The organism is Ornithinibacter aureus, from assembly GCF_009858245.1.
Classification (GTDB): domain Bacteria; phylum Actinomycetota; class Actinomycetes; order Actinomycetales; family Dermatophilaceae; genus Fodinibacter; species Fodinibacter aureus.
Genome location: NZ_VMSB01000001.1, coordinates 1 through 56,771, shown reverse-complemented (window position 1 = coordinate 56,771; position 56,771 = coordinate 1). Strand labels below are relative to the sequence as shown.

General features: G+C 70.4%; 49 protein-coding genes, 6 pseudogenes and 3 riboswitches (1 of these 58 running past the window's edge). Of the genes and pseudogenes, 19 read left to right on the top strand and 36 right to left on the bottom strand.

Features of this window, described 5'->3' with window-relative positions; genetic code table 11:
• Positions 1–1,331 carry the 5' portion of a CpsD/CapB family tyrosine-protein kinase gene (locus C8E84_RS00275; RefSeq protein ID WP_159898483.1) on the bottom strand. Its footprint begins 277 nt before the window's first position, so only the first 1,331 of its 1,608 coding nucleotides appear in the window; its start codon is at positions 1,329–1,331; its stop codon lies beyond the left edge, outside the window.
• A gap of 165 nt (positions 1,332–1,496) precedes the next feature.
• Between C8E84_RS00275 and C8E84_RS00270 the strand changes: the two genes are divergently transcribed.
• The 3 genes from C8E84_RS00270 to C8E84_RS00260 are packed head-to-tail and all read left to right on the top strand — an operon-like array spanning position 1,497 to position 6,726.
• Positions 1,497–3,773, top strand: coding sequence for a glycosyltransferase (locus C8E84_RS00270; RefSeq protein WP_246196693.1), 2,277 nt, complete (start codon positions 1,497–1,499; stop codon positions 3,771–3,773).
• A gap of 34 nt (positions 3,774–3,807) precedes the next feature.
• Positions 3,808–5,571, top strand: coding sequence for an ABC transporter ATP-binding protein (locus tag C8E84_RS00265; RefSeq protein WP_159898482.1), 1,764 nt, complete (start codon positions 3,808–3,810; stop codon positions 5,569–5,571).
• 9 nt (positions 5,572–5,580) lie between these two features.
• A complete protein-coding gene (locus C8E84_RS00260) occupies positions 5,581–6,726 on the top strand; it encodes a glycosyltransferase family 4 protein (protein ID WP_159898481.1) in 1,146 nt (381 codons plus the stop codon).
• A gap of 218 nt (positions 6,727–6,944) precedes the next feature.
• Here the strand turns inward: C8E84_RS00260 and C8E84_RS00255 are convergent, their stop codons facing one another.
• The 4 genes and pseudogenes from C8E84_RS00255 to C8E84_RS18470 form a co-directional block, all read right to left on the bottom strand.
• Positions 6,945–7,163: a hypothetical protein gene (locus C8E84_RS00255; RefSeq protein ID WP_425495961.1), complete on the bottom strand. Its 219-nt coding sequence runs from the start codon at positions 7,161–7,163 to the stop codon at positions 6,945–6,947.
• Positions 7,164–7,260: 97 nt separating this feature from the next.
• Positions 7,261–8,700 (bottom strand): IS30 family transposase, encoded by a 1,440-nt coding sequence (locus C8E84_RS00250; RefSeq protein WP_425495938.1) that lies wholly within the window; start codon positions 8,698–8,700, stop codon positions 7,261–7,263.
• A 247-nt stretch (positions 8,701–8,947) separates the two neighbouring features.
• A pseudogene (locus C8E84_RS00245) lies at positions 8,948–9,793 on the bottom strand (IS3 family transposase); the annotation flags it as partial.
• 108 nt (positions 9,794–9,901) lie between these two features.
• Positions 9,902–10,093, bottom strand: coding sequence for a transposase (locus tag C8E84_RS18470; RefSeq protein WP_159898478.1), 192 nt, complete (start codon positions 10,091–10,093; stop codon positions 9,902–9,904).
• A gap of 37 nt (positions 10,094–10,130) precedes the next feature.
• On the opposite strand from C8E84_RS18470, the pseudogene C8E84_RS00235 reads away from it, so the two are divergent.
• A pseudogene (locus C8E84_RS00235) lies at positions 10,131–10,712 on the top strand (IS1634 family transposase); the annotation flags it as partial.
• Positions 10,713–10,725: 13 nt separating this feature from the next.
• On the opposite strand, the pseudogene C8E84_RS00230 reads toward C8E84_RS00235, so the two are convergent.
• Positions 10,726–10,887: pseudogene (locus C8E84_RS00230) on the bottom strand (IS3 family transposase); the annotation flags it as partial.
• Between the two features lie 152 nt (positions 10,888–11,039).
• Here C8E84_RS00230 and C8E84_RS00225 point away from each other — a divergent pair.
• A complete protein-coding gene (locus C8E84_RS00225) occupies positions 11,040–12,023 on the top strand; it encodes a tyrosine-type recombinase/integrase (protein ID WP_246196692.1) in 984 nt (327 codons plus the stop codon).
• A complete protein-coding gene (locus C8E84_RS00220; RefSeq protein ID WP_211675308.1) occupies positions 12,020–13,927 on the top strand; it encodes a tyrosine-type recombinase/integrase in 1,908 nt (635 codons plus the stop codon). The genes C8E84_RS00225 and C8E84_RS00220 overlap by 4 nt, the downstream gene beginning before the upstream one ends.
• A gap of 14 nt (positions 13,928–13,941) precedes the next feature.
• Here C8E84_RS00220 and C8E84_RS18465 read toward each other — a convergent pair.
• From C8E84_RS18465 to C8E84_RS00180, 8 genes and pseudogenes are all read right to left on the bottom strand, one after another.
• Positions 13,942–14,226: pseudogene (locus tag C8E84_RS18465) on the bottom strand (transposase); the annotation flags it as partial.
• A gap of 162 nt (positions 14,227–14,388) precedes the next feature.
• Complete coding sequence (locus C8E84_RS00210) at positions 14,389–15,366, bottom strand: glycosyltransferase (RefSeq protein ID WP_159898475.1); 978 nt, start codon at positions 15,364–15,366, stop codon at positions 14,389–14,391.
• Positions 15,363–16,400, bottom strand: a complete 1,038-nt coding sequence (locus C8E84_RS00205; protein WP_159898474.1) for a glycosyltransferase — start codon at positions 16,398–16,400, stop codon at positions 15,363–15,365. Before C8E84_RS00205 ends, C8E84_RS00210 begins: the two co-directional genes overlap by 4 nt.
• Positions 16,397–17,053, bottom strand: a complete 657-nt coding sequence (locus C8E84_RS00200) for an acetyltransferase (protein ID WP_159898473.1) — start codon at positions 17,051–17,053, stop codon at positions 16,397–16,399. The genes C8E84_RS00205 and C8E84_RS00200 overlap by 4 nt, the downstream gene beginning before the upstream one ends.
• Positions 17,043–17,693: a sugar transferase gene (locus C8E84_RS00195; RefSeq protein WP_159898472.1), complete on the bottom strand. Its 651-nt coding sequence runs from the start codon at positions 17,691–17,693 to the stop codon at positions 17,043–17,045. Before C8E84_RS00195 ends, C8E84_RS00200 begins: the two co-directional genes overlap by 11 nt.
• Positions 17,683–18,837: a DegT/DnrJ/EryC1/StrS family aminotransferase gene (locus tag C8E84_RS00190; protein ID WP_159898471.1), complete on the bottom strand. Its 1,155-nt coding sequence runs from the start codon at positions 18,835–18,837 to the stop codon at positions 17,683–17,685. Before C8E84_RS00190 ends, C8E84_RS00195 begins: the two co-directional genes overlap by 11 nt.
• On the bottom strand, positions 18,834–20,126 hold the full coding sequence (gene tviB / locus C8E84_RS00185) for a Vi polysaccharide biosynthesis UDP-N-acetylglucosamine C-6 dehydrogenase TviB (RefSeq protein ID WP_159898470.1): 1,293 nt from the start codon (positions 20,124–20,126) through the stop codon (positions 18,834–18,836). Before tviB ends, C8E84_RS00190 begins: the two co-directional genes overlap by 4 nt.
• A complete protein-coding gene (locus tag C8E84_RS00180) occupies positions 20,123–21,871 on the bottom strand; it encodes a polysaccharide biosynthesis protein (protein WP_246196691.1) in 1,749 nt (582 codons plus the stop codon). Before C8E84_RS00180 ends, tviB begins: the two co-directional genes overlap by 4 nt.
• A gap of 207 nt (positions 21,872–22,078) precedes the next feature.
• Between C8E84_RS00180 and C8E84_RS00175 the strand changes: the two are divergent.
• The 3 genes and pseudogenes from C8E84_RS00175 to C8E84_RS00165 all read left to right on the top strand — a co-directional run bounded on the left by C8E84_RS00175 (position 22,079) and on the right by C8E84_RS00165 (position 23,385).
• Positions 22,079–22,407, top strand: a pseudogene (locus C8E84_RS00175) (ArsR/SmtB family transcription factor).
• Between the two features lies 1 nt (position 22,408).
• On the top strand, positions 22,409–22,891 hold the full coding sequence (locus C8E84_RS00170; protein WP_159898468.1) for an SRPBCC family protein: 483 nt from the start codon (positions 22,409–22,411) through the stop codon (positions 22,889–22,891).
• Positions 22,892–23,004: 113 nt separating this feature from the next.
• The gene (locus tag C8E84_RS00165) at positions 23,005–23,385 is read left to right on the top strand and encodes a VOC family protein (RefSeq protein WP_159898467.1); all 381 of its coding nucleotides are present in this window, start codon (positions 23,005–23,007) and stop codon (positions 23,383–23,385) included.
• A gap of 125 nt (positions 23,386–23,510) precedes the next feature.
• Here C8E84_RS00165 and C8E84_RS00160 read toward each other — a convergent pair whose 3' ends face one another.
• From C8E84_RS00160 to C8E84_RS00150, 3 genes are all read right to left on the bottom strand, one after another.
• Complete coding sequence (locus C8E84_RS00160; protein ID WP_211675305.1) at positions 23,511–24,626, bottom strand: lycopene cyclase family protein; 1,116 nt, start codon at positions 24,624–24,626, stop codon at positions 23,511–23,513.
• A gap of 82 nt (positions 24,627–24,708) precedes the next feature.
• Positions 24,709–25,344 carry a response regulator transcription factor gene (locus tag C8E84_RS00155; RefSeq protein WP_343041283.1) on the bottom strand — a complete coding sequence of 212 codons (636 nt, stop codon included), beginning with the start codon at positions 25,342–25,344 and terminating at the stop codon, positions 24,709–24,711.
• 22 nt (positions 25,345–25,366) lie between these two features.
• Positions 25,367–27,274, bottom strand: a complete 1,908-nt coding sequence (locus C8E84_RS00150) for a sensor histidine kinase (RefSeq protein WP_159898466.1) — start codon at positions 27,272–27,274, stop codon at positions 25,367–25,369.
• Positions 27,275–27,425: 151 nt separating this feature from the next.
• Here C8E84_RS00150 and C8E84_RS00145 point away from each other — a divergent pair, with 151 nt between their 5' ends.
• Positions 27,426–27,773, top strand: coding sequence for a hypothetical protein (locus C8E84_RS00145; RefSeq protein ID WP_048693726.1), 348 nt, complete (start codon positions 27,426–27,428; stop codon positions 27,771–27,773).
• 57 nt (positions 27,774–27,830) lie between these two features.
• Here the strand turns inward: C8E84_RS00145 and C8E84_RS00140 are convergent, their stop codons facing one another.
• The 11 genes from C8E84_RS00140 to C8E84_RS00090 form a co-directional block, all read right to left on the bottom strand.
• On the bottom strand, positions 27,831–28,103 hold the full coding sequence (locus tag C8E84_RS00140; RefSeq protein WP_159898465.1) for a heme-binding protein: 273 nt from the start codon (positions 28,101–28,103) through the stop codon (positions 27,831–27,833).
• Positions 28,104–28,187: 84 nt separating this feature from the next.
• Positions 28,188–29,585: a dihydrolipoyl dehydrogenase gene (lpdA, locus tag C8E84_RS00135; protein WP_159898464.1), complete on the bottom strand. Its 1,398-nt coding sequence runs from the start codon at positions 29,583–29,585 to the stop codon at positions 28,188–28,190.
• Positions 29,586–29,672: 87 nt separating this feature from the next.
• Positions 29,673–30,095 carry a nucleoside-diphosphate kinase gene (gene ndk, locus C8E84_RS00130; protein WP_159898463.1) on the bottom strand — a complete coding sequence of 141 codons (423 nt, stop codon included), beginning with the start codon at positions 30,093–30,095 and terminating at the stop codon, positions 29,673–29,675.
• A 20-nt stretch (positions 30,096–30,115) separates the two neighbouring features.
• On the bottom strand, positions 30,116–30,529 hold the full coding sequence (locus C8E84_RS00125) for a DUF4233 domain-containing protein (protein ID WP_159898462.1): 414 nt from the start codon (positions 30,527–30,529) through the stop codon (positions 30,116–30,118).
• Positions 30,526–30,795, bottom strand: coding sequence for a hypothetical protein (locus tag C8E84_RS00120; RefSeq protein ID WP_159898461.1), 270 nt, complete (start codon positions 30,793–30,795; stop codon positions 30,526–30,528). Before C8E84_RS00120 ends, C8E84_RS00125 begins: the two co-directional genes overlap by 4 nt.
• A gap of 30 nt (positions 30,796–30,825) precedes the next feature.
• A complete protein-coding gene (locus C8E84_RS00115; RefSeq protein ID WP_246196690.1) occupies positions 30,826–32,220 on the bottom strand; it encodes a bifunctional folylpolyglutamate synthase/dihydrofolate synthase in 1,395 nt (464 codons plus the stop codon).
• A 170-nt stretch (positions 32,221–32,390) separates the two neighbouring features.
• Positions 32,391–32,528 carry a hypothetical protein gene (locus tag C8E84_RS00110; RefSeq protein WP_159898460.1) on the bottom strand — a complete coding sequence of 46 codons (138 nt, stop codon included), beginning with the start codon at positions 32,526–32,528 and terminating at the stop codon, positions 32,391–32,393.
• Between the two features lie 17 nt (positions 32,529–32,545).
• A complete protein-coding gene (locus C8E84_RS00105; protein WP_159898459.1) occupies positions 32,546–32,839 on the bottom strand; it encodes a HigA family addiction module antitoxin in 294 nt (97 codons plus the stop codon).
• 15 nt (positions 32,840–32,854) lie between these two features.
• The gene (locus C8E84_RS00100; protein WP_246196689.1) at positions 32,855–33,139 is read right to left on the bottom strand and encodes a type II toxin-antitoxin system RelE/ParE family toxin; all 285 of its coding nucleotides are present in this window, start codon (positions 33,137–33,139) and stop codon (positions 32,855–32,857) included.
• A gap of 92 nt (positions 33,140–33,231) precedes the next feature.
• On the bottom strand, positions 33,232–36,528 hold the full coding sequence (gene ileS / locus C8E84_RS00095) for an isoleucine--tRNA ligase (protein WP_159898458.1): 3,297 nt from the start codon (positions 36,526–36,528) through the stop codon (positions 33,232–33,234).
• A 206-nt stretch (positions 36,529–36,734) separates the two neighbouring features.
• On the bottom strand, positions 36,735–37,397 hold the full coding sequence (locus C8E84_RS00090) for a histidine phosphatase family protein (RefSeq protein WP_159898457.1): 663 nt from the start codon (positions 37,395–37,397) through the stop codon (positions 36,735–36,737).
• A 22-nt stretch (positions 37,398–37,419) separates the two neighbouring features.
• Between C8E84_RS00090 and C8E84_RS00085 the strand changes: the two genes are divergently transcribed.
• Both C8E84_RS00085 and cobF read left to right on the top strand, forming a co-directional pair.
• Positions 37,420–38,865, top strand: coding sequence for a cobyric acid synthase (locus C8E84_RS00085; protein ID WP_159898456.1), 1,446 nt, complete (start codon positions 37,420–37,422; stop codon positions 38,863–38,865).
• Positions 38,862–39,650, top strand: coding sequence for a precorrin-6A synthase (deacetylating) (cobF, locus tag C8E84_RS00080; protein WP_159898455.1), 789 nt, complete (start codon positions 38,862–38,864; stop codon positions 39,648–39,650). Before C8E84_RS00085 ends, cobF begins: the two co-directional genes overlap by 4 nt.
• A gap of 60 nt (positions 39,651–39,710) precedes the next feature.
• On the opposite strand, the gene bluB is transcribed toward cobF, so the two are convergent.
• Both bluB and cobN read right to left on the bottom strand, forming a co-directional pair.
• Complete coding sequence (gene bluB, locus C8E84_RS00075; protein ID WP_246196688.1) at positions 39,711–41,480, bottom strand: 5,6-dimethylbenzimidazole synthase; 1,770 nt, start codon at positions 41,478–41,480, stop codon at positions 39,711–39,713.
• 1 nt (position 41,481) lies between these two features.
• Positions 41,482–45,132, bottom strand: a complete 3,651-nt coding sequence (gene cobN / locus C8E84_RS00070) for a cobaltochelatase subunit CobN (RefSeq protein ID WP_159898453.1) — start codon at positions 45,130–45,132, stop codon at positions 41,482–41,484.
• A gap of 77 nt (positions 45,133–45,209) precedes the next feature.
• Positions 45,210–45,277, bottom strand: a riboswitch (cobalamin riboswitch).
• A gap of 70 nt (positions 45,278–45,347) precedes the next feature.
• On the opposite strand from cobN, the gene C8E84_RS00065 reads away from it, so the two are divergent.
• From C8E84_RS00065 to C8E84_RS00055, 3 genes are read left to right on the top strand one after another with little or no spacing between them, the layout of a single operon-like run.
• Positions 45,348–46,433: a cobalamin biosynthesis protein CobG gene (locus C8E84_RS00065; protein ID WP_246196687.1), complete on the top strand. Its 1,086-nt coding sequence runs from the start codon at positions 45,348–45,350 to the stop codon at positions 46,431–46,433.
• Entirely contained in the window at positions 46,430–47,098 is a 669-nt protein-coding gene (locus C8E84_RS00060) for a precorrin-8X methylmutase (protein WP_159898451.1), read from the top strand. Before C8E84_RS00065 ends, C8E84_RS00060 begins: the two co-directional genes overlap by 4 nt.
• The gene (locus C8E84_RS00055) at positions 47,095–48,687 is read left to right on the top strand and encodes a precorrin-2 C(20)-methyltransferase (protein WP_159898450.1); all 1,593 of its coding nucleotides are present in this window, start codon (positions 47,095–47,097) and stop codon (positions 48,685–48,687) included. The genes C8E84_RS00060 and C8E84_RS00055 overlap by 4 nt, the downstream gene beginning before the upstream one ends.
• Before the next feature lie 72 nt (positions 48,688–48,759).
• Here C8E84_RS00055 and C8E84_RS00050 read toward each other — a convergent pair whose 3' ends face one another.
• From C8E84_RS00050 to cbiE, 6 genes are all read right to left on the bottom strand, one after another.
• Positions 48,760–49,608 carry an energy-coupling factor ABC transporter ATP-binding protein gene (locus tag C8E84_RS00050; protein WP_159898449.1) on the bottom strand — a complete coding sequence of 283 codons (849 nt, stop codon included), beginning with the start codon at positions 49,606–49,608 and terminating at the stop codon, positions 48,760–48,762.
• Positions 49,605–50,384 (bottom strand): cobalt ECF transporter T component CbiQ, encoded by a 780-nt coding sequence (gene cbiQ, locus C8E84_RS00045; protein ID WP_159898448.1) that lies wholly within the window; start codon positions 50,382–50,384, stop codon positions 49,605–49,607. Before cbiQ ends, C8E84_RS00050 begins: the two co-directional genes overlap by 4 nt.
• 2 nt (positions 50,385–50,386) lie before the next feature.
• Positions 50,387–50,767 (bottom strand): energy-coupling factor ABC transporter substrate-binding protein, encoded by a 381-nt coding sequence (locus C8E84_RS00040; protein ID WP_159898447.1) that lies wholly within the window; start codon positions 50,765–50,767, stop codon positions 50,387–50,389.
• Positions 50,760–51,458 (bottom strand): energy-coupling factor ABC transporter permease, encoded by a 699-nt coding sequence (locus C8E84_RS00035; protein WP_159898446.1) that lies wholly within the window; start codon positions 51,456–51,458, stop codon positions 50,760–50,762. The genes C8E84_RS00040 and C8E84_RS00035 overlap by 8 nt, the downstream gene beginning before the upstream one ends.
• Positions 51,459–51,535: 77 nt before the next feature.
• A riboswitch (cobalamin riboswitch) is annotated at positions 51,536–51,603 on the bottom strand.
• 21 nt (positions 51,604–51,624) lie between these two features.
• Positions 51,625–52,401 (bottom strand): precorrin-4 C(11)-methyltransferase, encoded by a 777-nt coding sequence (gene cobM, locus C8E84_RS00030; protein WP_159898445.1) that lies wholly within the window; start codon positions 52,399–52,401, stop codon positions 51,625–51,627.
• Positions 52,398–53,651: a precorrin-6y C5,15-methyltransferase (decarboxylating) subunit CbiE gene (gene cbiE / locus C8E84_RS00025; RefSeq protein WP_159898444.1), complete on the bottom strand. Its 1,254-nt coding sequence runs from the start codon at positions 53,649–53,651 to the stop codon at positions 52,398–52,400. Before cbiE ends, cobM begins: the two co-directional genes overlap by 4 nt.
• Positions 53,652–53,712: 61 nt before the next feature.
• A riboswitch (cobalamin riboswitch) is annotated at positions 53,713–53,837 on the top strand.
• Positions 53,838–53,894: 57 nt separating this feature from the next.
• Here cbiE and C8E84_RS00020 point away from each other — a divergent pair.
• The 4 genes and pseudogenes from C8E84_RS00020 to C8E84_RS18460 form a co-directional block, all read left to right on the top strand.
• A complete protein-coding gene (locus tag C8E84_RS00020) occupies positions 53,895–55,601 on the top strand; it encodes a magnesium chelatase ATPase subunit I (protein WP_159898443.1) in 1,707 nt (568 codons plus the stop codon).
• Entirely contained in the window at positions 55,526–56,020 is a 495-nt protein-coding gene (locus C8E84_RS17945; protein WP_159898442.1) for a VWA domain-containing protein, read from the top strand. The genes C8E84_RS00020 and C8E84_RS17945 overlap by 76 nt, the downstream gene beginning before the upstream one ends.
• Positions 56,020–56,637 (top strand): annotated as a pseudogene (gene cobO / locus C8E84_RS00010) (cob(I)yrinic acid a,c-diamide adenosyltransferase). Before C8E84_RS17945 ends, cobO begins: the two are co-directional and overlap by 1 nt.
• Positions 56,631–56,771, top strand: a 141-nt coding sequence (locus tag C8E84_RS18460; protein ID WP_211675664.1) for a nucleotide-binding protein, incomplete at its 3' end; no start/stop codon positions are given. The pseudogene cobO and the gene C8E84_RS18460, both read left to right, overlap by 7 nt.

The following is a 56,771-nucleotide window of genomic DNA, read 5'->3' as shown; positions in this document are numbered from 1 at the left end:
ATCGGCACCTGGAAGCGTCCGAGGAGCTCGGCGACCCGGTGCGCGGCGACATCGGTGAGCCGACCGCTGCGCACGACGAGCAGCACGGTGTCAACGATCGGCAGGACGTCGAAGACGTCGCTGGCCGCGAGGAGGGGGGCGGAGTCGATGATCACGACGTCGGCCATCCCACGGACCTCCTCGAGCAGGTGCCCCATCCGACTCGCGAGCGACGCCGGGTGAGTCAGCCGGGTTCCTGCGGTGATGATCCTCACCCCGGGCACGCTCGTCGGCCGGACCAGCGCCTCCAGCGGGACGTCCCCCGGGTCGGTGATGAAGTCGGAGATCCCCGCGCCCTGGGGAACGTCGAAGAGGCTGTGGGTGTCCGGGGAGCGCAGGTCGGCATCGAGGACCAGGACGCGCTGCCCCGTCTCGGCGAAGCTCGCGGCCAGGTTGGCCACGGTGGTCGTCTTGCCCTCCGACGCGTTCGCCGAGGTGACGAGGATGAGCCGTGCACCGGTTGCCGTGCCGCCTCGCTCCGCGCTCGCGGCTCGTCGCGCTGTGTAGTCATCGGTCATTTTCCGACTCACGGTGTGCATGAGGGCGGTGCGCGCTGCCCGGTGGGCGTCCGAGTACGGGTCGAGCGGGTCGGCCGCAACCATGATGCTCGCCTTGCGCTTCTGCGCCTGGCTCAGACGCGGGACCTCAGCGATGATCGGCAGGCGGAGAGCGGCATGCACGTCGTCGCGCGTGCGCAGGCGGGAGTCGACCCTCTGGATCACGAGCGCAAGGGCGAAGCCCAGAAGCAGCCCGATGAACCCGGCCATCGCCGTCCGCAGCAGCCGCGAGGGCGGCACGACGAACCCGCCGCCGATCTCGTCCGGGATCGGGGTCGCTACCTGCAGCACCGACACCGTGGCACCACCCGCGCCGGGACGGTCTTTCTCGAAGAAGGCCACGGTCTCGTCGGCAAATGCGTTCGCGGTGGCGGCCGCACGTGCGCCGTCAGCGTCCGAGGCCGAGATCGTCAGCGCCGCAGCAGCCGGGTCCGGCGTCACCGTGACCTGCGAGGCCAACACCGCCGGATCCCCGTCGAAGCCCAGAACCTCGGCAGCACGGGTGGGGATCTCGCCGGTCTTGACGAAGAGTGCAAGACGGTCGATCGAGACCAGCTCAGTGGGCCCGCCGGAGCCGACCAGCAGGGTCGCAGTCGCCGTGTAGGAAGGCGCCACCTCCGCCTCGCTGGTCTGGGCGGGGGTGAGGAACCACGTCACGGCAGCGGCGACCAGGGCGCACGCAACGATGATCGGCCACCGACGCCGAGCGATCGTCAGGTAGTCACGAAGGGTCATGCCGGGTCCCCGCTCGGGTCGAAATCCCCTGAGGCAGCATAAGGAGCCGCCGTGGGGTGAATGGATGGTCGATTGCTGAGTCTAGCCGACGAATGGGTGAGCAGTTCTGCCCCTTTGGACGACGGGAGTTGGAATCCGCCCCCGACCCTGAGAGGATTCCGAGCCGTGACGACGAACAGCGAGGGACCGACGCCCCGCTCGCTCCGGGTCGCCCACCTCACCACCGTGGACATGAGCCTGGCCCTGCTGCTCGGCACCGAGCTGAGCGTGGACGTCGAGGCCGGCCACGAGGTCGTCGGCATCAGCGCCCCCGGCCCCTACGTCGAGCGAGTCGCAGCGCTGGGTGTCACCCACGTCCCGGTGCGGACCCTCACCCGTTCATGGGCGCCCGCCTCGGACCTCGCGGCCTTCCGCGACCTGTTCACGACGATCCGCTCGCTCGACCTCGACGTCCTGCACACCCATAACCCCAAGACCGGCGTCATGGGGCGGATCGCCGGGCGCCTCGCGGGGGTTCCCGTCGTCGTCAACACGTGCCACGGCCTCTGGGCCAGGCCGGAGGACTCGCTGGCCAAGCGGGCGTTCGTGTACGGGCTGGAGGGCATCGCGGCCCGGTTCTCCGACTACGAGCTGTTCCAGAACGCCGCCGACGAGGCCACCCTGCGCCCCGCCCTGCGGCGGGGGCGCCACCGCGTGGTGGGCAACGGCGTCGACCTGGTCCGGTTCACCCCAGACCCGGCGGGGGGCCGTCGGGTGCGGGCCGAGCTCGGCGTCGCGGACGACGAGCTCCTCGTGGGGACGATCGGGCGGCGGGTCCGGGAGAAGGGCCTCGAGGAATTCGCCGAGGCGACCTCCGCCCTAGCCGACCGGGCCACCTTCGTCTGGGTCGGCCCGGAGGACGGCACGGATGCCGCGGCGGGCACCGCGCGCACCACCGGCATCCGCTTCGTCGACGAGCGCACCGACATGCCGGCCGTCTACAGCGCCCTGGACGTTTTCGTCCTGGCCTCCTACCGCGAGGGCTTCTCCCGCGCGGCCATGGAGGCGGCCGCGTGCGGCGTGCCGACGGTGCTCACGGACATCCGGGGGTGCCGCGAGGTGGGCGACGACGGCATCCACCTGCGCCTGGTGCCCCCCGGGGACGGGCGGGCCCTCGCCAGCGTGGTCGCCGAGCTGCTCGAGGACCCCGCGCTTCGTGAGCGCCTCGGCGCCGCCGCCCGGGAGCGGGCGCTGGCCCACTTCGACCAGAGGGCCGTGGCGGCGGTCTCCCTGCAGACCTACCGGGAGGTCGCGCAGCGCAAGGGCCTCGAGGCCGCGGCCCGCGACGACCGGGTCACCGTCCTGCACGTCCTGCCCGCGGACCTCGACCGCGGTGCCCAGGTGTACGCCGGGCGGCTGCGTGACGCGCTGGCGACCGACCCTGAGCAGCGTCACCTCGCCGTCACCCTGTTCGAGGGGCCACCGGCCGCGCTCCGGGCCGACCTCGGCCTCGGTGTGCCGTCCGGCGGACTGCGACGGTCCGGCTTTGACACGCGGGCGGTCCGCGCACTCCGCCGCGCCGTGCGCGAGGAGCGGGCCGACGTCGTCGTCGCCCACGGGGGTGAGCCGCTCAAGTACTGCGTCGCGGCCGCGGGGCGGGCCCGGGTCGTGTACTACAAGGTGGGCCTGTCCTCGGCCGAGCTCGCCAGGCCCTCGCGACGGCGCCTCTACCGCTTTCTGTCGGGGCGCTCGGCCCGCGTCGTCGCCGTATCGGGATCGATCGCCGAGCAGGTGCACGAGGTGCTGGGGGTGCCTCGCTCCAAGGTGTCCGTCATCCCGAACGGGCGCGACCCCGGCACGTACCACCCACCTACCGATGGCGACGTGCGCGCCGAGCCGCCGCTCGTGCTCTTCGTCGGCCAGCTCGAGCCGGGCAAGCAGCCCGGGCTGTTCCTCGACGTCATCGCGGACCTGCGCTCGCGCGGGGTGGACCTCGAGGCGGCGATGGTCGGCGACGGCCCGCTGCGGGCCGGGCTGGCGCAGCGGGCCCGGACCCTCGGGGTCGAGCTGCTCGGGGTGCGCACCGACGTCCCCGACCTGCTGCGCACGGCATCCGTGCTCCTCCTGACGAGCGCGGCGGCAACCGAGGGGATGCCGGGGGTACTCATCGAGGCCGGGCTGAGCGGCCTTCCCGTCGTCTCCTCCGACGCCGCCGGGGTCCGGGACGTCGTCATCGACGGTGAGACCGGGTTCGTCTGCCCGTCGGGACGCCCTGAGGACCTCGCGCACCGGGTGGTCGAGCTGCTCGAGGATGCCGGTCGGCGCACCGCCATGGGCGACCGCGCCCGGGCCCGGTGCTCGGCACACCTCACCGTGGAGGCGACCGCGACGCAGTGGCGCCGGCTCGTCGCCGACCTCACCGAGAAAGCGGTCCCGGCTGCTGGACAGGGCCCTATCCTGTGACTCCAGCCACGGATGCGAAGCGAGCAGTGATCGGATGAGGTTCCTCGGCACCGGGCGATCCGGTCCCCTGCGGGGGTGGTCGGCCATGCGCGACCTCGTCTCCCGCTACCGGGGTCGGATGTCCTCGCTGGCCGTCGTCGCGTTCCTCGGCGGGCTCCTCGAGGCCCTGTTCCTCGTCATCGTCACCGGCATCGCGATGGCCCTCGTCGGCGACGAGTCCACCATCGGCCCCTACCTCGGCCAGACGGTCTCCACCGGCGTGGCCCTCACCGTGGCCGCGGTCGTGCTCGTCGCCCGCCTGGCCTTCAACCTCGTCGGCGTCGCGATCTCGGCGCGGCTGACCGCCGACGTCACCCGGGACCAGCGACAGGTGCTCTCGCGGGCCTACCTCCAGGCGAGCTGGGCGGTCCAGCAGGCCGAGCCCTCCGGCCGGCTGCAGGAGCTGCTCACCTCCTTCGTCACGCGGGTCACGAACGCCGTCCAGACCCTGACCAACGCCGTGACCGCGCTGCTCAGCCTCGTCGCCTTCCTCGGCACCGGGCTCTTCCTCGACCCGCTGTCCACCGGCGCCGTCCTTGTCGCCATGGCGGTCGTCGGCGCGGTCCTCAAGCCCGTGCGCCTGCGGATCAGGGCCCGAGCGGCGGCCTCGGCCCGGGCCAACCTCGACTTCGCCGACTCGGTGTCCGAGCTCGGGTCGCTGGGGCTGGAGATGCAGACGTACGGGGTGCAGCACCGCTTCACCCGCACGATCGACGACCTGTCCCGAGAGGCTGCCGCCACCCAGCAGCGGGTCCAGTTCCTCGCCGGGACCCTGGCCCCGGTGTACATGGTGATGGCCTACGCCGCCGTGCTCGCGGGCGTGGGGGTGCTCTCGCTCGTGGGCTTCGGCGACATGGCCGTCATCGGGGCCGTCATGCTCCTCATGCTCCGCTCGCTCAGCTACGGCCAGCAGCTCGCCGCGGCATCCGGCACCCTGACCGCGGCGGCGCCGTTCCTCAAGGGGGTCCGCGACACCGCGCAGCGCTATGCCGCGGCTCCGGCAGGAGGTGGCGACCGCGTGCCACCGTCGGTCACCCCGCTCGTGGCCACCGAGGTCGAGTTCGCGTACACGGCCGACCGGCCCGCGCTCAGCGCAGCGTCCTTCCGCATCGACACCGGCGAGGTCCTCGGGGTCATCGGGCCGTCCGGCGCGGGCAAGTCGACGCTCGCCCAGCTCGTGCTCGGGGTGCGCGAACCCACGTCCGGGTCCCTGACCGCCTCCGGCGTGGACCTGCGCGAGGTCGACCGGGTCTGGTGGAGCGCCCGGGTCGCCTTCGTCGCGCAGGAGGCCCTGCTATTCACCGGCACCGTGGCCGAGAACATCCGCTTCTTCCGTGAGGGCATCGACGACGCTGCCCTGCGCCGCGCGGCGACCGCCGCCAACGTGCTGGCCGACATCGAGGCCCTCCCCCGGGGCTTCGACGCCCACCTCGGCGAACGCGGGAGCCAGCTCTCGGGCGGGCAGCGGCAGCGACTGTCCATCGCGAGGGCCCTCGCCGGGTCGCCGCAGCTCCTCGTCCTCGACGAGCCAACGTCCGCCCTCGACGGGCAGAGCGAGGCCCTGATCCGCGCGACCCTGCGGGGCCTGCGCGGGTCGGTCTCGATCATCATCATCGCCCACCGGATGTCCACCCTGGACATCTGCGACCGCATCATGGTCATCGAGCACGGGACGATGACCTCGATCGACACCCCTGCCGCGCTGCGCGAGAACAGTGAGTTCTACCGCAACGCGCTCTCCGTCGCCGGGATCTCGTAGGGCCCGACGATGCCCGCGCTCCGTGTCCTCTACGTCATCGACTCCCTGGCACCGGGGGGCGCCGAGACGTCACTGGTCGAGCTGGCGCCCGGGCTGGTCGGCAGCGGCATCGACCTGCACGTGCTCCCCCTCGGCCGGCGGCTGGACCTCGCCTACCGGCTGGAGGCGGGCGGTGCGGTCGTGCACCGCCGCGCCACGGCATCCGGACGGGTCGGCAACATCCGGGCCGTCCTCGACACGATCCGCGCGGTGCGGCCCACGATCGTGCACACCACGCTCTTCGAGGCCGACGTCGCGGGCCGCACCGCCGCCCGGCTGCGGGGGGTCCCCGCTTCGACGAGCCTGGTCAACGACTCCTACGGCGCCTCGCACCGGGCGGAGTCACCTGCGGCCCGGCTGGCGCTTGCGCGCGGGGCGGACGCCGCGACGGCTCGGTTCGCGACACGCTTCCATGCCATCTCGGGTGCTGTCGCGGATGCCGTCTCGCCCCGGCTCGGCCTGCGGCGCGAGCTCGTCGACGTCATCCCGAGGGGCCGGGACCCCCGTGCGTTGCTGTTCCGTCCGGACGCCACGGGTCACCGGGTGCGCGCGAAGCTGGGACTCGGCGACGACGTCCCGCTCGTGATCGCCGTCGGTCGGCTCGAACCGCAGAAGGGGCTCCAGCACCTCATCGCGGCGCTCCCCGCGGTCCGGGAGTCCGTTCCGGAGATCGCCGTGCTCCTCGCCGGGAAGGACGGCCGCTCGGGGCCCTCACTGCGAGAGCAGGCGGCTGCCTCGGGCTGCGACGTGCGCTTCCTCGGTCACCGGAGCGACGTCGCCGATCTCATGGCAGCGGCGGACGTCCTGTGCTTCCCGTCCGAACGGGAGGGGTTCGGCGGGGTGCTCATCGAGGCGCTGGCGGTGGGGTGCCCGATCGTCGCGACCGGCATCCCCACGACCCTCGAGGTGCTCGGCTCCGAGGAGGATGCCGTCGGGGTGGTCACGCCCGTCGCCGACCCGCGCGCCCTGTCCGCTGCGCTCGTCGCCGTGCTCACCGACCCCGCCACGGCGCAGGCCCGAGCACGGCTCGGCAGGGCACGGTTCGAGGAGCGCTTCACCATCGAGCGGGTCAGCCACGAGATGGTGGCCTTCTTCGAGCGTGTGGAGGCGACGTGAAGGCAACGCCGGCACCCACCAGTAGCTTCTCTCTGCCGCGCAACCCATGGTCATGCCCTTCGCGAACCAGTCCGACCCTCATTTCCGGAGGGCCGCGGCCCCTTCCTGGGGCGCGACGAGCCTCTCACCAATCTATTGAGCCGGATCGTGACTGCGCCGACGCGATTGACCGTGACGACAGCTGAGTGGGCCGCCTCGGAGCCACAACTTGCCGCGCTCTATGCGGCGATGCTTGACCGGCGTGTGGCGTTTCGAACCGCGAAGTCGGCTGGTGGGACGAAGCCGATCTCGCCGTGAAGGCGTCGGTGATTGAACCAGTCGGCGTACTCGGCGTCGGCGATCTCGACATTGCGAACTGACTTCCAGCCGCCCTGGGGGCGCTTATCGGGGTTGCGGATGCACTTGGCCTTAAACACCGAGTTCAGCGCCTCGGCCATCGCGTTGTCGTACGAATCGCCCTTGGACCCGACGGAAGCCACGGCCTCAGCCTCGGCGAGCCGCTCGGTGTAGCGAATCGCTCGATATTGGGCGAGTTCAAGGGGTCGTTGCAACACCGGGTTGTTGAAGGGATCGTAGTTGCTCGTCGAAGACCTCGGCGGGGGTTCGCCAGCCGAGGATCTTTCGGGGTCTGTTGTTCAGGGCGTGAGCGACGGCTTCGAGGTCGTCGGCGGACCAGCGCGACAGGTCGGTCCCCTTGGGGAAGTACTGCCGTAGCAGACCGTTGGTGTTCTCATTCGTCGGGCGCTGCCAGGGTGAGTGGGGGTCGGCGAAGAACACCTTCGTTCCGGTCTCAAGTGCGAGCAGGGCGTGACCCGACAGCTCCTTGCCGCGGTCCCAGGTCAGTGTCTTGCGTAGCTGCTGTGGCAGTTTCGTCATCGACGCCGTGAGCGCCGCGTTCATGGCCACGGCACCGTATCCGCCGAGGGCTGGCCCGTTCTTGACGTGCGGCTTCTCGCCCCAGCCCTGCATACGCGGCAGGTGCACCAAGAGCGTGGCGCGGCTGGAGCGCTCGACGAGCGTGCCGATCGCGGAGCGGCCGGTGCCGATGATCAGGTCGCCCTCCCAGTGGCCGGGGACGGCGCGGTCTTCGGCCTCTGCGGGCCGCTCGCTCAACACGACGTCGGGGGTGACATGCCCTTGGGGCTTGTTGCGCGACCTGGCCCTGGGCTGCCGCAACGCCCGCCCTGTGCGCAGGCACGTCACCAGCTCGCGCTTGAGCGCGCCACGACCTTGGATGAACAGCGCCTGGTAGATCGCCTCGTGGCTGATCCGCATGGACTCATCATCGGGGAACTCGACCTTCAACCGGTGCGCGATCTGCTCCGGGCTCCACGCCGTGGACCATCGCCGGTCCGCCCGGTGGGGCTTGTTCAGCCCCTTCCACGGCGGCGGTGTCGGACCCGCCACGATCGTGCCGTCGGGACGACGGACGTTCCCTGCGAGCCGGTCCTGCACGTACTCACGCAACCGGTCGTTGGTCACCAGCTTCGCGGTCTTCGGTCGCTTCGCGGCCTGCTGCGCCTTCCACTGCGCTACACCAGCGCGGTAGTCCTGCGTCCCGCTCCTGGTGGCCGCGTTGCGGCGTAGTTCGCGCGACACGGTCCCCGGGTCGCGACCGATCGCCCGGGCGATCTCACGCACGCCCTTGTCCTTTGCACGCAGGATCGCGATCTCCTCGCGTTCCTCGAAGGTCAGATAGCGCCCTGTGGGCTCGGCAAGGCTGATCGGCGGCATGCCGCCAGCGTGACGAAACCAACGCATCCCCACCGGGACCGACACCCCGACAGCGATCGATGCCTCCGCCGTCGTAACGCCCGTGGCGATCAGCCGCCAGAACTGCCGCTGCACCACCCGCGAGGGGTCAGGTCGCCCCGGTGAGCGCATCGCCGGCCGCAACGCCCGATCAGCACGCCACTGCCGCCGCAGCCCCTCAGGCGCATCGCTCGTCTTCCTGCTCCAGTCGCTCGTCGCCATCACACACCTCCGTGATCAAGGTGTTGCGACGACCAGTTGAATCCGCCTTGCACGCCTCGGTCGCTGTGGTGCGTCAGCCCGGCGACATCTTGGCCGCACCGCTGCCTGGCCCACAAGCCCATATCGAGGGCATCCAGCGCCAAGTCGGTGCGCATCGAGGTGGACACCTGCCTGAGGCTCCCCCCGAATCGTGGAGGGCTTCTCTATGCGGCCTCGGGTTCGAGGACGCGGGTGGTTCGTAGTCGACGGGTGACATCATCTTGGCACTGGAGTGTCGACGGGTGGTGTTGTAGAACTCGTGGCACCACTCAAGGACGACCTGCCGGGCGTGGTCGGGGTCGCGGAACTCGTTGCGGGAGAGCACTTCCCACTCGAGGGTGGAGAAGAACGCCTCGGCGGCAGCATTATCGAAGCACGAACCCACACGTCCCATGCTCTGGCGGATGCCGAGCCGATCAGCGCACAGCCGGGTGTAGTTCTTCGCGGTGTAGGTGCTGCCTCGGTCGCTGTGGAAGATGATCCCCTTGATGTGCTCGCGGCCGCCGCGGACCGCGGCCGCCATCTTGATCGCCGCGCCGGCCAGCTCCGCGTCCGGGTGGAGACTGGTCGCGGCGGCCAGCAGCCGCCGGCTGTACAGGTCGATCACGGTGGCCAGGTACAGCTTGCCGCGCGCGGTCGGGATCTCGGTGATGTCACCGACCCACTTCTCGTTCATCGCGGAGGCGGTGAAGTCCCGCCTCACCAGATCCGGGAACAGTGGCGCGCCCTTGTCCTGCTTGGTCAAACCGCTGCGGCGCTTGATGATTCGCGCCACCAGACCTTGGCGGCGCATCGAGTCCGCGACGGTCCTCTCACTGACCGTCCAGCCCTTGGCGCGTAGGTCGACGTGCACCCTCGGCGAGCCGTGCAGGCCACGGGAGTCCTTGAACGCCGCGGCCACCGCCGCGTCGACCTTGGCCCGGCGGCGCTGCCGCCTGGTTGGGCCGCGGTCGAGCCATTTGTAGAACCACGAGATGCTCACCCCGAGGATCAGGCAGGTGAACGCGACGGGCACCCGGTACAGCGTCCTCTGGTCGGCGATGAAGCGTGCCACGCTCACTTCGTCGCCTCCTTCACCCACAGGACCACGGAGCGCTTGAGGACATCGCGCTCCATCCGCAGCTCGGCGTTCTCCGCCCGCAACCGCTTGAGCTCTTCGATGTCACCGGTGTTCAAGCCCTTGGTCCCTTCGCGGGCCTGCCGATCCAGTATCCAGTGCCACCCAGTTACCCAGGGTGCCCTCGTTGATGCCCAGGTCACGGGCCGCGGCGGCCACGTTCTTACCGGTCTCGTTGACCAGCCTGACCGCACCCTCCCGGAACTCCCGATCAAACTTCCGTCTCTTCTCTGGCATGACTCTCCTTATAGCCGATGCCTCCTCGGTCCGGGGGGAGTCTCACACCGGGTCGTGGCGGGCCGTGTGGGCGTACTCCGCCAAACGCGCCGCCCGCGACGCCAAGACGCTGACCCTGCAGGAGAACCGCGCCAAGGCCGTCGTCGCCGGAGAGAAGGCCGCCCGCACACCCCGGTTCGTCAAGACCAGCAACGGGGCCCGCACCCTGGATCAGGCGTCGCTGGCCAGAGCAAGGCGGCTCGAGGGGCTGAAGGGGTACGTCACGAACATCCCCGCCGAGGTCATGCCCGCCGGTGAAGTCATCGCCAGCTACCACGAGCTGTGGCACGTCGAGCAGTCCTTCCGGATGTCCAAGACCGACCTGCGAGCCAGACCCATGTTCAACCACACCCGGGACGCGATCGAGGCGCACCTGACCGTCGTGTTCACCGCGCTGGCCCTGTCCCGTGAGGTTCAGTCCCGTAGCGGGCTCGCGATCCGCAACGTCATCCGGCAACTGCGGCCGCTGCGCTCAGCGACCATCGCGATCAACGCCGCCACCCAGACCTTCGCCCCTCAGGTCCCGCCCGCCCAGCAAGCCATCCTCGACGCCTTCAAGAATCACGCACTAAGCGATTGATCAAAGTCAGGTTGGACGCGTAGTAGCCACTCGGGGCGATCGTGACGCCGGCCTTCTTCAGCTCGGCGCAGATCGGCTCGACCCCGACTTCGCGCTCATCGACCACGTCGTGACGGTGCGCGTCGATGTAGGCCACTACCTGGTGGTGGGGCGGTCGAGCTCCGCCGCGAAGAAAGGCTTGATATGTAGGTGATCGGCGCGTTGGTCCCGGGTGGTTCCCAGTCGCGGGTGGAGGCTCGTGGTGAGTCATTCATCGAGGAGGTTGCGACGTCTGATTTCGGGTCGTTCATGCCGTGCCTGGTGCGCCCGGTGGGTAGCGCGCCGAGCTTGGGTGATCCGCTGGTCGATGAGTACCTGAGGTTCACCGCGGCGCGGGTGCGGGCGAACACGTTGACGGCGCAGGCGTTCGACCTGAAGGTCTTCTTCACGGTGGTGCCCAAGACGCCGCAGCAGGTCACGGTCACGGACGTGCTGTTCTTCATCGAGGCCCAGCGTGCCCCTCGTCGTGGTGGCAACGTGATCCGCCTCGCCGATGGCGAGGCGGGCTTGGCCGCGTCGACGATCAAGCGACGGCTGGCCACGGTGTCCTCGCTGTTTGACTACCTGTTCTTGCGTGGGATCTGTGACCGCAATCCCGTTCCGCGCAGCCTGGGTGCACGTCATGCCCGACCTGACGGGCGAGGCCACGGCGGGCGGCGTGGGGCGCCGCTGGTGCGGGCACCGCGCAAGCTGCCGCGCGTGCTCGCGCCCGCGGAGGTGAGCGCCTTGACCGGGGCGCTGCGTACCGAGCGGGATCGGGCGATGGTCGCGTTGATGGTCCATGGTGGGCTGCGCCGGTGCGAGGTCCTGGGGCTGCGGTTCGAGCATGTGCAGGTCGGGGACCGGCGGGTGTTCGTCGCGGACGGCAAGGGCGGGCATCAACGCCTCGTCCCGGTCGCCGATGTCTTCTTCACCACCCTGGCCGCTTACCTGAGCAGTGAGCGGCCTACCGAGGCGATCCACGACCACGTCTTCGTGGTTCTGAAGGGACCCAACCGTGGGCGGCCGTTGACCGCGGCCGGGCTCGATGAGGTTATGGCCGGCGCCCGGGGCCGGGCCGGGCTGACGCATGCGTCCTGCCACGAGCTGCGGCACACCTGCTTCACCCGGCTGCGCGAGGCCGGGATGGCGCTCGAGGCGATCCAGGCCCAGGCCGGGCACGCCTCGATCGAAACCACCCGGGTGTACCTGCACCTGTCCAACGACTGGCTCGCCGGGGAGTACCAGCGGGCGATGGCCATCCTCGATGGCCTACACGAGGAGGAACCGTGAGCACCCCCGCGACAGCAGTCCACACCCCAACCCCTGACGAGACGGCCGTGCCGGTGCCGGTGCCGGTGCCGGTGCCGGTGCCGGTGCCGGTCGCGCTGTCGTTGGCGGCCGTGGCCCGCACCTACGTCCAAGCTGGGGCCACGCCCTGCGCGCGCCGGATCCGGCGTGCCGGAGTCGAAGCCTTCCGGCGCAGGTTCGGGGACCTGCAGGGCTGGCGCGCGGCGTCAGTGGCCGAGCGACGACAGGTCCGCACCGAGGTCGCCTCGTTCGCAGGGCGCGCCGTGATCGCCTGCGGTGTCGCGGTGGACGTCGACTTCGTCGTCGCCTCCGGCTGCCGATGGGGCAAGTACCTGCGCGACGCCTACCCGCAGCAGGCAGACACGTTCCAGGCGCAGGCCTGTTCACTTGGGTTCTGCGACAGAGAGATCGGCCGAATGTGGGCCTGGCTCGCGAAGATCTGCGTCGTCACCGGGACCAGCCCTCAAGGGCTAGCCGCGACGCAGTACCACCAGGTCAGGGCCGCAGTGCACGACACCGTCATCGCGCAGCGCGGGTACCGACCCCAGTCGCTGTCGACGCCTCTGTTCGGGCTCGACGCAGTGATGTTCCACCGCGGGCAGGCACCCGCCCCGGACATCCGGCGCCGCTGGAGCAGCCACCCCGCCAACGAGGTCGACTGGGACGACCTCACCTCCATGGCACCGGTCATGGTCACCACGATGCGCCGCTACCTGCACCAGTGCTCCCTGTCGCTGCGGGCATCCTCGGTGGCCCTGTTCGACACGACCCTGCGTCAGTTCGCGACCGCCCTGGTGGCCTCGGACCCGCCGGTCACCCGGGTGCGCGACATCAACCGTGAGCACGTCGAAGCATTCAAGGCGCAGTTGGCTGACCGGCCCGGCTACCGCGGCAAACCGTTGACGAAGACCACCCTGGGGATGCGGATGGGCCACCTGCACACCTTCTTCACCCGGATCATCGAGTGGGACTATGACGACGCCCCCACCCGGATCCCGGTGTACGGCACCGACCGGCCCCGCCTGGACAAGCCCCTGCCGAAGTTCCTCGACGACGCCCAGGCCGCCGCGTTCATCACCGCCGCCAAGAACCTGCCCGACCCGCTCGACCGGCTCATCGTCCTGGCCCTGGCCCGCACCGGGATGCGCCGCGGCGAGCTGCTCGGGCTCAGCGTCGACGCCGTCGTGCAGATCGGCACCGGGTACTGGCTACGCACCCCGGTCGGCAAGCTGCACACCGACCGGTACATCCCGCTACACCCCCAGCTGAAGGACCTGCTCGACGCGTGGATCGCCGCCCGCCCGGACTGGCAGGCCAGCACCGTGCTGCTGACCGAGCGAGGCCGCCCGATCCCACCGACCCGGGTCGACAAGGCCGTCCAGAAGGCCGCCACCGCAGCAGGGCTCGGGCACGTCCACCCGCACCAGTTGCGCCACACCCTGGCCACCCAGGCCATCAACCGCGGGATGAGCCTGGAAGCCATCGCTGCCCTGCTCGGTCACCACGACCTGTCGATGACCATGGTGTACGCCCGGATCGCTGACCGCACCGTCGCCGACGAGTACTTCGCCGTCACCAAGAAGGTCGAGACCCTGTACGCCACCAGCCGGCCCGCCGTGCTCCCCGACGACGCGGCCGGACCGGCCATGCACGCCCTTCGCGCCGAGGCCACCAAGCGGCTGCTCGGCAACGGCTACTGCACCCGCCCCCTGGAGCTCGACTGCCGCTACGAGACGATCTGCGAGTCCTGCACCATGTTCTTCACCACCATCGAGCACCGCCCCACCCTCCAAGCCCAACGCGACGACGCCGCCGCCAAAGGCCAGACCGGCCGCCGCGACGCCTACGAAGCCCTCCTCAAACGACTCGCCCCGACCCCCGCTTGACACCGATCACCCACATAAGCCGAAGCCGTCCTCAAGATGTGGTTGGCACGACGCAACTCGCGGTTCTCCCGCTCCAGCTCCGCCAACCGTTCCGCGTCGCTGGTCGTGGTGCCCGGCCGGGTGCCCCCGTCGATCTCGGCCTGTCGGACCCAGTTGCGTAGGGTCTCCGGATGCATTTCAAGCTGGCCGGCCGCGCGAGAGATCGCCCCTGACCTGGTCGCCGGGTCCTGCCTCAACTCCACAGCCATCCGCGTCGCGCGCTCACGCAACTCCTCGCCGTACTTCTTGGGTGCTGCCATAACTCTCATCCTCTATGGATTGAGAGCCTCCACCAGACCCGGGGCGATTCAGGTCACACTCAGACGCTGCACTGGAGGAGCAGAGTTGAGCCCGAGAGATACGAACTCGGAGACCGAGCGACTTCCCCAAGACCCAAGACGCCGGCCGCAAGTATGCGGCCCTCAGTTTGGGGACGCCGGGGCACGATCCTTGGCGGGATTGTGCCCCGGCTCAACTTGCCTCCCAGTCATCCCCCTCAACCCGTGGACAGCACCACGCAGAGGAACGAGCCACTCCGACAGCGGACGACGAGCGCGGGCCAGAGCCACTGTGCCCTTTAAGCCTCCGGCCGCGACCACGACGGCGGTCGCCAGCCCACACTGCGTTCGAGCGATCAGTACCGCGTTCCGCACGGAGTAGTACCGACGCCAGGCGGCAACGTTGCGCGACGTCCTCAGGCGCGATCCGTCGAGTCCCGTGCGCTGATGAAACTCGCGTTCGGCCAGCCACATTCCTCCGTCAACGTATTGGGAGTAGCCCGCCCGCCGAAGGCGAAGCCCGTATTCGAGCTCTTCGAATCCGAAGAACAGCCGCTCATCGAAGACACCGGCCTCTCGCAGTACCGCACACCGAAACATGGGGAGCTGACCTCCACCGATGTAGTCGACTGCGACCGGTCCGTGCAACTCGGCATCCTTGACGCGCCGGGTGATCCCGCGTCTGAAGTCATACCGGGCGCCCACCATCCCGATCGCTGCGGTTCGGACATCTTCGCTGTGCCGCCGATGACCGAAGTCCCAGAGCCGCTCGAGTACGTCGAGGGTGCGCGGCGGGTCATCGTCGTCAAACAGGACCAGCCAGTCGTCGTCGCCTGCCTCCTTGAGGATCTCCTTCATCCCTATCGATATGCCGCCCGCGGGACCCAGGTTGGATCCCGAGTCGACGTAGACGGCCCCCGCTGCTTCAGCCGCCACTCGGGCGCTGTGGTCCGATCCGTTGTCCACCACGACGAGACAATCAACTGGTCGGGTCTGGGCAGCAATCTGAGCCAACGTCGTGACGAGCGTGTCTGGCCGGTGGAAGGTGACGATGACCCCCCAGAGCTTCGCATTGGGCCCAGAAGCCCCGTCACCAAGCTGCCCAGGGAACTGGTCGCTCATCCTACGCCTCCTGCTGAGTCCACCATCCGTCGAATCACGACCTCCGGACGGAGATACTGCTCCCAATAGCGCCGAGCAGACTCCTCAAGACGCCGACGGTACTCCCGATCCTCGCACAAGCGATCAATGGCCGCGAGGATGGAATCCTCCGACCCATCGACCACGTGGACGTGCTCGCCCGGGCGGAAATCGCCTGGCATCGTGCGCCCAAGAGGCGTTGAGATGATGGCTTTTCCGAGCGCCAGGAACTCCCCCAGCTTCCAGCCCAAGCAGTCGTGGACGGCAGGCGTGTTGAAGACGAAAGTCGACTTCTTCGTCCTGCGCAGATACTCCCTATGGTCGACGGGCGTGTCCAGCCGGTAGGAGGTGTAGGCCTCTGGGAGGTCCACCCTGCTTCGAAACCCGCCGGTGAGGGCGAGGCTTGGCCTTCGCCGCACTGCGCGGACAAAGCGCAACCTACGCTCGTTGGCGGCCGGGGCGTTGTTCCAATAGTTCGCAATGAAGAAGACCTCGTGCTCAGCGCTCAGGGAGGGACCAAAGTCGCTGAGGGGTGCTCGATCTCCGTGGTCCCGCAGGTAGTCGCGGAGCATGGCCGGCACTCGGGACGGGGCAGCCATCGCGCCCGACCGAAGGACGAAGGAGGCAAGCGACGGCCGGGATCGCCACGGAAGCCCGAAGCTCGGGCCGATCGGAATGACTTTGGGCGAGTACGAGATTGCGGGATCGACGTTGACCTGACCCACGACATCGGCCCAAGCCACGACGGCTGGGTCGACGACTGCGAAGTCGTTGGCCGCGATGAAGAGCCGCAGCCCATCAGGGAGGATGACTGCCATACCCTCCTTGGGATCCCTAAGCTCCGGAAACCCTTTGGTCCTCAGTTTCGGCGTCCGACCGTAGACGGCCCCGAGGCCATCCAAGTAGTAGCGGTAATACCGAGGGCTCACGACGGGGTGAACCCACAGGTCGCCCGACGCGCGCCGCCGCGCGAACGGCGAAGACCATGTGTCCGCGTGCGAAGAGAAGTCAGTCACGTTCGGTCCCACTGGCCCGGCACACCCTTGACGACCGCAGCATCTGGGACGTCACGCGTGACGACGGACCCGGCTCCGACGATGGTGCCTTCGCCGACACTCAGGCCTTGGAGGATCGTCGCGCTCGCGCCCACGAGCGTCCCCCCGCGGATGATCACCTCACCCGAGACGACGGCACCGGGGTTGACCGAGACGAAGTCGCGGAGAACTGAATCGTGCCCGATCGTCGCGTTCGGGTTAATGTGGACGTGGCGACCGAGGCGAGCGTTCGTCGAGATCGCCGCCCCCGCGCAGACGACGAGCCCCTCCCCTGTGGCGACACGGCTGCCGAACGTCGCGCTGGGGTGGACTGCCGTGAACGGTCGCGCCCCGGCCTCGTCGAGCCGAACGGCCACCCGTCGCCGCACCTGCGGACGGCCGATCCCGAGCACGTACCTCGCCATGGGCTCGCTCGCAACGAGCCAGTCATCGACGGTGCCAAGGTAGGCGACACCGCGCGCCGCGAGCCGCCCCAGGTTCAGCTCGGAGGGCCCGTCGTCCACCACCCCGGCCACATCGACAGGGGACCCGGCCTCAGCCATGGCCTCCAGCACGTCGAGGCACTCCCGCCCGAACCCCGACGCACCGATGACGACGACTTGCTCAGGCGACATCGTGACCCATCGGGCTCGAGGTGGACCCGAGGAACGGGCTCATGGTCGCCTCGCCCTCGCCGCTGATCCCCCGCCGCCCGAGCACTGACCGGACCGTGCGCAGCAGGATCTCCAGGTCGAGGCGCAGGCTCCGCCGGCCCACGTACTCCACATCCAGGGCGAACTTCTCCTCCCAGGACAGGCCATTGCGACCCGACACCTGCGCCAACCCCGTCACCCCGGGGCGTACCTCATGGCGCCTGGCCTGCTCGGGGCTGTAGCGCGGAAGGTACTCCACGAGCAACGGACGCGGCCCGACCAGGCTCATGTCGCCCTTGAGCACGTTCCACAGGGTGGGCAGCTCGTCCAGACTCGTGGAACGCAGGAACCGACCTACGGAGGTGAGGCGGTCGGCATCCGAGACGTGAGTGGCGTCCGGATGCCGCATGGTGCGGAACTTCACGAGCTCGAAGATTACCCCGTCGCGACCCGGGCGTGGCTGGCGGAAAACCACGGGGCGCCCGTGGGCGACGCGCACCACCCCGGCGGTCACCAGCTGCACCGGTGCGCTGACGAGGAGACCCGTGGCGCTCACGACGACGTCCACGCCCCGCTTGAGCGCGTCGTAGCGCCGTCGGCGCCGTGCCTGCTCAGCATCCAAGCGAACCTCCGAGGAATCGCCGGATTGTGTCGTGCACCCGTTCAACCTGCTCGTCGTCGAGCACCGAGCCGCTCGGGAGCGAGAGCCCGGTCGCGAACAGCCGCTCGCTCGTGCCGTCGACGACCGCTCGCGCCGCCGAGAAGGCCGGCTGGAGGTGCATCGGCTTCCACAACGGCCGGGCCTCGATGTCGGCCGCGGCGAGCGCCTCGCGCAGGTCGTCGGCACGGAAGCCGGCCACCGCCGGGTCCACGAGCACCGACGTCAGCCAGATGTTGTCCCTGGTCACGTCGCCGGCGCCTCCAGAGGGCTCACCGAAGACGCTGACCCCGGGGACGTCGGCGAACAGCTCGCGGTAGCGCGCCCGGTGCAGGCGGCGCCGCTCGACCATCTCGTCGAGGCGGCCCAGTTGCGCCCGGCCCAGGGCGGCCAGCAGGTTGGACATCCGGTAGTTGTACCCGACCTCGGTGTGCTCGTAGTGCACGACCGGCTGGCGCGCCTGGGTCGCGAGGTACCGCACGCGCAGGGCCACGGCCTCGTCGTCGGTTAGCAGCGCGCCACCCCCCGAGGTCGTCATGACCTTGTTGCCGTTGAAGGAGACCGCCGCCACCTGCCCGTAGGACGCGGCGGGCCGTCCGGCGAGCGTGGCGCCGAGGGACTCCGCGGCATCCGAGAGCACGGGCACGCCGTGCTGCGCGGCGAGCGCGTCGATCCGCTCGTGGTCGACGACCTTCCCGACCAGGTCGACGGGGACCACCGCCGACACCGGGATGCCGTCCGCGGTCACCCGCTCGAACGCCTCGGCCAGAAGGTCGGGGCTCATGTTCCCCGTCCCGTCGCAGTCGACGAAGACGGGCTCGGCCCCGGTGTACGTGATCGCGTTGGCCGTCGCGGCGAAAGTCATCGTCGAGGTGAGGACCGCGCTGCCGGGCCCCACGCCCAGCGTCAGCAGCCCCAGGTGCAGTGCCGCCGTCCCCGACGACAGCGCCACGGCGTGCTCCCGCCCGCAGTAGGCCGCGAGCTCTTCCTCGAACGCGTCGACCTCGGGGCCAAGGGGCGCCACCCAGCCTGAGCGGATCGCCCGCACCAAAGCTCGCTCCTCGGCCTCGGTCACGTCAGGGGACGAGAGGTGGATGCGCTCGCTCACAGGCGCAGGTCCGAGTCGTCCCGGTCCAGGACGTACTTGAGGTCGTACAGCACGTGAGCCTCGGGCGTGCCGAGCTCGCGAATGCGCGCGGCCCCCATATCGGCGAACTGGCGGTGGGCGACGGCGATCACAATGCCGGCATACGCCCCCGGCTCCGGTGTGGGGACCAGGTCGACCTCATAGTGGTCCTTTGCCTCCTGCGGGTCGGCCCACGGGTCGAGCACGTCCACCGCGATGTCGTAGTCCTCGAGCTCGCGGATGATGTCGACGACGCGGGAGTTGCGCAGGTCGGGGGTGTTCTCCTTGAAGGTCAGGCCGAGCACGAGCACCCTGGAACCCTGCACGGGGATGCCGTCCTTCGTCATCCTCTTGACGAGCTGAGACGCGACGTAGCCGCCCATCGAGTCATTGATCCGCCGGCCCGCGAGGATGATCTCGGGGTGGTACCCCACGGCCTGCGCCTTGTGGGTGAGGTAGTACGGGTCGACCCCGATGCAGTGACCCCCGACGAGGCCGGGGCGGAAGCCCAGGAAGTTCCACTTGGAGCCGGCGGCGAGCAGCACGTCCTCGGTGTCGATGCCGAGCCGGTCGAAGAGCACCGCGAGCTCGTTGATGAGGGCGATGTTGACGTCGCGCTGGGTGTTCTCGATGACCTTGGCCGCCTCGGCGACCCGGATCGACGGCGCGCGGTGCGTGCCGGCCGTGATGATCGTGCGGTAGAGGTCGTCGACGAAGTCGGCCACTTGGGGTGTGGACCCCGAGGTCACCTTGACGATGGTCGGCAAGCGGTGCTCCCGGTCGCCCGGGTTGATCCGCTCCGGGCTGTAGCCCACGAAGAAGTCACGGTTGAACGTCAGCCCGGAGACCGCCTCGAGCACCGGCACGCACCGCTCCTCGGTGGCGCCCGGGTAGACGGTCGACTCGTAGATCACGACGTCACCCGCGCGCAGCGTGTGGGCGATCGCCTCCGTCGCGGACAGGACCGGGGTGAGATCGGGCTGATTGTGCTCGTCGATGGGCGTCGGCGTCGTGACGATGTAGACGTTCGCCGGCGCCATGTCGGCCGGGTCGTCGGTGAAGCGCAGGCGCGACGCCTCCGCCAGCTCGTTCGGGGGGACCTCGAGGGTGTGGTCGTGGCCGTCGCGCAGCTCCTTGACGCGGGCGCTGTCGATGTCGTGGCCGATCACCTCACGAAGCCTGCCGAACTCGACGGCGAGCGGAAGCCCGACGTACCCCAGCCCGACGACCGCGACGACGGCATCCCCCACGGCGCCGAGCGGCGTACTCACGGCGACCCGTCCGCGGGCCCGGCGTCGGCGCGCTGCGGAATGGCACTGTCCGCCATCTGCTGCCGGAGGAGGTCGCCGAGGTGGTCGTGTGCGGCGTCGTCGACAAGGACCTCGACGGGGTCCAGCGACGGCACCGAGACCTGGGTGATCAGGGGGTGCTCGCTCGGCGTGCCCTGCTCGGTGCCGCTGAGCAGCACCTCGTGCAACTTCTCGCCCTGCCGCAGCCCGGTGTACTCGATGGCGATGTCGCGCTGGGACTCGGAGATGAGCCGACGGGCGACGTCGACGATGCGCACCGGCTCGCCCATGTCGAGCACGAGGACATCGCCCGGCTGGCCGATCGCGCCGGCCTGGAGCACGAGCTCGCACGCCTCGGGGATGGTCATGAAGAAGCGCGTGACGTCGGGGTGGGTGACCGTGACGGGACCACCGCGCTCGATCTGGGCCCGGAAGGCGTCGAGCACCGACCCGCGCGAGCCGAGGACGTTTCCGAAGCGGACCGAGAGGTAGGGCAGACCGGTCTCGAGGGCGTACCAGGCGGTGAGCCGCTCGGCGAGGCGCTTGGTCTGGCCCAGCACGCTCGTCGCGTCGGCGGCCTTGTCCGTGGAGATGTTGACGAAGTGACCCACGCCGCTCTCCCTCGCGCAACGGAGCACGTTGAGAGAGCCCACGACGTTGGTCTTCCAGCCCTCCTCCGGGTACCGCTCGAGCATCGGGAGGTGCTTGAGGGCGGCGGCATGGAAGACGACCTCGGGCCGGTGCCGGGCGAAGACGCGGCCGAGCGCCGCATCGTCGCGAATGTCACAGAGCACGAGGTCGTCGCTGTCGAGCAGACCCGAGCCGTAGAGCAGAAGTTGGACAGCGTGCAGCGCCGACTCGTCGCGGTCGAGCAGGACGAGGCGAGACGGCCCGAGTAGCCGCACCTGCCGTGCCAGCTCCGAGCCGATCGACCCACCGGCCCCGGTGACGAGCACGACCTTGGCGTTGACGAGGTCGGCGATCTCGGACAGGTCGGTCTCCACGGGTCGGCGACCGAGGAGGTCTGCGACGTTGAACCCGCGCAGCTTGTCGAGGTCGACGCGCCCGTCGATCATCTCGCGAACCGGCGGGACGACGACGAGCTTCAGACCTGCCCGGGCACACCTGTCGGCCAGCTCCTGGATGAACCTGGGCTCAGCTTGGGTGATGGCGAGGATCACGACCTCGGCGTCGGTCCTTCTCGCGACGTCGACGAGGTCCGGGCCCCGGCCCAGGACACGCTGCCCGTGGACCCGCAGGTACCGCTTGCCCGGGTCGTCGTCGATGAACCCGACGACGGAGTAGGAGGCCTGATCGGAGGTCGCGAGGAGACGTGCCACCTGGTGGCCCGCGTCCCCCGCCCCGTAGATGACGGCTGGGACCGAGCCGACGACGTTCCCGTGGTGCGAGTCCGCGACCGCCGTGCGGAACACCCAACGGCCTGCCGCCATGATGATCAGCGCCAGCGTCGGGATGACCAGCGCCGCCCCACGGGAGAACACCGGCTGGGTCAGGATGAAGATGGCTGCCGACAGCGCACTGACCCCGCCCACGATGACGCCCAGGAGGGTGACCTCGTCGAAGCTGCCGAGCCGGCTTCGGCCGAGGTACAGGTGGAACTTGAAACCCGCGGCGACCTGAAGCGCAATCGCCAGCCCGGTGTAGAGGAGGACGCCCTGCCAGACCCGTTCGGAGAGCGTCAGGTCGAAGCGGAGGAGGAAGTACACCAGCGCAGCCAAGACCCACGACAAGGCATCCCAACCCACGACAGCGACACGTTTGACGACGACGGACGACACCTGACCTCTCCCCCTGCTAGCGAACAGCGAAGCCCCCATCGTAGCGACCCGCGAGACCGTTCGAACCAGACGAACGGCTGATGTCAGATCCGCCACACTTGACAACATGCAACCGTTCGGTTGTACATCAATCTCGTGAGCGAAAGCGACGAGGGGCGGGCGGACGCGGTGTTCCACGCGCTCTCCGACCGCACCGGCGCGACATCCTGCGCCGCGTCCTGGCCGGGGAGCGCTCGATCACGACCCTGGCGGCGAGCTATGACATGAGCTTCGCCGCCGTCCAGAAGCACGTCGCCGTCCTCGAACGCGCCGGGCTGCTCACCAAGCGACGTCATGGTCGCGAGCAGCTGGCCAGCGGCGACGTGGTGGCGGTCCGCTCCGTCGCCTCGATGCTCGACGAGCTCGAGGACGTGTGGCGGGGTCGGATCGCCCGTATCGATGACCTACTGCGCAAGGAGACCTGACATGCCCGTCACCGACATCACCACCGACGTCGAGAACCGCACCCTCACCATCACGGCGGAGTTCGCGGCCCCCGTTGCCCGCGTCTGGGCGATGTACGCCGACGCCCGCCAGCTCGAGCAGGTCTGGGGTCCGCCCGAGTACCCCGCGACCTTCGTCGACCACGAGCTTCGCGCAGGCACTCGCACGACCTACTACATGACCTCACCGGAGGGCGAGAAGTTCGCCGGCTACTGGGACATCACCGAGGTCGTGGAGCCCCAGCGCTTCGCGTTCCTCGACGGGTTCGCCGGCGACGACCTCGTCCCCAACCCGGCCCTGCCCGTCTCCTCGAACGTCTACGCGTTCGAGGAGGTCGAGGGTGCCACCCGGGCGGTGTTCACCGGCACGTACGAGACCGCCGAAGGGCTGCAGACCGTCCTCGACATGGGCGTCGTCGAAGGATCGACGTCCGCGATCAACCAGATCGACGCCTTCCTCGCCTGACCGGCGGACGGGTGGTCCATGGTCAATTGGGGCCATGGACGACCCGCGAGGGGGTCCCTACGCTCGAAGGGGCCGACCGGACGACGGTCGCCCGGCCCGCCCGTGGAGGAACCATGCTCGGCGACCACGACAGCATTGCCGTCATCGCGGTGAACGACCTGGACCGCGCCCGGACGTTCTACGAGGGGGTGCTGGGCCTCACCAGCCCGCGAGACGTGCCCGAGGGCGTCGTCTACACCGCCGGCTCGACCGTCTTCCTCGTCTACCCGTCCTCGTTCGCCGGGACGAACAGGGCCACGGCGATGTCGTTCCAGATCGCCCCTGACGAGTTCGACGCCGAGGTGCAGACCCTGCGCAAACGGGGTGTCACGTTCACGACCTTCGAGGCCGAGGGCTTGGCCTGGGCTGACGGGGTCGCGTCGTACGGCGGCTTCAAGAGTGCCTGGTTCGAGGACCCGGACGGAAACGTCCTCAACGTCGAGACCGGCGTGTAGCGACAGCGGTTTCGTCGTTGGCGCGCAGTGGTGGCAGCACGGCCGGGACGACGAGCCGTCGACGCAGCCGCCACCCGGACACCGCGAACAGCCCTGCCATGGTCCGGATCGTCCCCGGCAGGTCCTCACGACCGGTGAGGTAGTCCCACCGCTGCTGCTCGGGAAGCTCGAAGAAGACGTCGAAGAACCCCGGAACCTCGTTCGGCGGCATCCGCAGCAGGGCCTCGAGCCCGATCCGACGAAAGCCGTGAACTGCCTTCGCCTGAGGGGGCCAGACTACGTCGCGCGCGGCCGCGAGCGGCCTCGGGCCCGGCGTCGGGCCCGGCGTCGAGGTGAGCGACAACGGCATCCGCGACCGGTCCGGCCAGCCGGAGGGCTGCGGCGAGGCTGAAGCCGGTCGCCGGGTGCACCAGCGGCGCGGCGGCACCGAACCCGAGCACCCCGGGGCTGTCGTGCCGCGGGTGGTCGACCGGGAAGCGCACGGTCTCGGTGCGCGCGTCGGGAGGGACTCGGATGCCATGGCGCGCCAGGCGCGCGAGCAGGCGCCGCCTCAGGACCGGCACCGGCAGGCCGGGGCGGCGCGCGAGCGAGGTCTCCACGAGCAGCACCTCTCCACCGCCGACGGGGATGCCGTACAGGAACGTCGGCCAGCCGCCCTCGCCGTGGTCGGGCCGCCAGTCCATGAAGAGCGCCTCACCCGAGGGGACGAGCGGTGCCGCCACCTCGGCAGGCACGACGACGCCGTAGGCCGTCTGCTCGGCCTCGGCCCGCGCGGGCCGGCCGGGGCGCCCCGGCCGGCGGCCGCCGAGTGGCTGCCAGCGACCGGCCGCGTCGATGACGACGGATGCCGTGAGGTCGCCGCCGCCCTCCAGCGCCACGCGCCCAGGACCGGGCGAATGGGTGGCGCGGGCGGCGTGGACGACGACGTCGGCGAGGCGCTCGTCGAGGTGGCTCCGCAGGGCGGGCACGTCGAAGACCGCGTACTGCCAGCCGAGGGCATGGGTGCGGTGAGCCACCGCCCGGCCCCGGGCGCGCGCCGCGACCACCGACGCCGGGAGGTCCACGGGAAGCTCGGCCGCCCAGCACCCGTAGGTGGCCGTGAAGGGCCGGTCGGGCTGCGGGTCGACCAGCGCGGTGCGCAGTCCCCGACCGGCACATTCCCCCGCGACGGCGCGGCCGGCGGGACCGCCCCCGATGACGAGTACGTCGAGCCGCGGGGTCGAGGTCGCAGGGTGGGCCATGCGGTGACGGTAGACACCGCGTGCCGGGCCGGGCAAGGCGGCCCCCTCCCAGGCGCCGTCGGGGGCGGCCCGCACATCCGTCTCACGGCCGGGAGTTGGCCTCCAGAAAGGCCAGGACTGCGAGCACACGACGGTTGGTGTCCCCGTCGTCCGGGAGGCCGAACTTGGTGAACACGGCCCGCATGTGGGCCTCGACCGTCCGATCGGACACCCGGAGCTGGTCGGCGATGCGGGCGTTGGACAGCCCTTCGGCCACGAGGGCGAGCACCTCACGCTCGCGCACGCTCAGCCCGACGACCGACGGTGCGGACTGGCCGCTCACGAGCGCCTGGACGACGACGGGGTCCAGGGCCACTCCCCCGTCGGCCACGCGGCGCAGGGCACGGTCGAAGTCGTCGAGGTGCAGGACGCTCTCCTTGAGCAGGTATCCGAATCCCGGCCTCCCGAGCAGGGGCAGGCAGTGCCGCAGCTCCACGTGCTGGGAGAGCAGGAGCATGCCGGTCCCGGGCCACGCCGACCTGAGCTCGACTGCCGCCACGGCGCCGTCGTCGGTGCCACCGGGCGGCATCCGCACGTCGACGACGGCGAGGTCGGGCTCGTGCTCGGCAACGGCAGAACGCAACAGCACCGCATCGCCGACTGCTGCGACGACGTCGTGGCCGGCGTCCTCGAGCAGTCGCACCAACCCCTCTCGGAACAGGACCGAGTCATCTGCCACCACGATGCGCAGGCCCCGCACGTCAGATCACCGCCCGCACGGTCGTGCCCCGGCCCGCGACGCTCTCGACCGAGAGCTGGCCCCCCACGGATGCCACGCGGTCGCGAAGGGAGGCCGGTCCGTCCACGGGCGCGCCTCCGACACCGTCGTCACGCACCTCCACCGCGATGCGGTCCCCCGATGACCCGACCTCGACGTCGATGCGGCGTGCGCGGGCGTGCTTCAAGGCGTTCGCGACGGCCTCGGAGACGACGAGGTAGGCGGTGACGGTGCGCGTCTCGTCGGCTGGTGGAAGATCACCGACGACCAGGTCGACGGGCACCGGGCTCGCGGCCCGCACGGCCTCCAGTGCCGGCCCGAGTCCGTCGTCCAGGCGCGCCGGTCGCACCCCGTGAGCCAGGCGCCGCAGCTCTCGGACGGTCTCCTCGAGGTCCGCGACGACCGTGTCCACCTCCGCCGCCAGAACGGGGTCCAGATCGCGCTGCAGCCTACGCAGCCGCATCCCCGTCGCGACGATCTGCTGCTGGGCGCCGTCGTGGAGGTCCCTCTCGAGACGCACCCGCTCCTCGGCAACGGCTTCGACGAGGCGGGCCCGGCTGGCCTCCGCCTCGGCCACGGCGCCACGGAGCCCGAGGCGCAGCCGGCTGACCTCGATGGGCACCCAGGCGGCGGTCGCGAGGTCGGCGACCCGACGCCGAGCCCGGGCGGTGTCGTGGTCGAGGTGGATTCGGGCGATGGGGACACCACCCGAGGCGACCGTCACCCCATACGGCTCGGGAACCTCGACGCCCTGCGGGTCGACCCAGGCGCCGTCGACCCTCACGAGCGCCAGGGTCAGGCCCGGGTCGCGCTGGGCCGTCCGTAGCACCGCCTGCACCTCTTCGGGCTCTCGGTGGCCTGCCCGCACGTCAGCCGCGAAGCGCTCGACCCCGGCCACGGCGACGTGACGGTCATGGTCCACCACCGCGCCGACGACCGACGAGATCCAGCGGTGCACGGGCAGCAGGAACAAGGCTGTGACGAACGCGGCCGTCACCGTCGTCACCTCGCTGGTGGCACCCACGGCCCGGCTCGTGACGAGCACGACCGCACCGAACAGCGCAGCCGACGCGAACGCGGTGACAAGAGCAGACACGGTGTCACCCAGCAGGCGGTCGACGTCGAACAGGTCGTGTCGCAGGATCGCGACGCCCACGGCTGCCGGCACCAGCACGACGATGGCGACGAGGTGGGGTGTGTACGCGAGCGCCAGCGGCGCCCCGAGGCCTTCCGCGACCCAGCCCGCGACCAGGAGGGCGGCAGCCACGACGCCGGCAAGGGCCAGCCACCTGACCTGCAGACGGCGCCGCTCGTCACCGTGGCGATAGGTCTGCATCACCGACGCGACCCCGAGGCCGACGCACGTGGCCACGAGGGCAAGGCCCACGATGACCGCGACGACACGAGCCGGCCCTGACGGGGCGCCGACCACCTCGCCCCCGACCTGGCGGCTGCCCCACAGGGCGAACACGGTGGCCCCCGTCGCCGAAAGGAGGAGTACCGGGACTGCCCTCCACGGCCACCCGGGGCGTCGGCCGTCCGGGAAGACGAGCAGGAGGGCGACCAGACCCGCGACGTTGAGCGGCCAGATGCCGACGGAGATCGCCTGCGCGAGAGAAGCCCCCGGTGGCAACGAAGCGCCCTCAGCCGACTGCGCGAGCGCCTCGACGAGCACGACCGTGAGCGGGGCCGCAGCGCACCAGGCCATGGCCGGGCCGACAGCGGACGTCGGCTGCTCCCGCACCACCACGAACCCGACCCCGACCGCCGCGAGGGAGAGAACACCGGCGAGGACGTCGGCCGTCGATCCCGTCGCCACGCCGACGACGACCGTCGCCAGAACGACGACGGCTGCCAAGGCCGTGCACACCCGCACGGTTCGGGCCCGCATCTGGACATGGTGACACGCACCAGTGCAGAGCGGATCAGGGTCAGCACGTACGGCACATCCGGACCGACGCTTCGCGGCTGCGCGGATGCCGTCGCCCACCCGCCGGCGCGATGGTCGTCAGGTCCGCACTTCCATCCCATCGGAGGCCGTCATGATCCTCGTCTACACCGTGCTCCTCGCACTCCCCATCGGTCTGCTCGTCCACCGCCGACCCACGGCTATCCTCACCTACCTCGCCGTCGGCTCCTGGATCTTCACGTTCCAGTCCACGAGCCTGGTGTTGTCCTGGCTGGCCCACGAAGGGCGGTCGGCCTTCGGCCCGTTCCCGTCGGCCTTCCCAGCCGTCCACGACTCGGTCGAGCTCTACGGGTACGCCGCTGTCAACCTCGTCATCGTCGCCGTGGGGGTCGGCCTCGTCGTCCTCGGCGGGCGCCTGCGCACCCGACGTGCGCGCAAGAGCTCGGCGGCTGCACCGGGCGAGGCCGTGGCTGTCGGGTGAGGCCCGGCACCCGGCACCCGGACGGGTGGCGTCCGGCCCGGCGCGCTCGCCACGGACCTACCCGCCGGGACCCTCCTGGGAGGCGCGAGACACGTCCTGGACGACCTCGTTGCGCCGGAGGAACCACGGCTTGAACGGTGGGTCGAACCGGGCGAACCGAGGTGGCCCGACAGGTGTGAACCCGGCCGCGACCACGGCATCCTGCAGCTCATCGAGGTGGTGTTCATAGGCGGAGCGGGTCCACCGTCCGCGGTAGGCCACCGCGGCGGCCACCCGCTCGGGAACGGCCCGGACACGCACGTCCGGGTTGGTCGGGACCGAACCCGTCACGCTGCTCGATCACCTCGTACGGCTGCTGCTCGGTCACCCCACCGACGTCACGCCAGTCGCCTGGGTGGACCCGCCCGGGGTCGGTCAGAAGTTGATCATGTGGCCGACGATGCCCTCGACGGCCTCCTTGACGGCCTCGGACAGGGTCGGGTGCGCGAAGACGTTGCGGGCGACCTCGTCCGCGGTGAGGTCCCACTTCTGGGCCAGGGTCAGCACGGGAAGCAGCTCGGTGACGTCGGGGCCGATCATGTGCGCGCCGAGGATCTCGTTGTGCGTCGCGTCGGCGACGACCTTGACGAAGCCGACGGCGTCGCCCAGGCCCATGGCCTTGCCGTTGGCCGTGAAGGGGAAGGTCGCCGTCTTGACGTCGTACCCCTTCTCCTTGGCCTGCGCCTCGGAGTAGCCGAACGACCCGATCTGCGGGTGGCAGTACGTGGCGCGCGGGATGAAGTCGTAGTCGATCGGCATCGTCTCTGCACCGGCCAAGGTCTCGGCGGCGACGATGCCCATCGATTCGGCGACGTGCGCGAGCATCATCTTCCCCGTGCAGTCGCCGATGGCGTACACGTTGGGGACGTTGGTGCGGCAGTACTCGTCGATGTCGATGACGCCGCGCTCGGTGACGGCGACGCCCGTGGACTCCAGACCGTAGCCGTCGACCCGCGCGGCGAACCCGATCGCCGACATGAACTTGTCGGCCTCGAGCACCTGCTGCTCACCACCGGCCGCCGGGGAGACGGTGACCCGCACCCCCGAGCCGGTGTCCTCGACGGCCTCGACCTTCGTGGAGAGCATGACCTTGACACCGAGCTTCTTGTAGTGCTTGGCGAGCTCCTTGGAGATGTCGGCGTCCTCGGTGGGCACCATGCGGTCGAGGAACTCCACGATCGTCACGTCGACCCCGAAGTTCTTCATGACGTAGGCGAACTCGACGCCGATCGCCCCGGACCCGGCGATGATCATCGAGCCGGGCAGGTTCGGGTCGAGGATCTGCTCCTCGTAGGTGACGACGTTCTGCGAGACGGTGACCCCGGGCAGCATCCGGGTGGTCGCACCGGTGGCGATGATGAGGTGGTCGAAGGTCAGCTGGCGGCTCGAGCCGTCGTTGAGCGCGACGTCCATCGAGGACGGGCCGGTGAGGGTGCCCCAGCCGTCGATCTCCTCGATCTTGTTCTTCTTCATGAGGAAGTGCACGCCGCGCACGATGCCGTCGGAGACCTGGCGCGAGCGCTGGTGGGTGGGCCCGTAGGACATCGTGGCGTCGCCCTCGATGCCGTACTTCTTCTTGTCGTGCGTGAGCAGGTGGGCGAGCTCGGCGTTCTTGATCAGCGCCTTGCTCGGGATGCACCCGACGTTGAGACACACCCCGCCCCAGTACTTCTTCTCGACGACCGCGACCTTCTTCCCGAGCTGGGACGCGCGGATCGCCGCGACGTAACCACCAGGACCTGCACCGAGCACCACGACGTCGAAGTCAGCCATGGCTCTCACCCTATCCGCCACGGACGGCGAACGACACTGCGGATGCCGTGGCACGGCATCCGCGCCGACGTTGGCGGGGTGGGTGGGTCAGAGTTCGGGGAACCAGATGCCGACCTCGCGCGCGGCCGACTCGGGCGAGTCCGAGCCGTGGACGATGTTCTTCTGCACCTTGGCGCCCCAGTCGCGCCCGAGGTCACCGCGGATCGTGCCGGGAAGGGCGGCCGTGGGGTCGGTGGCACCGGCCAGGGCCCGGAAGCCGGCGATGCACTGCTCACCCTCGATGACGACGGCGGTCACCGGCCCGGAGGACATGAACTCGACGAGCGGCTCGAAGAACGGCTTGCCCTCGTGCTCGGCGTAGTGGGCGTGCAGGCGCTCGAGGTCGGGGGTCACGACCTGGAGGGCGACGAGGCGGTACCCCTTGGCCTCGATGCGGCGCAGCACCTCACCGGTGAGGCCGCGGGCGAAACCGTCGGGCTTGACAAGGACGAGGGAGCGTTCGGTGGTCACGCACCCACCCTAGTCGGCCCTCAGGCCGCGTCAGGTGCGGGTTCGCCGGCTTCTGACTGCTCACGCTCGGCGACGATCCGGTCGACCTTCATCCCCTGCACGAGCAGCAGCAGCCACAACGCCGTGAAGACGAGCGCGACGCCGATCATCGCCGTGACGACCACGGCGCTGGCCCAGGTGAGGGCCTGGACGATCCAGCCGAGGGTGATGCCGTAGGGCCGGCGGATGAGGCCCGATGCGACGAGGGCGAGCAGGGCCAGCCCCAGCCCGATCCACAGGAGGCGCTCCCCCTCCTGCGGGCGTCCGGCGGCGATCGCATTGCCACGGGCGACCAGGGCGAAGAACGACAGGATGATCGACTGTCCGAACAGGGTGATCGCGAGCAGCCGGAAGGTGAACTTTCCCTGACGGCCGTAGAACGGGAGTCGGGTCATCCGCCGGCCTTCCAGCGCCGGGTCTCCACGGCGGCCTTGCACTGGGCCAGCCCGGCCCCGGTCGCAGCCCGGTAGTGCTTGATCGCCGCGACCAGCTCACCGCGCGAGAGCGCCGCGTCGATGGTCTGCTGCACCTCGGGGGCAAGCTCGTCGACCGGCGTGAACGTCGTCCCGGTAGTGCCCCGGCTGGCGCGCACCGAGGTCACGACCCACCAGACCAGCACCGCGGCGGCGACGATGAGCAGCAGCTTGAGGAGCGGGGACATGTCCCCAAGGGTAAGCGCCCCGCCGTGCGGTCAGACGGCGGTGGTGCCGAGCAGCATCCGCACCTCGGCCGCGGTGACGACCGACCCGGTGGCAAGCACTCCCCCGCTGACGCCGCCATCGGCATCCGCCATCCCGGCCGCGACGTCCAGCGCGTCCGGCAGCTCCTCGACGACCGTGACCCGCTGCTCCCCGAACACCTCGGCCGCGAGCTCCCCGAGCTGGCGGGGCGTCATCGCCCGTGGCGAGGTCGTGCGGGTGACGACGACGTCGTCGAGCACCGGCTCGAGCGCCTGGAGCACCCCGAGGGCGTCCTTGTCCTTCATCACGGCGATGACCCCGACGAGGCGGGCGAAGGTGAACGACTCGGTGATGGCCCTGGCCAGCACCTCGGCACCCGCGGGGTTGTGCGCGGCGTCGACGAGCACCGTGGGGCTGCGCCGCACGATCTCCAATCGCCCGGGGGACTCGGCGGTCGCCAACCCTGCCCGCAGCACGTCGATGTCGAGCGGCTGCTCTCCCCCGCCGAGGAAGGCCTCGACCGCGGCGATGGCAACCGCCGCGTTCTGCGCCTGATGGGTCCCGTGCAGCGGCAGGAACAGGTCCTCGTACTCCGCGGCGAGCCCACGCACCGAGATCTGCTGGCCACCGAAGGCGACGTCGCGCGCCGTGACCCCGATGTCGACCCCCTCGGCGACGATCCGGGCACCCACCTCGGCGGCCCGCGCACTCAGCACGTCGACGGCATCCGGCTCGGGTTGCACGGCCATGACCGTGATCGCGTCGGGCTTGATGATCCCGGCCTTCTCGGTCGCGATGAGCTCGATGGTGTCGCCGAGGAAGTGCTGGTGGTCCAGCCCGATGGGCGTGATGACGCTGACCGGCGCGTCGATGACGTTGGTGGCATCCCAGGCACCCCCCATGCCCACCTCCATGACCGCGACGTCGACGGGCAGGTCCGCGAAGGCGGCGTAGGCGACGGCGACGATGACCTCGAAGTACGTCATCGCCGGCCCGCCGTCGATGATCGAGCGGGCGTCGACCATCTCGACGAACGGGATCACCTCGTCGTAGGCCGCGAGGAACCTCTCGGCGTCGATGGGGCGCCCACCGATGGCGATGCGCTCGGTCATCGAGTGCAGGTGCGGTGAGGTGAAGCGCCCGGTGTTCAGACCGAGCTCGCGCAGGAGGGCCTCGATGATCCGCGACGTGCTCGTCTTGCCGTTGGTCCCCGTGACGTGGATGACGGGGAAGGTGCGTTGCGGGTCGCCCAGCAGCTCCATGACGGCGCGGATGCGGTCGAGTGAGGGCTCGAGGTCGTGCTCGGGCGCCCGGGAGAGGATCGAGGCCTCGACCTCGCGCATCCGGCGGGTCAGGTCGAGCTGGTGCGCGGCATCGCGCTGGGCGGCATCGGGTGCGGGGCTCACCGGCCCATTGTCGCTGACTCCGGTGCGCAGCGGTCACACGACGGAGGTGGCCCCCAAGCGACCTCTCCCGTCCAGTCGGTGTCCGGCGTACCGGCCCCCGTGGTTCTCCACGACGACGGTGTACGTGCCGGGCTGGGCCCAAGGAACAGGGAACTTTCACCGCATGCCGGTCAGCGCCTCACGATCCGCAGGCGGGCGGGGAAGCGCTCGCCCACGGTCACCTCGGTGACGTCCGCGGTATCCCGGTCGAGGGCGTCGGGGTCCGGCGTCACCGACAGGTGGCAGGCGGTCGGCAGGCGACGGTGCACGCACGCGTAGCGGTGCCCTAACTGACCAGACTCTCGATGCGGTTCAGGTCATCCTCGTGGGTGTCGTGTTCGACTTCGATGTCGTAGTCGGCCTGGATGTTGATCCAGAAGCGCTCGCTGGTCCCAAGCGCGCGGGAGAGTCGCAGGCCGGTTTCCGTGGTGATACGTCGCCTGCCGCGGACGATCTCCCCGATGCGGGTCTGACTCAGGCCGGTTGCCTGCGCCAGCCGGTACTGGCTGATCTCCAGCGGCTCGAGGAACTCGGTGCGCAGGATCTCTCCCGGCGTGATCGGGTCGTGTGCCTTGGTCATCGCATTGCCTCCCTTCTAGTGGTAGTCGACGATCTCGACGTCGGTTGGCCCGCCCGCGGTCCAGGTGAAGCAGATGCGGAACTGGTCGTTGACTCGGATCGAGTGCTGACCGGCTCGGCTTCCGGTCAGCTTCTCCAGGCGGTTGCCCGGCGGAACGCGCAGATCGCCCAACGTGCCGGCCGCGTTGAGGAGCCGAAGCTTCTTCTGCGCGGCCCGTTGGATGTCGGTGCCAAGCCGGGCGACGTGTTTGCGGCGCCAGACCTTCTCTGTGTTCGCATCGGCGAAGGACTGGATGGCCACTCCCAGACGCTATCGCATCTCGATAGTATCGCCCAGCGAGGGCATGCGTCCATCTGGAGGTATGCACGCGCACAGCTCGTCGGAACGACGAGTCAGCGCACGGTGATCCTCAGGCGTGCCGGGAAGCGCTCGCCGACGGTCACCTCGGTGACGTCCGCGGCATCCGGGTCGAGGGCGTCGAGGTCGGGGGTCACCGACAGCTGCTCGGCCAGCGTCTCGCCGCTCAGCAGGTCGCGGTGGTTCAGCACCGACCGGTAGACGAACTCGGCACCGGTGACCTCGAGCGAGATCCGGTCCGAGACCTCGAGGCCTGCGTCCCGGCGCGCCTGCTGCACGGCCCGCACCAGGTCACGGGCGGTGCCCTCCATCTCGAGCTCGGGCGTGACGTCGGTGTCGAGCACGACGAATCCGCCACCGGGCAGCATGGCCGTGGCGTGCGACCCGGCCTGCTCGGCGTCGACGACCGTCTCGACGACGTACTCACCCTCGACGAGCGCGAGCCCGCCCGAGGTCACGGTGCCGTCCTCGGCCACCGTCCAGTCCCCCGTCTTGCTGCCCTTGATGGCCGTCTGGACGTCCCGGCCCAGGCGTGGCCCGGCGGCCCGGGCGTTCACGACGAGGCGCTGGCTGATGCCGAAGTCGGACCCGTGGGCGTCCGCGACGTCGAGCACCGTCACGGCCTTGACGTTGAGCTCGTCGGCGATGATGCCGGCGAACGGCGCCAACCCGTCCGGGGCCGCCGTGACGACGGTGAGCTCGGGCAGCGGCAGGCGCACCCGCAGCTTCTCCGCCTTGCGCAGCGACGAGCCCGTCGAGCACACGGCGCGCACGGCATCCATCGCGGCGACGAGGTCGTCGTCAGCCGGCAGCGCGGCGGCATCCGGCCAGTCGGCCAGGTGCACCGAGCGACCGCCGGTGAGCCCGCGCCAGATCTCCTCGGTGACCAGGGGCAGGAGCGGGGCCGACACCCGGGTCAGCACCTCGAGCACCGTGTAGAGCGTGTCGAAGGCGGCCTCGGTGGCCGAGGAGTCGCCGGAACCGCTGTCCCAGAAGCGCTCGCGCGACCGGCGGATGTACCAGTTGGTCATCACGTCGACGAACTGGCGCACCGACTCGCAGGCACCCGGGATGTCGTAGGTGTCCATCTGGCCCTGCACCGTCTCGACGAGCCCACGCAGCGTGGCGAGCAGGTAGCGGTCGAGCGGGTCGGTGGAGGCGGTCGACCACGTCGCGGTGTACCCCGCTCCCCCGTTCGCCGCGTTGGCGTACAGGCTGAAGAAGTACCAGCTGTTCCACAGCGGGATGAGCACCTGGCGCACCCCCTCGCGGATGCCCTCCTGCGTGACGACGAGGTTGCTGCCGCGCAGGATGCCGCTCGACATGAGGAACCAGCGCATCGCGTCGGCGCCGTCGCGGTTGAACACCTCGCTCACGTCGGGGTAGTTCTTCAGCGACTTGCTCATCTTCTGGCCGTCGGAGCCCAGGACGATGCCGTGGCTGACGCACGAGGAGAACGCGGGCCGGTCGAACAGTGCGGTCGCGAGCACGTGCAGCGTGTAGAACCAGCCGCGGGTCTGCCCGATGTACTCGACGATGAAGTCGCCCGGGAAGTGGTGCTCGAACCAGTCCGCGTTCTCGAACGGGTAGTGGACCTGGGCGAAGGACATCGAGCCCGAGTCGAACCACACGTCGAGCACGTCCTCGACCCGGCGCATCGTGGAGTTGCCGGTCGGGTCGTCGGGGTTGGGCCGGGTCAGGTGGTCGACGAAGGGGCGGTGCAGGTCGGGCTCGCCGTGCTCGTTCAGCGGTAGGCACCCGAAGTCGCGCTCGAGCTCGGCGAAGGAGCCGTAGACGTCGATGCGCGGGTACGCGGGGTCGTCCGAGCGCCAGACCGGGATCGGGCTGCCCCAGAACCGGTTCCGCGAGATCGACCAGTCGCGGGCGTTCTCCAGCCACTTGCCGAACTGGCCGTCCTTGACGTGCTCGGGCACCCAGGTGATCTCCTGGTTCAGCTCGACCATGCGGTCCTTGAACGCCGTCACCTCGACGAACCACGACGACACCGCCATGTAGATGAGGGGCTCGCGGCAGCGCCAGCAGTGCGGGTAGCTGTGGTCGTATGTCTCGCGGTGCACGAGCACGGTGCCCGGCGTGACCGAGGCGTGCTCCCCCTCACCGTGGGTGGCGGCCTTGAGGTGCTCGATGATGAGGGCGTTGGACTCGAAGACGTGCAGGCCCTCGTAGTCGTTGACCGGGAACGTGAAGCGGCCGTCGGGGCCCACGGGCACCACCGGGGCGATGCCGTGCTGGTCGGTGAGCTGCTTGTCCTCCTCACCGAAGGCGGGGGCGATGTGGACGATGCCGGTGCCGTCGTCGGTCGTCACGTAGTCGGCCGCGAGCACGACGTGGGAGTTCGGGTGGCCGGCGTAGTACGAGAACGGTGGCGTGTACGACCGACCGACCAGGTCAGCCCCGGTGAGCCGCTCGACGACCCGCTCCGCGGCATCCGCACCGAGCTCGCGCGTGTAGGCAGTCAGGCGCGCCTCGGCGAGCACGTACCGCTCGGTGCTCCCGGTCGGGCCCTCGGACTCGACGACGACGTAGTCGATGTCGGGGCGCACGGCCATCGCGAGGTTGCTCGGCAGGGTCCACGGGGTCGTCGTCCAGATGAGGGCGAGCTCGCCGGTCTCGAGGCGGTAGCCCACGGTGACGGCCGGGTCCTGCCGGTTCTTGTAGACCTCCTCGTCCATGCGCAGCTCGTGGTTGGACAGCGGCGTCTGGTCGTTCCAGCAGTACGGCAGGCAGCGGAAGCCCTCATAGACCAAGCCCTTGTCGTACAGGATCTTGAACGCCCAGAGCACCGACTCCATGAACGTCGGGTTGAGCGTCTTGTAGTCGTTGTCGAAGTCGACCCAACGGGCCTGGCGGGTGACGTAGTCCTGCCACTCCCCCGTGTACGTCATGACCGACTCGCGGCACTTGGCGTTGAAGGTCTCGATCCCGATCTCGAGGATCTCGTCCTTGGTCTTGATGCCGAGCTGGCTCATCGCCTCGAGCTCGGCGGGCAGGCCGTGGGTGTCCCAGCCGAAGCGGCGCTCGACGTGCTTGCCGCGCATCGTCTCGTAGCGGGGAACGATGTCCTTGACGTAGCCGGTCAACAGGTGGCCGTAGTGCGGCAGGCCGTTGGCGAAGGGCGGGCCGTCGTAGAAGACGAACTCGTTGGCGCCGTTGACACCGGCCGGGCGCTCCTCGACCGAGGCGAGGAAGGTGTTGTCCTTCGCCCAGTAGGCCAGGACGGCCTCCTCGATCTGCGGGAAGCGCGGGCTCGAGGGGACGCCGAAGGCGGCGCCGGTGTGCTGGCCGGTCGTGGAGACCGTGGGATAGGTCATGGGTCTTCGTGCTCCTGCGGGTCGTCAACTCGAAATCTCTGGACGAGGACGAACGTGAGTCCCGCACACGGTTCCGTATGCCGGGTGCTCACCTCCGCGGTGCCACCTCGCTTGCCGCACGCCTGGCTGCGCAGACCGGCGAACCGGGCCCCGCGGCATGCGACCGCTCTTGGTCGAAGGCTGTGACGAAGCCCACCCGTCCGGGTCTAGTGGGCGGACCTGATCGAGTCAGGACCCGCTGTTCTTCCGGAAGCTCGCCGCTGATGACGGCTCAGACGCTCTTGGTCCCGAAGTCTACCGGCCTCGACGGCCAGGGTCGTCACGAAGCCGTTCGGCACCAGGTCCCAGTCGACGTCGCGATGACCTCGACCTTGCAGCCAGGCGCGAGCCACCCGCAGGGTGTCACCGTGCGTGACCAGGACAAGGTGGGGTGGAGCAGCCGGGAGGACGCGCTCGAAGAAGGTCCCCAGGCGATCGTGGACGTCCTCGATCGACTCGCCCCCGCCCCATCGCACCTCGGTGATGTCCAGCCCCTCGGGAGTCGGCTCGGGCACCAGCTCCTTCGTGAGGCGGCCCTCGAGGACACCCAGGCCCTGCTCGCGCAGGGCGACGTCCTGTTCGACGATCACCCCGAGCACCTGCCCGATCACCGCGGCTGTCTGCGCGGCCCTGACCAGGTCACTGCAGATCAGACCCACATCCTCGCCCGTGCCGGGGCACCGCGCACGTAGTAGTGCGGCCGCTTCGGCGGCCTCGCGACGCCCGCGCTCGGTGAGCTCGGGGTGCACGGTCTGCCCCTGGAGCCGGCCCTCGACGTTCCACGTCGACTGTCCGTGGCGGACGAGGTGCACAGTCACGGGATCCCTCACGAGCCCACTGTAAGGTCGCTGCGTGGCTGGACTGCTGGTGACCGGGACGAGCTCGGATGCGGGCAAGTCCCTCGTCGTCACCGGACTGTGCCGCGCCCTGGCCCGCCGCGGGCTGCGCGTCGCTCCCTTCAAGAGCCAGAACATGTCCAACAACTCGATGGTCTGCCGCGATGGCTCGGAGATCGGGCGCGCGCAATATCTGCAGGCCGAGGCGGCTGGGGTCGAGGCGAGCTCTCTGCACAATCCCGTGCTCCTCAAGCCGGGCAGCGATCGTCGAGCCTTCGTGGTCCTGCGCGGACAGCCCGCGGGCGAGTTGCAGGCCGGCGAATACGCGACTGGCCGCGCGCACCTTGCCGAGGCCGCCTTCGCGGCCTACGAGGAGTTGGCGGGGGGCTGCGACCTGGTCGTGGCCGAGGGAGCCGGCTCCCCCGCCGAGATCAACCTGCGGCGCGGCGACTACGTCAACATGGGTCTGGCGCGGCGCTTCGACCTGCCCGTCATGGTCGTCGGAGACATCGACCGGGGCGGCATCCTCGCCGCTCTCTACGGCACGTGGGCGTTGCTCGACGACGAGGACCGGGCTCTGCTGAAAGCCTTCTGCATCAACAAGTTCCGAGGTGACGAGTCCGTGCTCACCCCTGGGCTGGTGGAGATCACGAGGCGCACGGGGGTGCCCTTCGTCGGCGTCCTCCCGTGGCTCGAGGACGTCTGGCTCGACTCCGAGGACGCTCTCTCGGTCGGTCGCTGGCGACCGTCGGAGGACGACGTGGCCGACCGACTCTCCGTCGCCGTGGTGCGCTTCCCGCGGACCTCCAATGCCACCGACGTCGATGCCCTCGCCGCCGAGCCCGGCGTCGACGTCCGGGTGACGACCGACCCGGACGTATGCCGCGAAGCCGACCTGCTCGTCCTGCCGGGCTCGCGAGCCACGGTCAGTGACCTGTCCTGGTTGCGTGAGCGGGGCCTGGCCGACGTCGTCGTCGAGCGGGTCACCGCGGCCCGGCCGGTCCTGGGGATCTGCGGTGGCTACGAGATGTTGGCGCAGTGGATCGACGACCCCGTCGAGAGCGGGGCCGGCGTCAGCGCCGGGTTGGGCGTGCTGCCGACCTCGGTCACTTTCGCGGCGGAGAAGGTCCTCGGGCGTCCATCGGGCGAGTGGCAGGGTCATCGGGTCGAGGGCTACGAGATCCATCACGGCGTCGTCGACGACGACAGGTCCTTCCCCGGGGGCATGCGTCGTGGGCCGGTCTTCGGATCGATCTGGCACGGCACCCTGGAATGCGACGACTTCCGGCGTGCCCTTCTCGCCGAGGTCGCAGCAGTGGCCGGCTCACGCTGGCAATCACGGCCCGGGGCACCGGGATTCGCGCAACGGCGCTCGACCATGATCGACGCGCTCGCCGATGCCGTCGAGGAGCATCTCGACCTCGAAGCCTTGCTCACGCTGACCCGAGGAACTGGCTCATGAGCCCACCCACGCCGCGCATCATCAAGGTCATCGGCATCGGCGCCGGCTCCCCCGGGCACCTCACCCAGGAGGCCATCGCTGCCCTGCGCGCAGTCGATGTCTTCCTCGTCGCGGACAAGGGCTCCGCCAAGGACGACCTCGTCGCGGTGCGACGGGCGATCTGCGCGGAGTTCATCGAGGGGGTGGAGGGTCAGGACTATCGCTTCGTGAATGTGCCCGACCCGACCCGTGGGCCGGACGCCGAACGCGATGACACGGCATACCGCGCCGGGGTGGCCGATTGGCACGCGGCGCGGGCCGATCGCTACGCCGAGGTCATCGCCGCCCTCCCCGCGGACGCGGTCGTCGGCTTCCTCGTGTGGGGAGATCCGGCCTTCTACGACAGCACGATCCGTGTCGTCGACGCCATCGGTGAGCGCCTGCCGATCGTCACCCACGTCGTCCCCGGCATCTCGGCCTTCCAGGCCCTTGCCGCCGCCCACTCGATCGTGCTCCACGCGGTCGGGCAACCGGTCCACATCACGACTGGGCGGCGTCTGGTCGACGAATGGTCTCCATCGCTCGGCTCGGTCGTGGTCATGCTCGATGGGCACCTCGCCTGCCAAGGGCTCGTGGAGCGCGCCCCGGATCTGCTGATCCATTGGGGCGCCTACCTCGGCCTCCCCCAGCAGACGCTGCGCTCCGGTCGCCTGGCCGACGTCATCGACGACGTGGTCGCCGTCCGCGCCGAGTTGCGTGCCGAGCACGGATGGATCATGGACGTCTACGTCCTGAGACCCTCGTAGCGACAAACGCCCCGGTCAGAGCCCGTCCTTGCTGGCCAACCGACGCGAACCGAGGACCGATCACTCCACCGTGCGTGCGGCCAGTCGTCGCATCCGGAGGCCCTGCAGGATCATCGACGCGGCGAGACACGCTCCGACACCCTCACCTGCGCGCAGCCTGAGGGTGAGCAGCGGCTCGAGGCCCAGCGCACGCAGGACGGCCGCGTGGGCCCGCTCGCGCGAGCGCTGCCCCGCCACCAGATGGGCCTGAACCGCGGGCTCGATCCGGGCGGCGAGCAGCCCGGGGAGGGAACCGGCCAGTCCGTCGAGGACGACCGGCGCACCCGCCTCGACCGCTCCCAGCACCACGCCGGTGAGCACGGCGATCTCGGGACCACCGAGACCGGCCAGGGCCTGACGAGCCTGGTCCGCCGGAGACTCGGATCCGGCCAGAGCGGGACCACAACGCAGCAGCGCCGCTGCGACGACGTCACGCTTGCGCTCCAGGATGGCCGCGTCCGCCCCGGCACCGAGGCCCACCGCCTCTGCCGGGTCGAGCCCGGTCAGCGCGCAGGCCAGCGCTGCCGCAACGGTCGTGTTGCCGACGCCGATCTCGCCGAGCACGACCAGACCGCTCTGCGCAGCCCGGCGCCCGACATCTCGACCCGCGGCGAGGAGGGCATCCACGTCGGACACTGTCAGGGCATCGGCAGACTCGAGGTCACCGCGCGGGTCAGAGGGCCGGGCACCGACCGCTGCTCCCACCACGGCTTCGTCACCGTCGACCCCCGCATCCACCACAAGCAGGCCCAGACCGGCCGTCTGCGCGGCCACGGCGCCCATGGACGTGCCCGCCACGGCGGCCTCGGTCACCTCACGAGTGACCGACACGGCATACGGACTCACGCCCAGCTCGGCCACCGGATGATCCGCGGCCACCAGGACCAGGGTGCCGCCGTCGATGTCCCGCTCCCCCAGGGCCGCCACGCGGTTGAGCACACGGTCGAGGACACCGAGCGAGTCGGGCGGAGCCAGGAGCTCGTCGGCATCATCGGTCGCGGCGACGAGAAGGTGCTCGTCAGGGCCGCGCAGGTGCGAGATGGGCTGCTCCGGCGCGCCCTCGCTCCAACGCTCCCGCAGCACCACGTCTGCCAGTGGGGTCTTGGTCGACCAGCCCGCGCGCTGCAGGCCCGGCTCCGGCGGACGCTCGTCGGGCCAGCCCAGGCAGAGCCACCCGAGCGTCACGACGCCCTCGGGGAGACCGAAGAGGTCGGCCAGGTCGGCGGGATCGAAGAGGGTGACCCACCCCATCCCCAGGCCGTGGGCGCGGGCCGTGAGCCACATGTTCTCGATGGCGGTGGCACACGACCACAGATCGGCATCGGGGAAGGTCGCCCTGCCGAGCACGCCCATCGCCGGTGTCCGACGGTCACAGGCCACCACGATGCCCAAGGGTGCCTCCCGAAGGCCCTCCAACTTGAGGTCGAGCAGGCGGGCGGCGCGGTCCTCGGTGAGATGGTCGGCCTGGGCCAGTCGCGCGGCGTCGGCGAGATGGGCCGCCCGGTCCCGCGTGGACTGGTCGCTGACGACGATGAAACGCCACGGCTGCGAGTGACCGACGCTCGGCGCCCGATGGCCCGCGGCGAGCACGGCCTCGAGCAGCTCGTCAGGCACCGGATCGGGCCGGAAGCGCCGGATGTCCCTGCGCGCGCCGACGACCGCCTCCAGGGCCTCGACGACCGGAGCACCCATGGCCCAGCCGGCCGGGTCCTCGCGGCGGGTCCGAGCACTCGTGGCATCGCCGATGACCGGCACCGGCCGTGCCCACGACTGCTCCGCGCCCTCGGTCACCTCAGTCCTCCAGCTGTCCTTCGACATCGAGATAGACCTGCTGCATGGCAGCCATCACCTCGGGGTCCGGCTGCTCCCAGAGACCACGCTCGGCAGCCTCGGACAGCTTTTCCACGATGCCGCGCAGGGCCCAGGGGTTCGCGTGTCGCATGAAGGCCTGGTTGGTCTCATCGAGCACGTACTCCTGGGCGAGCTTCTCGTACATCCAGTCCGGGATCACGCCGGCTGTCGCGTCGAAGCCGAAGAGGTAGTCGACCGTGGCGGCGAGCTCGAAGGCTCCCTTGTAGCCGTGCCGCTGCATCGCACTGATCCACCGCGGGTTGACGACGCGGGCGCGGAAGATGCGGTTCGTCTCCTCCTGCAGGGTGCGGGTGCGGACGGCATCGGGTGAGGTCGAGTCACCGACGAAGGCCTTGGGCTCGGCGCCGGTGAGCGCCCGCACCGTGGCGACCATGCCGCCGTGGTACTGGAAGTAGTCGTCGGAATCGAGGATGTCGGACTCGCGGTTGTCGATGTTCTTGGCCGCGACCTGGATGCGCCGATAGTTGCGCTCCATGTCCTCTCGAGCCGGTATGCCGTCCAGCCCCCGACCGTAGGCGAAGCCGCCCCACTGGGTGTAGACCTCGGCGAGGTCGGCGTCATTGCGCCAGTTGCCCGATTCGACGACCTGGAGGATGCCAGCGCCATAGGATCCTGGCTTCGAGCCGAAGATCCTTGTGCGAGAGCGACGCTCGTCCCCATGCGCCGCCTCGTCGGCGCGCGCGTGGGCGCGCACGAAGTTCATCTCGTCCGGCTCGTCGAGACCGGCCACGAGCGCCACGGCATCGTCGAGCAGGGCGATGACGTGCGGGAAGGCGTCCCGGAAGAAGCCCGAGATCCGGACCGTGACGTCGATCCGCGGGCGACCCAGCTCCTCCAACGACAAGGGCTCCAGTCCGACGACGCGGCGGGACTGCTCGTCCCACACGGGGACGACGCCGAGCAGCGCGAGCACCTCGCCGATGTCGTCGCCGGAGGTGCGCATCGCCGACGTCCCCCACACGGACAGCCCCACCGACTGCGGCAACTCGCCCGTCTCCTCGCGGTAGCGCTCCAGGAGGGACGCGGCCATCGCCGACCCGGTCTGATAGGCCAGTCGCGACGGGATCGCCTTGGGGTCGACCGAATAGAAGTTGCGCCCGGTCGGCAGGACGTTGACCAGTCCACGCAGCGGCGAGCCGGACGGGCCGGCCGGCACGTAGCCACCGTCGAGAGCGTGCAGGACCATCGGGATCTCACGGGAGGTCTCGCGCAGGCGCGGGACGACCTCCCGGCAGGCGAAGGTCAGCGATGCGGACACCCCCGCATTGGACTCACCCAGGACCTCCAGCACGATCCCGTCGACCGCGCCGACCTCCCAGTGGGCATCCGCGCAGCGTCCCACGAGCTCGCGAGCCGTCGCCTCGAAGGCGTCGGTGTCGGCGCTGCCACTCTCGATCTCGTCGTGTCCGAGCGCCACGCGCAGCCCCGGGATCCCGTCCGACCGTCCACCGAAGATCTGTCCGGCCCGCAGGATCGCCAGGACCAGGTTGAGCAGCCCCTCACCGGTCGGAGCCTCGCTCAGGACGTGGAGGCCATCACGGATCTGGACGTCCTTGATCGCGCACAGGTGGTAATCGATCTGGCCGACGAGCTCATCGAACGCGTAGTCATCGGGATTGTCACCGAGCCCGAGGTCCTGGTCCATCTTGGCAGCGCGCAGCAGCGTCCAGATCTCGCCCTGCAGGGCAGGCGCCTTGGCCGGATCCATCGCGGAGACGTTGCCGTACTCGTCGAGCAACTGCTCCAGGCGGGCGATGTCGCCGTAGGACTCGGCACGTGCCATGGGCGGCACGAGGTGGTCCACGATCGTCGCGTGGGCCCGCCGCTTGGCCTGGGTGCCCTCACCGGGGTCGTTGACGAGGAAGGGATAGATCAGCGGAAGCGACCCCAGAGCCGCATCGGGCCCGCAGTCCGCCGACAGGGCGAGGTTCTTGCCGGGCAGCCATTCCAGGTTGCCGTGCTTGCCCACGTGCACGATCGCGTGGGCACCGAACTCCTCCTCGATCCAGCGATAGGTCGCGAGATAGTGGTGGGTCAGCGGGAGGTCCGGGTCGTGGTAGATCGCGATCGGGTTCTCGCCGAAGCCGCGCGGCGGCTGCACGAGGAGGACGACGTTGCCCGACTGGATGGCCGCACAGACGATCTCACCCTCTGGGTCACGCGAGCGGTCGACGAAGAGCTCACCCGGGGCCTCGCCCCAGTGCTCCACCATCGCTGAGCGCAACTCCTCGGGCAGCGCCGCGAACCACGCAGCATACGTCGCCGCCGGGATGCGCACCTGGGCGTCCGTCACCTGCTCCTGGGTGAGCCACTCCGGGTCCTGGCCGCCGGCCGCGATGAGACCGTGGATGAGGGCGTTGCCCGCAGTCGTGTCGGGTGCCTCGCCCTCCACGGGCGGCAGGTCCCCCAGACCGGGGATGCCCTCCGCACCGCCGTTCGGGCCCAGGTCATAACCGGCGTCCCGCATGGCCCGCAACAGCCGCACCGTGGAGACGGGTGTGTCGAGACCGACGGCATTGCCGATCCGCGAGTGCTTGGTCGGGTAGGCCGAGAGGACGACCGCGATCTTGCGCTGCTGCGGCGGCGTGTGGCGCAGGCGTGCGTGGTTGACGGCGATGCGGGCGACTCGCGCGCACCGCTCGAGGTCGGCGACGTAGTGCGGCAGGCCGTCGGCATCGGTCTCCTTGAAGGAGAAGGCGACGGTGATGAGTCGGCCGTCGAACTCGGGCACCGCGACCTGCGTGGCCACGTCGAGCGGGGACATCCCGTCATCCGAGGCCTCCCACTCGGCTCGGCTCCACGTGAGGCACAGCCCCTGGAAGATCGGGATGTCGAGCTCGGCCAGGGCACGCACGTCCCACGCCTCGTCGTCCTCCCCCGCGCTGGCCGTCGCCGGTTTGGTGCCACCGGCGGCGAGGACGGTGGTCACGAGCGCGTCCAAGGCGCCCAGGTGGGCGATGAGGTCGTCGGGAGCATCGCGCAGGGAGGCGGCAAAGATCGGCACGCCGACGCCTCCGGCCTCGTCGATGGCATCGCACAGCGCGTGCGCATAGGCTGTGTTGCCGGCCGCCTGCTGCGCGCGGTAGATGAGCACACCGATCCGGGGCCGGGTCACTCCATCGTCGAGCGTCGGGAGCTCGGGGCGATCGAGCACACCCCACGCCGGCAGCTCATCCGGGGGCTCGAAGCCCGCACCGGTGAGGAGCAGGGTGTCGGACAGGAAGGCATGCAGGTTGCGCAGGTTGTCCGGGCCACCCTGGGCCAAGTAGCGGTGCGCCTCCGCGACCACGCCGGCCGGCACGGTCGAGAGCTCCATCAGTGCCGCGTTGGGCGCTTGCTCACCACCCAGGACGACCATCGGCGTGCCGGTCGCGCTGATCCGCCGGAAGCCGGAGCAGAGGTCCTGCGGACCACCCAGGATGCGCGCCACGACGATGTCGGCGCCCTCCAGGGCCGCACCCATGTCCTGGTGGCCCGGGCGGGCCGGGTTGGCCCACACGTACTCCGCGCCGGAGGCACGGGCACTGAGCAGGTCGGTGTCGCTGGTGGACAGCAGGGCAATACGTGGCATCTGGTGCAACTCCCTTGGGGTCCGCGCCCCGGGTCGACGGATGCCCGGCAGGGTGGGCCGGAGCAGGTCGGCGTGACGTTCCTGACTCCGCCCGGTCACCCGGGCGTCACAGTGGCGGGACCGTCCCGGTCTTGCACCGGGTTCCGTCGACGACGACCGCTTGGCAGCCTACGGCAGACGCGGAGCGAGAGGAACGCGAGCGTATGCTCCCGGGCGTGACATGCACCCGCCTCGGAGCCGACCGCTGTCCCGGTCTGCTCAAGCCCTTCGTGGCCCAGGACGGGGCGATCATCAGGCTGCGGGTGCCCGGCGGACGGGTGCGCGTGTCGACCCTGGCCGACCTGCTCGCCATCGGTGCCGACCACGGCGCTCCCCTGCTCTCCGTCACCTCACGCACGAACCTCCAAGTGCGGGGCCTGCCGGATCCACTCCCCGAGGACGTCATGGTCCGCGCCGAGGCCACCGGACTGCTTCCCTCGCCCTCCCATGAGCGCGCCCGCAACATTCTCGCGGCCCCTCTCGCTCCCGATCTGCAACCCCTTGTCGCCGAGCTCGACGCTGCCCTGTGCGCCGACCCCTTCCTCGCGGACCTGCCCGGCCGCTTCCTCTTCGCCGTCACCGACGCGACGGGCGCGGTGCTCACCGAACCGGTCGACGCGGCATACCAGGCGTTGACGCCCACCTCCGGTGTGATCCGGTTGGCAGGACTGGGTATGCCGTGTGCCCGCGACGACGCCGTCGCGCACCTCCTCGACAGGGCCCGGCTCTTCCTCACGCATCGCGAAGGTCCCCGCGTCTGGAACATCCGTGACCTGCCCGCGGACTCGCCCGTCTTCGCCGGGCTGGAGCCGATGCCCGTGGACCCGGCGCCACCGCTGACCCCGGGCCCAGTGGGCGGGGATCTCGTGGCCGGGATTCCGCTCGCGATGCTGCGCGCGACCCATCTCTCGGCGCTCGTCGCGATCACCGACGACGTGGTCATCACCCCGTGGCGCTCTCTCGTCGTCCCCAGTGGCGCAGAGTTCGCCGCCGACCTCGAGGAGGCGGGGTTCACCGTCACGGAGTCCGACCCGTGGGCGCGCCTGTCGGCGTGCACCGGGGCGCCCTGGTGCGCCCGCACGTCCTCCCCGACGATGGATCTGGCCCTGGAGAGCGCCGCTCGCCTGGGCCCGGACGGGCCGCGGCTCCACGTCGTGGGGTGCGAACGCGCCTGTGGCGCACCGACACTCGACCATGTCCTCGTCGTCGACCCCCACTCGGTCGACGACATCCTCTCTGCCGATGGAGCGCTCGCCCGATGACGCCGGTGCCACCCACCCGTCGCTACGACTACGTCACCGACGGGCTCGAGATCTATCGCCGGTCCTTCGGCACGATCCGGGACGAAGCGGACTTGCGTGACTTCGCGCCGGACCTGGTCACTGTGGCGACCCGGATCATCCACGGTGCCGGTGACGTCGACATCGTCTCGGCCCTCGCGGCCACCCACGACCTGGTGGCGACAGCGCGCGGGGCACTGGAGGCCGGCGCCCCGATCTTCACCGACTCCCACATGCTCGCCTCGGGCGTGACCAGGCGCCGCCTGCCCGCCGACAACGACGTGATCTGCACCTTGCGCGAGGAGTCGGTGCCCGAGCTGGCCCGACAGTGGGGCACCACCCGGGCGGCGGCCGCCGTGTCGCTGTGGGGACCTCGCCTGGAGGGGGCCGTCGTCGCCATCGGCAACGCGCCGACCGCGCTCTTCCACCTGCTGGAGCTGATCCTGGATGGTGGGCCACGTCCGGCGGCGATCGTCGGGATGCCGGTCGGCTTCATCGGATCGGCCGAGTCCAAGGTGGCCCTGGCCGAGCACCGCTTGCCTGACGGGAGTCAGATCCCCTGGCTGGTCGTGCACGGTCGCCGCGGCGGATCAGCCATGGCCGCCTCGGCCCTCAATGCCCTGGCCAACGAGTCGGAGCTCGCATGAACGACAACGAGCCCCGATCGGCCGCAGGACGGCTCTATGGGGTCGGCGTCGGCCCCGGCGACCCCGGTCTGGTCACCCTGCGTGCGGCCGAGTTGATCCGCAGCGCCGACGTCGTCGCCTTCCACGCCGGCACGGGCAAGCAGTCGATGGCGCGCTCGATCGTCGCCGACCTGTTGTCACCGGAGGTGATCGAGGAGGAGCTGCGCTATCCGGTGACCGCCGACTTCGCCGAGCAATCGGGTGACTACTACACGGCGCTCGGCGAGTTCTATGACGAGTGCGCCGACCGACTGCAGGGCCATCTGGCCAGGGGACGCAGTGTCGTCGTCCTCGCGATCGGCGACCCCCTCTTCTTCGGGTCCTTCATGTATGTCCATGACCGACTCTCGCCGCATTACCCCACCGAGGTCGTGCCCGGCGTCACGTCGGTGAGCGCGGCGACCGCCGCCGTCGCGACCGGCCTGTGTCGACACGAGGACACCTTGACGATCCTGCCAGGGACGCTCCCGGTGCCCGAGCTGGCACGGCGCCTCGCGGACACGGACGCGGCCATCATCATGAAGTTGGGCCAGACCTTCCCCGGGGTCGTCGAGGCGGTCCGTCAGGCGGGCCTGCTGGAGCGAGCCGTCTATGTCGAGCGGGCCTCGGGCAGACGTCAGCGCGTCCTCCCCCTCGCCGACGTCGACGCCGCCGCCGTGCCCTACATGTCGCTCATCGTCGTGCCCGGACAGGACCTGCGTGCCGACGCGGCCGGTCGCGCCGAGGGAGCCGCTCCCGCCGGAGTCGACGAATCTCGTTCTCCCGCATCACGATCCGCCACTGCGGGTGGCGATGGCAGCGGCGACGCCGTGACGCTCGGCACGGTCCATGTCGTCGGGCTGGGACCAGGGCCGGATGCGTGGTTGACCCCGGAGGCGAGCGAGGTGCTCTCCCGTGTCGATCACGTCATCGGCTACGCCCCCTACGTCGCCCGGGTGCCGCAACGGGAGGGGCTGACCCGCTTGCCTTCGGGCAACACCGTCGAGGTCGATCGCGGACGACAGGCCCTCGACCTGGCTCTGGCGGGCCACGAGGTCGCAGTCGTCTCGGGTGGTGATGCCGGCGTCTTCGGCATGGCCGCGGCAGTGTTCGAGGCCGCCGAGACCGACGCCCGGTATGCCGTGGTGCCGATCCACGTCGTCCCCGGCGTCACGGCCGCGCACGCCGCCTCCGCGCTCGCCGGAGCCGTCCTGGGCGCGGATCACGCCCTGATCTCGCTGTCCGACCGGCTCAAGCCGTGGTCGGTCGTCGTCGAGCGGCTCCGGGCCTGCGCTCGGGCCGATCTCGCGATGGCGTTCTACAACCCGCGCTCGGCCTCCCGGCCCGACCAGCTCGTGCAGGCCAGGGCGGCCTTGCTGGAGGTCCTGCCCGAGGATCGGGTCGTCGTCGTCGCGCGGCACGTGGGTCGGGAGCAGGAATCGTCGACCGTGACGACACTGGGTGATTTCGACCCCGAGACCGTCGACATGGGGTGCCTGGTCATGATCGGCGCCGCGAGCACGCGGGTCACCGACAGCGGCCGGGTCTGGACGCCGCGCTACGTCGACTGACACGCTCGGCAGCGACTGACACGCGCTGCGTCGACGTGGCCGCGCTCGGTCACGCGAGAGGGGCGGCGCTGCTCAGCCCAGGAAACGCGCGACGTCAGCGACCGTCCGCGGCGGGTCGACGACGTCGATCTCGTGACCGAGTGACCGGAGCAGCTTGACCGGCCACGGCACGCCGAGGTGTGCCCGTCGAAGGAGTGCCTCGTCGGTCATGATCTTGACGGTGCTGCCCTGGTGGACGATGCCGTCCACGACCACGCCCACCTCGTCGGCCCACTCCCAGGCGAAGTCGATGTCGTGGGTCGAGACCACGACCGTGGTGCCCCGTGCCTCGAGGTTGTCCAGGGCCGCGCGCAGGGTCGTCACCGCTCGTGGGTCGAGGCCTGCCGTCGGCTCGTCGAGCAGGATGACCTGCGGCCGCATCGCCACGGCCCCGGCGATGGCGACCCGCTTGCGCTGGCCGTAGGACAACTGGTGGACCGGTCGGTCGGCGAGGTCAACGACGTCGAGCAGCTCGAGGGCCTCGGACACGCGCGCTCGCACCTCGTGGTCGTCGAGGCCGAGGTTGATCGGTCCGAAGGAGACGTCGGCGCGCACATCGGCCGAGAAGAGCTGGTCGTCCGGGTCCTGCAGCACGAGCTGGACCCGCTGCCGATGGTCGCGCAGACCGGCGTTGTCGTGGCGGAGCGTGATGCCATCGACGGCCACGCTCCCCGCGTCGGGCACATGAGCACCCGAGAGGCAGCGCAGCAGAGTCGTCTTGCCGGAGCCGTTCTCGCCGAGCAGGGCGAGCCGACTGCGCCCCGTCACGGACACATGGGCGCAGTCGAGGACGTCGCCTCGCCCCGGGTAGCCCGCGTGGAGGCCCTCGCCCACGAGCACCGCCCCGACGGTGGGCTCCCACGTGCCGGTGCGATGAGTCATGCGACACCTCGCAGCGCGAACAGGATCGACGTCGCGGCCAGTGCGGTCACGATCAGACCGCTGACCGCCATGAAGGGCACCGACACGACCGTCTCCCTGGGCAGGGTCCGCAGCGACCCGGCATACCCTCGTCCGCGCAGGCCCTCCTCGAGGCGCCGCGACCGTTGCCAGGCGCGCCCGAGGACCGAGCCCGCCATCAGGCCCATCGACCGACGAGCGGTCCGGCCGTCGACGAAGCCGAGGCGGGCCGCCTGCGCCTCGCGGACGGCAAGGACGGAGTCCATCAGGGTGAAGAGCATCCGATAGACCAGGCCGGCGATGTCGACGAGCACCTCGGGCACCCGCAGTCGCCGCAGCCCCGCGAGCAGGTCGACCATCGGAGTCGTGGCCGCCAGGAGAGTCATGGCCGCCATCGCGGCCGCCGACCGCACGGCGACCGCCGCCGCGGCATACAGGCCGGTGGACGTGAGCGACACCGGGCCGAGTGAGGCCAGGACGTCGGTGGGTTGGCCGCCGAAGGTCAGGGCGATGGGGATGGCACCGACGGCGACGAAGGTCATCGGGCCGACCACCGCCAGGGCATAGGTGCGCTTTGGGACGCGGGCGGCGAACAAGGCGGTGGAGACGGCGACGACGAGCACGACGAGGGAGACCCAGAGGGAGCGCGAGGTCGCGGCCACCGTGAGCAGACCCAGTGACAGCAGGGTCTTCTCACCGGTGGACCGCAGACGCCACGGCCCGGACCAGGCCGCCTCGTCGAGGGCGAATCGCGCCAAGGTCAGCCCCTCGACTGCAGCTCGGCCGCATCACAGGCCGGCTCCGGGTCGCTCACCGGGCGGCTCGAATCGTCGGCAGCCGACCGGCGCTGGCGACGCCGCTCGCGCATCGTGCCGAGAACGAACCCGAGGGCTCCTGCGCCGAGTGCTGCCTGCAGCGCGAACAGTCCGGACTCGACCTCGCCGCTCGAGGGCTCGAAGATCGGCTGGAACCACGGGGTGTAGCCGGGGTGGTTCTCCTCGATGTGGGTGGTGGCCGCCGAGTCGGTGCCGATGAAGGTCTCGCCATCGCCGGTGCTCTGGCGGGTGCCGAGGACCATCGCGACCGCGAAGAGGGCGACGATCGCCAGGAGGATGGCCAGGGTGCTCGCGTGCTTACGCATGTATGGCCTCATCGACCTTGGTGCCGGCGTGGTCCCGGCGGCGCGAGAACACCCCGAGAGCGGAGAGTTCTGGGCCGGCCCAACTGCGCAGGGCCTTGAAGATGAGGACGCCGACGAGGCCTTCAATGACGGCCAACGGCACTTGGGTGATCGCGAAGATGCCGAGGAAGGCCGACCACGCGCCGACGAAGCCGTTCTGGCCCGGGAAGGCCAGCGCGAGTTGGGTGGCGGTCATGACGTAGGTCGCGAGGTTGGCCAACGCCATGGCCGCGAAGATGCGGACCGAGAAGGGAGCGCGACCGAGCAGGCGGAACGCGGCATACCCGACCCACGGGCCGACGACCGCCATCGAGAAGACATTGGCCCCGAGGGTGGTCAGACCGCCATGGGCGAGCAGGAGGGCTTGGAAGAGCAGGACGATCGTCCCCAGGGCCGCCATCACCGGGGGCCGGAAGATCACCGCCCCCAGTCCGGTGCCCGTCGGGTGGGACGATGAGCCCGTCACCGAGGGCAACTTGATCGCGGAGAGGACGAAGGTGAAGGCCCCCGCGGCACCGAGCAACAATTTGGCCTCGGGGTGCTCCTTGATGGTGCGGCTGATCGCCCGGGTGCCATGGATGACGAAGGGGGCCGCGACGGCTGTCCACGCTGCCGCATGAAGTGGGGGCAGGAAGCCCTCGGCAATGTGCATTGCTGCACCTTCCTCGGGATGACGCGCCCGATCAGACGTGACGCGCGGCGCCGATCGGCGGCACGCGACATCCACAGGAGTTCCTGACTCGCCGATGGCTCAGCTCACAGTGGCGCGACCGTCCCGGATTTGCACCGGGTTCCTCACGCAGATGGTGCTCGGCAGGCTACACCAGCGAGGCGTCCGGTCGCCCCTCCCCGGCGGGCCGAGGCGGTCGGCTCGAATACAGGTGGGACTCCACGAAGTCCTCCGCCGACAGGGCCCAGCCGACGATGATGACCGCGGCCTGGGTCAGGCCCGCGGCCTCGACCTGGTCGGCGATGTCGGCGAGGGTGCCGCGCAGGATCAGTTCCTCGGGCTGGGTGACCTGCGAGCCGACGACGACCGGGCAGTTGGCCCCGTAGTGGGCACTGAGCTCATCGGCCAGCCGCCGGGTGTGTCGGATCGCCAGGTGCAGGACGAGGGTGGCATTGGTCGCGGCGAAGGCCGCCAGGGTCTCCCCCGGCGGCATCGTGGTCGAGTCCTTCTGCGCGCGCGTCAGGACGACCGACTGGGCCACCTCGGGCACCGTCAGTTCACGCCCGATGAGCGCGGCCGTCGCGGCATAGGCCGGCACGCCCGGGGTGAGGTCCCAGGGCACCCCTGCGGCGTCGAGACGGCGCGTCTGCTCGGCGATCGCCGAGTAGATCGACGGGTCTCCCGAGCACAGCCGGGCGACGTCATGACCGGCGTCGTGGGCGGCGACGAGGGTGGCCGTGATGGCGTCGAGATTGAGGTATGCCGTGTCGATGAGTTCGGTCTCCGGCCCGCAGTGCGAGAGGACCTCGTCGTCGATGTAGGTGCCGGCATAGAGGCAGATCGGACTCTCCTGCAGCAGGCGGACGGCGCGCAGGGTGAGCAGGTCGGCGGCACCGGGACCGGCCCCGATGAAATGAACGGTCATGACATTCCTTGCTCGTGGGGCGGGGCGGGTTTCTGGGCGCTCCACTGGACGATCGCGCGGGCCGGGGTCCACGACAGGTGCGGACCCAGCGGCGTCGCGTGCTCGACACTCAGCCTGGTCAGGTGGCCTCCGTGGCGCTGGTGGGCAGCGACGAGGACGGATTCGGCCGAGAGCGTGACGGCGTGCGCGACAAGACGTCCGCCCGGACGGAGGCGACCCCACGCCAGGTCGGCGAGTTCGCTCGTGAGACCGCCGCCAACGAAGACCGCGTCCGGGTCGGGCAGCGCGTCGAGGACGGACGCCCCTTCCGGGGAGAGGGCCCCGTGGTCGGCCTCGACCACCTCGACCTCTCGCGGCACCCCGAGACGTGCAGCGTTGGCGCGGATCCGGGCGGCACGACCGGGGTCGCGCTCGAGGGCCACCGCTCGCGCGCAGCGGGCCGCCAGTGCCCATTCGATCGCGACCGCACCCGAGCCGGCGCCGAGGTCCCAGAGAGTGGCCCCAGGTGTCGGACGCAAATGGGCCAGCGCGCTCGCGCGCACGTCACGCTTGGTGATCTGTCCGTCGTGATCGAAGGCCTCTTCTGGGCGTCCGGGGGCGGGGCCCGAGGACGAGCGGGCGGCCGCGAGGTCGTCCACCTCGACGGCGAGCACGACCAGATCAGGAGTGGGCTCGACCTCCCAGTCCCGTGCAGCGCCGGATCGGCTGCCCTCCTTGGGCCCTCCGAGGTGCCACCACGCCGTGAGCCGCGAACTGCCACAGCCCTCTTGGACGAGAAGGGCGGCGACCTCGGCGGGGGTCGAGCCATCGGAGCACAGGACGACGAGACGTGCACGCGGGTCGAGGTGACGGCGGAGTCGATCGACAGAGCGCCCGACGAGGGTCACGACCGTCGTCTCCTCGGCGGGCCAACCCATCCGCGCCCGCGCCAGGGTCTCCGAGGACAGCGAAGGGTGGACCCGGACCGTCTCCCGGCCGAACAGGTCGATGAGGGTGCTCGCGACCCCCGAGCGCAGCGGGTCACCACTGGCGAGCACGACGACGCCCTCGGTGCCGATCTGCTCGAACAGTGCTGGCAGTTGGGCGCGCATCGGTGTGGGCCATGGTGTGCGGATCTGACCCTCGATCTCGGGGACCAGGGCCAGGTGTCGGGCGCCACCGACAAGGTGCCGCGAACGGCATACGAGATCCTGCTCGCGGGCGGGCACGGACGCCCAGCCCGCATCCTCGATGCCCACGACCTCGATCACGCGCGACAGCCTACGTGCGATGAGACATCGACCTCGCCGGACCCGGGGTGGGCGATGTGGGAGGATGCGGGGCGACGCAGGGCGAGGAATACCGGTGCAACTCCGGAGCGGTCCCGCCACTGTGACCGCTCGCCGCGTGACGTGGAGACCGGAAGCCAGGACGTCCTCCTGCGTCACGCCGCCCCGGGACCCCGAGGCGGCCGAATCGGCCGGTGAGCGTGGTCACTCACCAGGAGGAGCGCCGTGTCCAACTACCCCTTCGCCGCCATCGTCGGTGCCGACGAGATGGCCCTCGCCCTCGTCCTCACCACGGTCTCCCCCGAGGTCGGCGGCGTGCTCGTGCGCGGCGAGAAGGGCACCGCGAAGTCCACGATGGTGCGCGCTCTGGCCGAGATCCTGCCCCGCCAGGCGGTCGTCCACGGATGTCGCTTCGGCTGCGACCCACGGTCGCCCGCCGCCGACTGCCCCGACGGGCCACACACCGACGCCGCATCGACGACCCGCCCAGCTCGTCTGGTCGAACTCCCGGTGGGTGCCACCGAGGATCGCGTCATCGGCTCCCTCGACCTCAGCAAGGCCCTCGGTCACGGTGAAACGGCTTTCGAGCCGGGGCTGCTCGCCCAGGCGCACCGTGGTCTGCTCTATGTCGACGAGGTCAACCTCCTGCACGACCATCTCGTCGACCTGCTCCTCGACGCCGCTGCCATGGGCCGCAACACCGTCGAGCGCGACGGGGTGTCGGTGTCCCACCCTGCCCGCATCGTCCTGATCGGCACCATGAACCCGGAGGAGGGCGAGCTTCGCCCGCAGTTGCTCGACCGCTTCGGCCTGACCGTCGAGGTGAAGGCCAGCCGCGACCCAGCGCAGCGTGCGGACGTGGTCCGTCGGCGGCTCGCCTTCGATGAGGATCCGGTCGCCTTCCAGACCTCGTATGCCGTGGCGCAGGCCGATGTGGCCGCCCGGATCGCGTCCGCCCAGGAGGCCCTGCGTCGCGTGCGTCTGAGTGACTGGGCGCTGGACAAGATCGCCACGGTCTGCGCCGGCTTCGAGGTCGACGGGATGCGTGCCGACATCGTGACCGCGAGGGCTGCGGTGGCCCACGCGGCGTGGGAGGGGCGCACCGACGTCACCCGGGAGGACATCCGCACCGCCGCCAAACTCGCTCTCCCCCACCGACGTCGGCGTGCACCCTTCGACGCGCCGGGACTGGACGAGGACCTGCTCGATCGCCTGCTCGGCGACGACGAGCCGCCGCCTCCGGAGGACCCCCAGGACCCTCAGGATGAAGACCCTCACCTGCCCGACGAGCCGGACCGGCCCGAGCGCCCGAAGGAGCCTTCCGACGAGACGGACACCGCGGACGACGACTCGGGCGACCCCATGACGACGCCGTCGGCGCAGGACTGCGACGAGGGAGCGCAGGACGCCCGCGATCAGCGCTCCGACTGCACACCGCCGGACCCCACCGACACGGAGAGCGGCGGAGAGGTCTCCGAGACCGACCCGCCGGCGCCCGTCCAGGGCGTGGCGGCAGCACACGAGCCGTACCGCATTCGTCGCCTCAGTGTGCGGGGCACGGGGTCGGGAGCGGCCGGCAAACGCAGCCGGGCGATCACGACCTGGGGCAGGACGGTCGGATCGAGCCGCGAGCGCACGGGCCGGGTCCATCTGACCGCCACCATCACGGCCGCTGCCCGAGAGCGAGGCGCCCGCGCCACCGGACGACCGGGACGACCGGGACGACCGGGACGACCGGGACGAGCCGACTGGAGATCCGGGCGAGCGACCTCCGCTCGGCGATCACCCAGGGCAAGGAGTCCAACCTCGTGCTGCTGCTCGTCGACGCCTCCGGGTCGATGGCTGCCCGGTCTCGGATGGCCGAGGTCAAGACGGCCGTCCTGTCGCTGCTCATGGACGCCTACCAGCGACGCGATCGCGTGGGCCTGGTGACCTTCCGAGGCACCGGTGCCGACCTCGCGTTGCCGCCGACCTCCTCGGTCGAGGCGGCCGCCGCCTGCCTGGCCGAACTCCCCCACGGCGGGCGCACGCCCCTGGCCGAGGGTCTCGCCACGGCCGCGAAGACCCTTGGGCTGGAGCGCATCAGGGACCCACGTCGACGGGCGCTGCTCGTGCTCGTCACCGACGGACGCGCCACGGCGGGCGTCGATGCGTTGGGCAGAGCACAGCGCATCGCCGACCAGTGGGGGCACGTCGCCGTCGACAGCGTCGTGATCGACTGCGAGTCCGGCCGCTTCCGGATGGGTCTGGCCAGGGACCTCGCCGACCGGATGGGCGCAGAGCACGTGCCCCTCGAAGACATCGCCGCCGATCACCTCGTGGCGCTCATCAATGACAGGAGGGCCGCCTGATGGCCAAGGGAGTGACACCGGTGCAGGCTGCGGACGGCCTCACCACCCGACAGCGCCGCAACAGTCCGCTCGTCATCGTCCACGGTGGCGCCGGGAAGGGGAAGTCGACGGCGGCCTTCGGCCTGGCCCTGCGCGGCTGGAACCAGGGGTGGTCGATCGGCGTGTTCCAGTTCGTGAAGTCGGCCAAGTGGCGCATCGGTGAGCAGGCAGCGCTGGCTGCTCTCGACGACGTGAACCGCCAGCACCGGCCAGGGCGGCCCGATCGAGTGGCACAAGATGGGCTCGGGCTGGTCGTGGTCACGCAAGGCCGGCAACCGAGGAGGACCATGCCGAGGCCGCCCGTGAGGGCTGGGAAGAGATCAAGCGTCGCCTCGCCGACGAGACCCACACCCTCTATGTCCTCGACGAGTTCACCTACCTGCTCACGTGGGGTTGGCTCGACATCGACGACGTCGTCGACTCCCTGACCGACCGCCCCCGGCTACCAGCACGTGGTCATCACCGGCCGCGATCCACACCCCCGCCTCCTCGAGATCGCGGACGTCGCCACCGAGATGACCAAGATCGCCCACCCGTTCGACAAGGGCCAGAAGGGCCAGAAGGGCATCGAGTGGTGACACCGACCCCCCTGCCCCGGGTCGTCATCGCGGCACCTGCGTCGGGTCAGGGCAAGACCACGATCGCCGTCGGGATCATGGCTGCCCTGAGCCGGGCTGGGCACGCTGTCGCGCCGGCCAAGGTCGGCCCGGAC

What these genes read in the sequence shown, in the direction of transcription:
- C8E84_RS00170 (WP_159898468.1), top strand. Translation starts at nt 22,409, where the DNA reads ATGCCCGTCACCGACATCACCACCGACGTCGAGAACCGCACCCTCACC.
- C8E84_RS00260 (WP_159898481.1), top strand. Translation starts at nt 5,581, where the DNA reads ATGCCCGCGCTCCGTGTCCTCTACGTCATCGACTCCCTGGCACCGGGG.
- cobM (WP_159898445.1), bottom strand. Translation starts at nt 52,401, where the DNA reads ATGACCGTTCATTTCATCGGGGCCGGTCCCGGTGCCGCCGACCTGCTC.
- lpdA (WP_159898464.1), bottom strand. Translation starts at nt 29,585, where the DNA reads ATGGCTGACTTCGACGTCGTGGTGCTCGGTGCAGGTCCTGGTGGTTAC.
- C8E84_RS00160 (WP_211675305.1), bottom strand. Translation starts at nt 24,626, where the DNA reads ATGGCCCACCCTGCGACCTCGACCCCGCGGCTCGACGTACTCGTCATC.
- cobF (WP_159898455.1), top strand. Translation starts at nt 38,862, where the DNA reads ATGAGCCCACCCACGCCGCGCATCATCAAGGTCATCGGCATCGGCGCC.
- cobN (WP_159898453.1), bottom strand. Translation starts at nt 45,132, where the DNA reads ATGCCACGTATTGCCCTGCTGTCCACCAGCGACACCGACCTGCTCAGT.
- C8E84_RS00265 (WP_159898482.1), top strand. Translation starts at nt 3,808, where the DNA reads ATGAGGTTCCTCGGCACCGGGCGATCCGGTCCCCTGCGGGGGTGGTCG.
- C8E84_RS00035 (WP_159898446.1), bottom strand. Translation starts at nt 51,458, where the DNA reads ATGCACATTGCCGAGGGCTTCCTGCCCCCACTTCATGCGGCAGCGTGG.
- C8E84_RS00125 (WP_159898462.1), bottom strand. Translation starts at nt 30,529, where the DNA reads ATGACCCGACTCCCGTTCTACGGCCGTCAGGGAAAGTTCACCTTCCGG.
- C8E84_RS00050 (WP_159898449.1), bottom strand. Translation starts at nt 49,608, where the DNA reads ATGACTCATCGCACCGGCACGTGGGAGCCCACCGTCGGGGCGGTGCTC.
- C8E84_RS00055 (WP_159898450.1), top strand. Translation starts at nt 47,095, where the DNA reads ATGAACGACAACGAGCCCCGATCGGCCGCAGGACGGCTCTATGGGGTC.
- C8E84_RS00150 (WP_159898466.1), bottom strand. Translation starts at nt 27,274, where the DNA reads ATGCGGGCCCGAACCGTGCGGGTGTGCACGGCCTTGGCAGCCGTCGTC.
- C8E84_RS00165 (WP_159898467.1), top strand. Translation starts at nt 23,005, where the DNA reads ATGCTCGGCGACCACGACAGCATTGCCGTCATCGCGGTGAACGACCTG.
- ileS (WP_159898458.1), bottom strand. Translation starts at nt 36,528, where the DNA reads ATGACCTATCCCACGGTCTCCACGACCGGCCAGCACACCGGCGCCGCC.
- C8E84_RS00145 (WP_048693726.1), top strand. Translation starts at nt 27,426, where the DNA reads ATGATCCTCGTCTACACCGTGCTCCTCGCACTCCCCATCGGTCTGCTC.
- C8E84_RS17945 (WP_159898442.1), top strand. Translation starts at nt 55,526, where the DNA reads ATGGCCGAGGTCAAGACGGCCGTCCTGTCGCTGCTCATGGACGCCTAC.
- C8E84_RS00200 (WP_159898473.1), bottom strand. Translation starts at nt 17,053, where the DNA reads ATGTCGCCTGAGCAAGTCGTCGTCATCGGTGCGTCGGGGTTCGGGCGG.
- C8E84_RS18470 (WP_159898478.1), bottom strand. Translation starts at nt 10,093, where the DNA reads ATGCCAGAGAAGAGACGGAAGTTTGATCGGGAGTTCCGGGAGGGTGCG.
- C8E84_RS00255 (WP_425495961.1), bottom strand. Translation starts at nt 7,163, where the DNA reads ATGGCCGAGGCGCTGAACTCGGTGTTTAAGGCCAAGTGCATCCGCAAC.
- C8E84_RS00060 (WP_159898451.1), top strand. Translation starts at nt 46,430, where the DNA reads ATGACGCCGGTGCCACCCACCCGTCGCTACGACTACGTCACCGACGGG.
- C8E84_RS00210 (WP_159898475.1), bottom strand. Translation starts at nt 15,366, where the DNA reads ATGAGCGACCAGTTCCCTGGGCAGCTTGGTGACGGGGCTTCTGGGCCC.
- C8E84_RS00105 (WP_159898459.1), bottom strand. Translation starts at nt 32,839, where the DNA reads ATGACCAAGGCACACGACCCGATCACGCCGGGAGAGATCCTGCGCACC.
- C8E84_RS00040 (WP_159898447.1), bottom strand. Translation starts at nt 50,767, where the DNA reads ATGCGTAAGCACGCGAGCACCCTGGCCATCCTCCTGGCGATCGTCGCC.
- C8E84_RS00250 (WP_425495938.1), bottom strand. Translation starts at nt 8,700, where the DNA reads ATGGCGACGAGCGACTGGAGCAGGAAGACGAGCGATGCGCCTGAGGGG.
- C8E84_RS00120 (WP_159898461.1), bottom strand. Translation starts at nt 30,795, where the DNA reads ATGTCCCCGCTCCTCAAGCTGCTGCTCATCGTCGCCGCCGCGGTGCTG.